Annotated in this window: 50 protein-coding genes and 7 tRNA genes (1 of these 57 only partly in view); 15 read left to right on the top strand and 42 right to left on the bottom strand. The window is 70.4% G+C overall.

The annotated features are described in order from the left end of the window. On the bottom strand, positions 1-1,215 hold the 5' portion of the coding sequence (hisS, locus tag ACIBEI_RS46280) for a histidine--tRNA ligase (protein ID WP_398897222.1). It extends 48 nt beyond the left edge of the window; only the first 1,215 of its 1,263 coding nucleotides appear in the window; its start codon is at positions 1,213-1,215; its stop codon lies off the left edge, out of view. A 13-nt stretch (positions 1,216-1,228) separates the two neighbouring features. Then, positions 1,229-1,945, bottom strand: coding sequence for an MBL fold metallo-hydrolase (locus ACIBEI_RS46275; protein ID WP_269650534.1), 717 nt, complete (start codon positions 1,943-1,945; stop codon positions 1,229-1,231). Positions 1,946-2,115: 170 nt separating this feature from the next. Here ACIBEI_RS46275 and ACIBEI_RS46270 point away from each other — a divergent pair, with 170 nt between their 5' ends. Both ACIBEI_RS46270 and ACIBEI_RS46265 read left to right on the top strand, forming a co-directional pair. Continuing rightward, a complete protein-coding gene (locus ACIBEI_RS46270; RefSeq protein WP_398897220.1) occupies positions 2,116-2,955 on the top strand; it encodes a peptidylprolyl isomerase in 840 nt (279 codons plus the stop codon). A 135-nt stretch (positions 2,956-3,090) separates the two neighbouring features. Next, positions 3,091-4,320, top strand: coding sequence for a DUF349 domain-containing protein (locus ACIBEI_RS46265; protein ID WP_398897218.1), 1,230 nt, complete (start codon positions 3,091-3,093; stop codon positions 4,318-4,320). A gap of 168 nt (positions 4,321-4,488) precedes the next feature. Here ACIBEI_RS46265 and ACIBEI_RS46260 read toward each other — a convergent pair whose 3' ends face one another. The 16 genes from ACIBEI_RS46260 to pgsA all read right to left on the bottom strand — a co-directional run bounded on the left by ACIBEI_RS46260 (position 4,489) and on the right by pgsA (position 20,811). Beyond that, positions 4,489-7,014 (bottom strand): RelA/SpoT family protein, encoded by a 2,526-nt coding sequence (locus ACIBEI_RS46260; protein WP_398897217.1) that lies wholly within the window; start codon positions 7,012-7,014, stop codon positions 4,489-4,491. 204 nt (positions 7,015-7,218) lie between these two features. Further along, positions 7,219-7,758, bottom strand: a complete 540-nt coding sequence (locus tag ACIBEI_RS46255; RefSeq protein WP_398897215.1) for an adenine phosphoribosyltransferase — start codon at positions 7,756-7,758, stop codon at positions 7,219-7,221. After that, on the bottom strand, positions 7,755-8,882 hold the full coding sequence (secF, locus tag ACIBEI_RS46250; RefSeq protein WP_189839890.1) for a protein translocase subunit SecF: 1,128 nt from the start codon (positions 8,880-8,882) through the stop codon (positions 7,755-7,757). Before secF ends, ACIBEI_RS46255 begins: the two co-directional genes overlap by 4 nt. Before the next feature lies 1 nt (position 8,883). Continuing rightward, on the bottom strand, positions 8,884-10,653 hold the full coding sequence (gene secD, locus ACIBEI_RS46245; RefSeq protein WP_398897213.1) for a protein translocase subunit SecD: 1,770 nt from the start codon (positions 10,651-10,653) through the stop codon (positions 8,884-8,886). 141 nt (positions 10,654-10,794) lie between these two features. Beyond that, positions 10,795-11,292, bottom strand: a complete 498-nt coding sequence (yajC, locus tag ACIBEI_RS46240; RefSeq protein ID WP_398897212.1) for a preprotein translocase subunit YajC — start codon at positions 11,290-11,292, stop codon at positions 10,795-10,797. A gap of 164 nt (positions 11,293-11,456) precedes the next feature. Next, entirely contained in the window at positions 11,457-12,527 is a 1,071-nt protein-coding gene (gene ruvB / locus ACIBEI_RS46235) for a Holliday junction branch migration DNA helicase RuvB (RefSeq protein WP_055614439.1), read from the bottom strand. Positions 12,528-12,713: 186 nt separating this feature from the next. Next, positions 12,714-13,322 carry a Holliday junction branch migration protein RuvA gene (ruvA, locus tag ACIBEI_RS46230; RefSeq protein WP_398897210.1) on the bottom strand — a complete coding sequence of 203 codons (609 nt, stop codon included), beginning with the start codon at positions 13,320-13,322 and terminating at the stop codon, positions 12,714-12,716. Further along, positions 13,319-13,948 carry a crossover junction endodeoxyribonuclease RuvC gene (gene ruvC / locus ACIBEI_RS46225; protein WP_398897208.1) on the bottom strand — a complete coding sequence of 210 codons (630 nt, stop codon included), beginning with the start codon at positions 13,946-13,948 and terminating at the stop codon, positions 13,319-13,321. Before ruvC ends, ruvA begins: the two co-directional genes overlap by 4 nt. 136 nt (positions 13,949-14,084) lie before the next feature. Next, positions 14,085-14,837 (bottom strand): YebC/PmpR family DNA-binding transcriptional regulator, encoded by a 753-nt coding sequence (locus ACIBEI_RS46220; RefSeq protein ID WP_189839896.1) that lies wholly within the window; start codon positions 14,835-14,837, stop codon positions 14,085-14,087. Positions 14,838-14,888: 51 nt separating this feature from the next. Then, positions 14,889-15,494 carry a pyridoxal 5'-phosphate synthase glutaminase subunit PdxT gene (gene pdxT, locus ACIBEI_RS46215; protein ID WP_398897206.1) on the bottom strand — a complete coding sequence of 202 codons (606 nt, stop codon included), beginning with the start codon at positions 15,492-15,494 and terminating at the stop codon, positions 14,889-14,891. 6 nt (positions 15,495-15,500) lie between these two features. Further along, positions 15,501-16,424, bottom strand: a complete 924-nt coding sequence (gene pdxS / locus ACIBEI_RS46210) for a pyridoxal 5'-phosphate synthase lyase subunit PdxS (RefSeq protein WP_398897204.1) — start codon at positions 16,422-16,424, stop codon at positions 15,501-15,503. Between the two features lie 232 nt (positions 16,425-16,656). Next, on the bottom strand, positions 16,657-17,202 hold the full coding sequence (locus tag ACIBEI_RS46205) for a hypothetical protein (RefSeq protein ID WP_055614445.1): 546 nt from the start codon (positions 17,200-17,202) through the stop codon (positions 16,657-16,659). A 380-nt stretch (positions 17,203-17,582) separates the two neighbouring features. After that, complete coding sequence (locus ACIBEI_RS46200; protein ID WP_398897202.1) at positions 17,583-17,942, bottom strand: hypothetical protein; 360 nt, start codon at positions 17,940-17,942, stop codon at positions 17,583-17,585. Between the two features lie 18 nt (positions 17,943-17,960). Further along, complete coding sequence (locus ACIBEI_RS46195; RefSeq protein ID WP_398897201.1) at positions 17,961-19,130, bottom strand: glycosyltransferase family 4 protein; 1,170 nt, start codon at positions 19,128-19,130, stop codon at positions 17,961-17,963. Further along, entirely contained in the window at positions 19,127-20,053 is a 927-nt protein-coding gene (locus ACIBEI_RS46190; RefSeq protein ID WP_398897199.1) for a phosphatidylinositol mannoside acyltransferase, read from the bottom strand. Before ACIBEI_RS46190 ends, ACIBEI_RS46195 begins: the two co-directional genes overlap by 4 nt. Then, a complete protein-coding gene (pgsA, locus tag ACIBEI_RS46185) occupies positions 20,050-20,811 on the bottom strand; it encodes a phosphatidylinositol phosphate synthase (RefSeq protein ID WP_398897246.1) in 762 nt (253 codons plus the stop codon). Before pgsA ends, ACIBEI_RS46190 begins: the two co-directional genes overlap by 4 nt. Before the next feature lie 217 nt (positions 20,812-21,028). Here pgsA and ACIBEI_RS46180 point away from each other — a divergent pair, with 217 nt between their 5' ends. Then, complete coding sequence (locus ACIBEI_RS46180; protein WP_398897198.1) at positions 21,029-23,230, top strand: elongation factor G-like protein EF-G2; 2,202 nt, start codon at positions 21,029-21,031, stop codon at positions 23,228-23,230. A gap of 165 nt (positions 23,231-23,395) precedes the next feature. Next, positions 23,396-25,063 (top strand): hypothetical protein, encoded by a 1,668-nt coding sequence (locus ACIBEI_RS46175; protein ID WP_398897197.1) that lies wholly within the window; start codon positions 23,396-23,398, stop codon positions 25,061-25,063. Between the two features lie 96 nt (positions 25,064-25,159). Here ACIBEI_RS46175 and ACIBEI_RS46170 read toward each other — a convergent pair whose 3' ends face one another. The 4 genes from ACIBEI_RS46170 to ACIBEI_RS46155 all read right to left on the bottom strand — a co-directional run bounded on the left by ACIBEI_RS46170 (position 25,160) and on the right by ACIBEI_RS46155 (position 30,095). Next, positions 25,160-25,717: an HIT family protein gene (locus ACIBEI_RS46170; RefSeq protein WP_398897196.1), complete on the bottom strand. Its 558-nt coding sequence runs from the start codon at positions 25,715-25,717 to the stop codon at positions 25,160-25,162. Positions 25,718-26,176: 459 nt separating this feature from the next. Next, a complete protein-coding gene (gene thrS, locus ACIBEI_RS46165) occupies positions 26,177-28,153 on the bottom strand; it encodes a threonine--tRNA ligase (RefSeq protein ID WP_398897195.1) in 1,977 nt (658 codons plus the stop codon). Between the two features lie 155 nt (positions 28,154-28,308). Then, the gene (locus ACIBEI_RS46160) at positions 28,309-29,532 is read right to left on the bottom strand and encodes a hypothetical protein (RefSeq protein ID WP_398897194.1); all 1,224 of its coding nucleotides are present in this window, start codon (positions 29,530-29,532) and stop codon (positions 28,309-28,311) included. Then, on the bottom strand, positions 29,529-30,095 hold the full coding sequence (locus ACIBEI_RS46155) for a DUF4365 domain-containing protein (RefSeq protein ID WP_398897193.1): 567 nt from the start codon (positions 30,093-30,095) through the stop codon (positions 29,529-29,531). Before ACIBEI_RS46155 ends, ACIBEI_RS46160 begins: the two co-directional genes overlap by 4 nt. Before the next feature lie 168 nt (positions 30,096-30,263). Here ACIBEI_RS46155 and ACIBEI_RS46150 point away from each other — a divergent pair, with 168 nt between their 5' ends. After that, positions 30,264-30,989 carry a 3'-5' exonuclease gene (locus ACIBEI_RS46150; protein ID WP_398897192.1) on the top strand — a complete coding sequence of 242 codons (726 nt, stop codon included), beginning with the start codon at positions 30,264-30,266 and terminating at the stop codon, positions 30,987-30,989. Between the two features lie 64 nt (positions 30,990-31,053). On the opposite strand, the gene ACIBEI_RS46145 is transcribed toward ACIBEI_RS46150, so the two are convergent. Then, positions 31,054-31,125: transfer RNA gene (locus ACIBEI_RS46145), tRNA-Val, on the bottom strand. A 49-nt stretch (positions 31,126-31,174) separates the two neighbouring features. Further along, the gene (locus ACIBEI_RS46140; RefSeq protein ID WP_398897245.1) at positions 31,175-31,636 is read right to left on the bottom strand and encodes an SRPBCC family protein; all 462 of its coding nucleotides are present in this window, start codon (positions 31,634-31,636) and stop codon (positions 31,175-31,177) included. A 97-nt stretch (positions 31,637-31,733) separates the two neighbouring features. Between ACIBEI_RS46140 and ACIBEI_RS46135 the strand changes: the two genes are divergently transcribed. Further along, on the top strand, positions 31,734-34,244 hold the full coding sequence (locus ACIBEI_RS46135) for an SCO7613 C-terminal domain-containing membrane protein (RefSeq protein WP_398897191.1): 2,511 nt from the start codon (positions 31,734-31,736) through the stop codon (positions 34,242-34,244). 99 nt (positions 34,245-34,343) lie between these two features. On the opposite strand, the gene ACIBEI_RS46130 is transcribed toward ACIBEI_RS46135, so the two are convergent. The 7 genes from ACIBEI_RS46130 to ACIBEI_RS46100 all read right to left on the bottom strand — a co-directional run bounded on the left by ACIBEI_RS46130 (position 34,344) and on the right by ACIBEI_RS46100 (position 43,780). Continuing rightward, positions 34,344-37,091 (bottom strand): Tat pathway signal sequence domain protein, encoded by a 2,748-nt coding sequence (locus ACIBEI_RS46130; protein WP_398897190.1) that lies wholly within the window; start codon positions 37,089-37,091, stop codon positions 34,344-34,346. A 118-nt stretch (positions 37,092-37,209) separates the two neighbouring features. Further along, on the bottom strand, positions 37,210-37,818 hold the full coding sequence (locus tag ACIBEI_RS46125) for a hypothetical protein (protein ID WP_398897188.1): 609 nt from the start codon (positions 37,816-37,818) through the stop codon (positions 37,210-37,212). Between the two features lie 7 nt (positions 37,819-37,825). Then, a complete protein-coding gene (locus tag ACIBEI_RS46120) occupies positions 37,826-38,728 on the bottom strand; it encodes a carbohydrate ABC transporter permease (RefSeq protein ID WP_398897186.1) in 903 nt (300 codons plus the stop codon). Continuing rightward, positions 38,725-39,696, bottom strand: coding sequence for a carbohydrate ABC transporter permease (locus ACIBEI_RS46115; protein ID WP_398897184.1), 972 nt, complete (start codon positions 39,694-39,696; stop codon positions 38,725-38,727). The genes ACIBEI_RS46120 and ACIBEI_RS46115 overlap by 4 nt, the downstream gene beginning before the upstream one ends. Beyond that, positions 39,696-41,021: an ABC transporter substrate-binding protein gene (locus tag ACIBEI_RS46110; protein ID WP_398897183.1), complete on the bottom strand. Its 1,326-nt coding sequence runs from the start codon at positions 41,019-41,021 to the stop codon at positions 39,696-39,698. The genes ACIBEI_RS46115 and ACIBEI_RS46110 overlap by 1 nt, the downstream gene beginning before the upstream one ends. 2,183 nt (positions 41,022-43,204) lie before the next feature. After that, positions 43,205-43,276: transfer RNA gene (locus ACIBEI_RS46105), tRNA-Val, on the bottom strand. 69 nt (positions 43,277-43,345) lie between these two features. Continuing rightward, a complete protein-coding gene (locus ACIBEI_RS46100) occupies positions 43,346-43,780 on the bottom strand; it encodes a TIGR02611 family protein (protein ID WP_055618066.1) in 435 nt (144 codons plus the stop codon). A 191-nt stretch (positions 43,781-43,971) separates the two neighbouring features. Between ACIBEI_RS46100 and ACIBEI_RS46095 the strand changes: the two genes are divergently transcribed. Further along, complete coding sequence (locus ACIBEI_RS46095) at positions 43,972-44,385, top strand: SsgA family sporulation/cell division regulator (protein WP_003959770.1); 414 nt, start codon at positions 43,972-43,974, stop codon at positions 44,383-44,385. A gap of 273 nt (positions 44,386-44,658) precedes the next feature. After that, entirely contained in the window at positions 44,659-45,216 is a 558-nt protein-coding gene (locus tag ACIBEI_RS46090) for a CGNR zinc finger domain-containing protein (protein WP_398897180.1), read from the top strand. A 41-nt stretch (positions 45,217-45,257) separates the two neighbouring features. Here ACIBEI_RS46090 and ACIBEI_RS46085 read toward each other — a convergent pair whose 3' ends face one another. Both ACIBEI_RS46085 and ACIBEI_RS46080 read right to left on the bottom strand, forming a co-directional pair. Further along, a complete protein-coding gene (locus ACIBEI_RS46085) occupies positions 45,258-45,410 on the bottom strand; it encodes a hypothetical protein (protein WP_169802000.1) in 153 nt (50 codons plus the stop codon). A 166-nt stretch (positions 45,411-45,576) separates the two neighbouring features. Next, entirely contained in the window at positions 45,577-46,026 is a 450-nt protein-coding gene (locus ACIBEI_RS46080; RefSeq protein WP_055618068.1) for a hypothetical protein, read from the bottom strand. Positions 46,027-46,284: 258 nt separating this feature from the next. Here ACIBEI_RS46080 and ACIBEI_RS46075 point away from each other — a divergent pair, with 258 nt between their 5' ends. Continuing rightward, positions 46,285-46,812 carry a DsbA family protein gene (locus ACIBEI_RS46075; RefSeq protein ID WP_398897178.1) on the top strand — a complete coding sequence of 176 codons (528 nt, stop codon included), beginning with the start codon at positions 46,285-46,287 and terminating at the stop codon, positions 46,810-46,812. 49 nt (positions 46,813-46,861) lie between these two features. On the opposite strand, the gene ACIBEI_RS46070 is transcribed toward ACIBEI_RS46075, so the two are convergent. From ACIBEI_RS46070 to ACIBEI_RS46060, 3 genes are read right to left on the bottom strand one after another with little or no spacing between them, the layout of a single operon-like run. After that, positions 46,862-47,686 (bottom strand): GNAT family N-acetyltransferase, encoded by an 825-nt coding sequence (locus ACIBEI_RS46070; RefSeq protein WP_398897176.1) that lies wholly within the window; start codon positions 47,684-47,686, stop codon positions 46,862-46,864. Between the two features lie 58 nt (positions 47,687-47,744). Beyond that, positions 47,745-48,566 (bottom strand): aminotransferase class IV, encoded by an 822-nt coding sequence (locus tag ACIBEI_RS46065; protein WP_398897175.1) that lies wholly within the window; start codon positions 48,564-48,566, stop codon positions 47,745-47,747. Beyond that, positions 48,563-49,618, bottom strand: a complete 1,056-nt coding sequence (locus ACIBEI_RS46060) for a chorismate-binding protein (RefSeq protein WP_398897173.1) — start codon at positions 49,616-49,618, stop codon at positions 48,563-48,565. The genes ACIBEI_RS46065 and ACIBEI_RS46060 overlap by 4 nt, the downstream gene beginning before the upstream one ends. A 156-nt stretch (positions 49,619-49,774) precedes the next feature. On the opposite strand from ACIBEI_RS46060, the gene ACIBEI_RS46055 reads away from it, so the two are divergent. The 5 genes from ACIBEI_RS46055 (at position 49,775) to ACIBEI_RS46035 (ending at position 50,266) form a co-directional block, all read left to right on the top strand. Beyond that, positions 49,775-49,847, top strand: a tRNA-Gly gene (locus ACIBEI_RS46055). A 39-nt stretch (positions 49,848-49,886) separates the two neighbouring features. After that, a tRNA-Cys gene (locus ACIBEI_RS46050) sits at positions 49,887-49,960 on the top strand. Between the two features lies 1 nt (position 49,961). Beyond that, positions 49,962-50,033: transfer RNA gene (locus tag ACIBEI_RS46045), tRNA-Val, on the top strand. A 36-nt stretch (positions 50,034-50,069) separates the two neighbouring features. After that, positions 50,070-50,141 (top strand) — tRNA-Val (locus ACIBEI_RS46040). Positions 50,142-50,191: 50 nt separating this feature from the next. Then, a tRNA-Val gene (locus tag ACIBEI_RS46035) sits at positions 50,192-50,266 on the top strand. Positions 50,267-50,345: 79 nt separating this feature from the next. Here the strand turns inward: ACIBEI_RS46035 and ACIBEI_RS46030 are convergent. From ACIBEI_RS46030 to ACIBEI_RS46015, 4 genes are all read right to left on the bottom strand, one after another. Next, the gene (locus ACIBEI_RS46030) at positions 50,346-50,642 is read right to left on the bottom strand and encodes a zf-TFIIB domain-containing protein (protein ID WP_398897171.1); all 297 of its coding nucleotides are present in this window, start codon (positions 50,640-50,642) and stop codon (positions 50,346-50,348) included. A gap of 74 nt (positions 50,643-50,716) precedes the next feature. Further along, a complete protein-coding gene (locus ACIBEI_RS46025; RefSeq protein WP_398897170.1) occupies positions 50,717-51,676 on the bottom strand; it encodes an aminoglycoside phosphotransferase family protein in 960 nt (319 codons plus the stop codon). Positions 51,677-51,852: 176 nt separating this feature from the next. Continuing rightward, entirely contained in the window at positions 51,853-52,062 is a 210-nt protein-coding gene (locus tag ACIBEI_RS46020; RefSeq protein WP_055618075.1) for a hypothetical protein, read from the bottom strand. 232 nt (positions 52,063-52,294) lie between these two features. Then, the gene (locus tag ACIBEI_RS46015; protein WP_055511046.1) at positions 52,295-52,561 is read right to left on the bottom strand and encodes a hypothetical protein; all 267 of its coding nucleotides are present in this window, start codon (positions 52,559-52,561) and stop codon (positions 52,295-52,297) included. A gap of 196 nt (positions 52,562-52,757) precedes the next feature. On the opposite strand from ACIBEI_RS46015, the gene ACIBEI_RS46010 reads away from it, so the two are divergent. After that, positions 52,758-54,035: a serine/threonine-protein kinase gene (locus ACIBEI_RS46010; RefSeq protein WP_398897167.1), complete on the top strand. Its 1,278-nt coding sequence runs from the start codon at positions 52,758-52,760 to the stop codon at positions 54,033-54,035. A 78-nt stretch (positions 54,036-54,113) separates the two neighbouring features. Here ACIBEI_RS46010 and ACIBEI_RS46005 read toward each other — a convergent pair whose 3' ends face one another. Both ACIBEI_RS46005 and cobA read right to left on the bottom strand, forming a co-directional pair. Continuing rightward, on the bottom strand, positions 54,114-54,932 hold the full coding sequence (locus ACIBEI_RS46005; protein ID WP_143635483.1) for an RNA methyltransferase: 819 nt from the start codon (positions 54,930-54,932) through the stop codon (positions 54,114-54,116). A gap of 64 nt (positions 54,933-54,996) precedes the next feature. Beyond that, complete coding sequence (cobA, locus tag ACIBEI_RS46000; RefSeq protein ID WP_398897165.1) at positions 54,997-56,241, bottom strand: uroporphyrinogen-III C-methyltransferase; 1,245 nt, start codon at positions 56,239-56,241, stop codon at positions 54,997-54,999. Positions 56,242-56,475: the final 234 nt, after the last annotated feature.

Below are 56,475 nucleotides of genomic sequence, written 5' to 3'. Positions count from 1 at the left end.
CGGCACCTGCTCACCGGACTCCATGTCCTTGAGCTGGACGACACCTTCGGCGAGATCGCGCTCACCGGCGACAACGGTGTACCGCGCCCCACTCCGGTTCGCGTTCTTCATGGCCCCCTTGAGCCCCTTGCCCCCGTAGGAGAAGTCGGCCGCGACCCCGTTCCGCCGCAACTCGGTCACCACCCGGAAGAGCACCCGCCGAGCCTCGTCCCCGAGCGGCACCGCGAACACACTGGTGGACGCGGGCAGTTCGAGGACCACACCCTCGGCCTCCAGCGCGAGGACCGTACGGTCGACACCGAGCGCCCACCCGACGGACGGCAGCGCGGGACCACCGATCATCTCGGACAGGCCGTCGTAGCGACCGCCGCCACCGACCGCGGACTGCGAACCGAGACCGTCGTGCACGAACTCGAAGGTGGTCCGGGTGTAGTAGTCCAGCCCACGGACCAGCTTCGGATCGTCCTCGAAGGAGACACCGGCGGCCGTGATCAGCTCGCGGACCTCCTCGTGGTACGCCTTGCACGAGTCGCAGAGATAGTCCCTCAGCAAGGGCGCACCGACCAGCTGCTTCTGGACGTCGTCACGCTTGTCGTCGAGGACGCGGAGCGGGTTGATCTCGGCCCGCCGGAGCGTCTCCTCGTCCAGGTTCAGCCCCCGCAGGAAGTCCTGGAGCGCGGCCCGGTAGACGGGACGGCACTCCTGGTCGCCCAGCGAGTTGAGGAGGATCCGGAAGTTACGCAGCCCGAGCGAGCGGTACGCCTGGTCGGCCAGGATGATCAACTCGGCGTCCAGCGCCGGGTCCTCGGCCCCGATCGCCTCGGCGCCGACCTGCGAGAAGTGGCGGTAACGGCCCTTCTGGGGGCGCTCGTAGCGGTAGTACGAGCCCGAGTACCAGAGCTTGACGGGGAGGTTGCCCACCTTGTGGAGGTTGGCTTCGAGGGCGGCGCGCAGCACGGAGGCCGTGCCCTCGGGGCGCAGCGCCAGCTGGTCGCCGCCCTTGGTCTCGAAGGCGTACATCTCCTTGGTCACGATGTCGGTGGACTCACCGACCCCGCGCGCGAAGAGTTCGACGTTCTCGAATCCGGGCGTCTCGATGTATCCGTAACCGGAGTTCCGCAGCGGCGCGGCGATCGCCTCGCGCACCGCGAGGAACGTCGCGCTGTCCGGCGGAATCAGGTCGTACGTGCCCTTGGGGGCCTTGAAGGTGCTCACGCGAAGTCTCTCGTCACATTCCTCGTCGAGGAGCGGAGGTCGGGTCCGCTCCCGGGCCGGGCGCCGCCACCTGCCGCAAGTACGGGTTGGTGGCGCGCTCCTGACCGATGGTCGTCTGGGGGCCGTGGCCGGACAGCACCACGGTCGAGTCGTCGAGCGGCAGGCACACGCGGGCCAGCGAGTCGAGGATCTCGGTGTGGGAGCCACCGGGCAGGTCGGTGCGTCCGATGGAGCCGGCGAAGAGCAGATCCCCGGAGAAGAACACGGACGGGATGTCCGTGGTCTCCGGCATCCGGAACGTCACCGACCCCTTCGTATGGCCGGGCGCGTGCGCGACGGAGAAGTCGAGGCCGGCCAGCTTCAGCGCGGCGCCGTCCGTCAGCTCCTTCACGTCGTCCGGCTCCCCGATGGTCAGCTCGCCCATCAGCGGCATCCCGATGGAGCGGCCGAGCGCCCGCTCGGGGTCGCTCATCATGTACCGGTCCTCGGGGTGGATCCACGCGGGCACGTCGTGCGCGCCGCACACCGGGACGACCGAGGCGACATGGTCGAGGTGGCCGTGCGTGAGGACGACCGCGACGGGCTTGAGCCGATGCTTCTTCAGCGTGTCCTCGACTCCCTGGGCGGCCTGATGGCCCGGGTCGATGATCACGCACTCCTCGCCTGCGGCGGGGGCGACCAGATAACAGTTGGTGCCCCAGGCCCCGGCGGGGAACCCGGCAATGAGCACGTTCGTCCTTCGGTATGTCGTACGGGGGAATGGCCTGGCTGTGCATCAGAGCCTACCGGCGCTGCCGGAACCACAGCGAACCCATATACGGTACGGGGCACACGCAGGCGGTCGGCTCAACAGACGCACGCGTCCCACCTGACGTACGAGACGCATGAGGAGATAACCCGGTGGTCACCCAGGAACAGCGGCGGCGTCAGCTCGCCCGGGAGAAGTTCTTGCGGCAACAGCAGCGGCGCACGTCCGCTCGGCGCAAGGCCCACGCTCGCAACGCGGTGATCGCGTCGGTCCTCGGCGTCGTCGTCGTGGGCAGCGTGGTGTCGTACGCGACCGGGGTCTTCAAGAACGACGACAACAAGTCGGACGCGGCCGCCGAGGCCAGCCCCAGCCCTTCCGCGCCCAGCAAGGCACCGGACCCCTGCGAGAAGGCCGCCGCGGGCAAGGTGAAGTCGCTGAGCTACAAGAAGGAGCCGGCGATCACCATCGACAAGTCGGCGGACTACACGATGAAGCTGCAGACGACCTGCGGCACGATAGACATCGACATGCCGGCCGCGAAGGCCCCGCACACCGTGAACTCGTTCAACTTCCTGGTGGGCAAGGGCTATCTGGACCACACCAAGTGCCACCGCCTCACCACGAACGGCATCTTCGTGCTCCAGTGCGGTGACCCGCAGGGCACCGGCATGGGCGGCCCCGGCTACACGATTCCGGACGAGAACCTCAAGGACAAGCGCCTCAAGGGCGACGTGTACCCGGCGGGCACGGTGGCGATGGCCAACCAGTACAACGCCCAGACGAAGGAGGGCCGCAACTCCGGCGGCAGCCAGTTCTTCCTCGTGTACCAGGACAGTCCGTTGCCGGCCAACTACACACCGTTCGGGACTATTTCCGAATCGGGCATGAAGGTCATGGAGAAAATCGCCAAGGCCGGCGAGACCACTGGCCAGGGCGACGGCGCACCCAATGCGACCGTCGTGATCGACAAGGCGACCGTGACGAAATCCTGACCTCCAGCAGCGAAATTTCGGTCGCGCGGGATGCGGACAGCCGCCCCGCCGGTCGCCTATGTTGGCCGTGACGAAACTGTGGACGATGCCCGGGGGTAAAGCAGCCCCACGCAGGCATCATGTGGAGGAGGCGCTGTGAGCAGCGACCCGTGGGGCCGCGTCGACGAGACGGGGACCGTGTACGTGCGTACGGCCGACGGCGAGCAGGTCGTCGGTTCCTGGCAGGCCGGTTCTCCCGACGAGGCACTGGCCTACTTCGAGCGCAAGTACGAGGGCCTGGTCGTCGAGATCGGCCTCCTCGAGCGACGAGTGAAGACCACCGACCTGTCGGCGAAGGACGCCCAGATCGCCATCGACCACATTCGCGAGCAGGTGGACGCCCACCACGCGGTCGGGGATCTGGACGCGCTGAAGGTGCGGCTGGACAAGCTCGTCGAGACGGTCGAGGCACGCCGCGAGGAGCGCAAGGCGCAGCGGGCGAAGCAGTCCGACGAGGCCCGGCACTCCAAGGAGGCGCTGGTCACCGAGGCGGAGGAGCTGGCCCAGTCCGACCAGTGGCGGGCCGCCGGTGAGCGGCTGCGGGCGCTCGTGGACACGTGGAAGGGCCTGCCGCGGCTCGACCGGAAGTCCGACGACGAGCTGTGGCACCGCTTCTCGCACGCGCGCTCGGCGTTCTCCAAGCGCCGCAAGGCGCACTTCGCGTCGCTGGACGCGCAGCGCGAGGAGGCCCGCAAGACCAAGGAGAAGCTGGTCGCGGAGGCCGAGTCGCTGTCCGCCTCGACGGACTGGGGTCCGACGGCCGCCCGCTACCGCGAGCTGATGGCGGACTGGAAGGCCGCGGGCCGCGCCCAGCGCGAGCACGAGGACGACCTGTGGAACCGTTTCCGCGGTGCCCAGGACGTGTTCTTCGCGGCGCGCAGCTCGGTCTTCGCCGAGCGGGACGCGGAGCAGACGGAGAACCTGAAGCTCAAGGAGGAGCTGGCCGAGGAGGCCGAGAAGCTCCTCCCGGTGCAGGACCTCAAGGCGGCGCGGGCCGCCTTCCGCTCGATCAACGAGCGGTGGGAGGCCATCGGCCATGTGCCGCGGGACGCCCGCCCGAAGGTCGAGGGCCGGATGCACACGGTGGAGCGGGCCCTCCAGGAGTCCGAGGAGGCCGAGTGGCGCCGGACGAACCCGGAGGCACGCGCGCGTGCCGAGGGTCTGACCGGTCAGCTCCAGGCGGCCGTGGACAAGCTGCAGGGCCAGATCGAGTCGGCGCGGTCCTCCGGCAACAACGCGCGGGCCGACAAGCTCCAGAAGGAGCTGGACGGCCGCCAGGCGCTCCTTGAGCAGGCTCTGAAGGGTCTGCAGGAGTTCGGCGGCTGAAGCGCCGTCGGCGGCTGAAGCGCCGGCTGAAGCCCACGGGGCAGCGGCCGAGGCCACCGGGGCGAGGCCGCTGAGGCCTTCAGCGGTTTTCCGCTTCTACGTAGAGGGGCTTCCGTACGAAACGTACGGAAGCCCCTCTACGTAGTGGCCGGTTTACGGCCGGACCGTCTACGGCCTCCGCGCCGACGTCACCCGGTACACGTCGTACACGCCCTCCACTCCCCTGACCGCCTTCAGGACGTGGCCCAGGTGCTTCGGGTCGCCCATCTCGAAGGTGAAGCGGGAGGTGGCCACCCGGTCGCGGGACGTCTGGACGGCCGCCGACAGGATGTTGACGTGCTGGTCGGACAGGACCCTGGTGACGTCCGACAGGAGCCGCGAGCGGTCCAGCGCCTCCACCTGGATGGCGACCAGGAAGACCGAGGACTGGGTGGGCGCCCACTCGACCTCGAGGATGCGCTCGGGCTCGCGGGACAGCGAGTCGACGTTGACGCAGTCGGTGCGGTGGACCGACACACCGCTGCCGCGCGTGACGAAGCCCATGATCGGGTCGCCGGGGACGGGCGTACAACAGCGGGCCAGCTTGACCCACACGTCGTCGACGCCCTTGACCACGACACCCGGGTCGGCGTTCGACCGGCGCTTGCGGCCCCGGCCGCGCGCGGGCGGGACGCTCTCGTCGATCTCCTCGGTGGCCGCTTCCTCGCCGCCGAGCGCCTGGACGAGCTTCTGTACGACGTTCTGCGCGGCCACATGGCCTTCGCCGATCGCCGCGTAGAGGGACGAGATGTCGGGGTAGCGCATCTCGTGCGCGAGCGTGACCAGCGAGTCGCCGGTGAGGATGCGCTGGATCGGCAGGTTCTGCTTGCGCATGGCGCGCGCGATGGCGTCCTTGCCCTGCTCGATGGCCTCGTCGCGGCGCTCCTTGGAGAACCAGGCCCGGATCTTGTTGCGGGCGCGCGGGGACTTCACGAAGCCCAGCCAGTCGCGGGACGGGCCCGCGCCGGCCGCCTTCGAGGTGAAGACCTCGACCAGGTCGCCGTTGTCCAGGGTGGATTCCAGCGGTACGAGGCGTCCGTTGACCCTCGCTCCTATGGTCCGGTGGCCGACCTCCGTGTGGACCGCGTACGCGAAGTCCACCGGGGTCGCCCCGGCCGGGAGCGCTATGACGTCGCCCTTCGGCGTGAAGACGAAGACCTCGTTGCGGGACAGGTCGAAGCGCAGGGACTCCAGGAACTCGCTGGGGTCCTCGGTCTCCTTCTGCCAGTCGAGCAGCTGGCGCAGCCACGCCATGTCGTTGACGGCGTCCTTGTCCTTGCCGAGGCCCCTGGGCGCGTCCGTGCGCACCTTGGAGGCGCCGGCGGAGGGCTCCTGCTTGTACTTCCAGTGCGCGGCGATGCCGTACTCGGCGCGGCGGTGCATGTCGAACGTACGGATCTGGAGTTCGACCGGCTTGCCGTTCGGACCGATCACCGTCGTGTGCAGCGACTGGTACATGTTGAACTTGGGCATCGCGATGTAGTCCTTGAACCGCCCCGGAACCGGGTTCCAGCGGGCGTGGACGGTGCCCAGCGCCGCGTAGCAGTCGCGGACCGTGTCGACGAGGACGCGGATGCCCACCAGGTCGTAGATCTCCGCGAAGTCACGGCCGCGGACGATCATCTTCTGGTAGACGCTGTAGTAGTGCTTCGGGCGGCCGGTGACGGTCGCCTTGATGCGGGCCGCGCGCAGGTCGGACTGGACCTCGTCGGTCACTATGGCGAGGTACTCGTCGCGCTTGGGGGCGCGCTCGGCGACCAGCCGCACGATCTCGTCGTACATCTTGGGGTAGAGGATCGCGAAGGCGAGGTCCTCCAGCTCCCACTTGATGGTGTTCATGCCCAGGCGGTGCGCCAGCGGAGCGTAGATCTCCAGTGTCTCGCGGGCCTTCTTCTCCTGCTTCTCGCGCTTGAGGTAGCGCATGGTGCGCATGTTGTGCAGGCGGTCGGCGAGCTTGATGACCAGGACGCGCGGGTCCTTGGCCATGGCGACGACCATCTTGCGGACGGTCTCGGCCTGGGCGGCCTCGCCGAACTTGACCTTGTCGAGCTTGGTGACGCCGTCGACGAGCAGGGCGACCTGGTCGCCGAAGTCGCGCTTGAGGGTGTCCAGGCCGTACTCGGTGTCCTCGACGGTGTCGTGCAGCAGGCCCGCCATCAGCGTGGCCGGGTCCATGCCCAGCTCGGCGAGGATCGTCGTCACGGCGAGCGGGTGGGTGATGTACGGGTCGCCGCTCTTGCGCTTCTGGCCGCGGTGCCAGCGCTCGGCGACCTGATAGGCCTTCTCGACCTGCCGCAGGGTGGCGGTCTCGATCTTCGGGTCGTTGCTGCGCACTATCCGCAGCAGGGGCTCCAGGACCGGGTTGTACGGGTTGGACCGCTGGACACCGAGACGGGCGAGACGGGCGCGTACGCGGTTGGAGGAGCCGCCGCCGGAGCGTGCGGGCTGGCCGGCGGTGGGACGGGCCGAGGACGCGGGTGCCTGGCGCTCGGGGGCGGCCGGCTCGGGGCGTGGCTGCTCAGCCGCCTTGGCTCCGGGCGCGGGCTCGGACGAGCCGTTCTTCGCGGGCGCACTCGCGGGCGCTGCGGGCGTGCCTGCGGGCGCCGCGGACTTCTCGGGCTTGGCGGCGGTGAGTGGCTGGGCCTCGTCTGGCAAGAGGACTCCTCGTGCGCGATCCGGGTCCCCGGTCAGGCTCCGGAGACCCCATGGTAGCGATCCTGGGCTCCGGACTCGCCTCCGGCCGGTGAGACCGGGTTCTACGGGAGAAACGCGAGAGGCGGGCACCGGATTCCTCCGGGCCCGCCTCCGCGGTGTCCTACAGGCGCCCAGGACGTGTCGTACGGGCGCCTGAGGGGTTGCTCAGACCTTGAGCAGCGCCTCCAGCGGGGCTCCGTCCAGGGCCGGCTCCAGCCGGGCACGGCCGCCCAGGAAACCGAGCTCCATGAGGACGGCGACGCCGGCGACCCGGGCACCGGCCCGGCGGATCAGCTGGAGCGAGGCCTCTGCGGTGCCACCGGTGGCGAGGACGTCGTCGACGACCATCACGCGGTCGTCCGCGCTCAGGTCCTCGGCGTGCACCTCGATCTCGGCGGAGCCGTACTCCAGGTCGTACGTCTGGCCGAGGGTCGCTCCGGGGAGCTTGCCCGCCTTGCGTACGGGGATGAAGCCGAGCCCCGCCCGGACCGCGACGGGCGCGCCCAGGATGAAGCCGCGGGCCTCCAGGCCGACGATCTTCGTGGCGCCGCTGCGGACGCTGATCTCGGCCAGCGCGTCGGTGAGCGCCGTGAACGCCGCCGGGTCGGCCAGGAGCGGGGTGATGTCCTTGAACATCACACCCGGCTCCGGATGGTCCGGGACATCACGGATACGGCTGAGCAGCAGCTCTTCGATACCGGTCATCGGCGCTTCCCCGACGGCCGGCCGCGTCCCCTGCCGCGCGACGACGGCTGGGCACGCTGGGCGCGCGGTCCGACGACCGCGGGCGTCGCGTCCTCCGGCTCGTCCTCGTCGTAGCGCTCGTCGACGACCGGGGCCTCCAGGGACTCGCCCTTCGCGGCGGCCGCGGCGCGCTTGGCGAGGACACGCTTCCTGAGGGCCTTCATCTGCGGCTCGCGCTCCTTGAGGTCGGCGACGAGCGGCGTGGCGATGAAGATCGAGGAGTACGCACCGGCCGCGAGGCCGACGAACAGCGACAGCGAGATGTCGTTGAGCATGCCCGCGCCGAGCACACCGCCACCGATGAACAGCAGGCCGCCGACCGGGAGCAGCGCGACGACCGTGGTGTTGATGGAACGCACCAGGGTGCCGTTGATCGAGCGGTCCGCGATCTCGCTGTAGGTCCAGCGGGTCTGCTTGGTGATGTCCTTCGTCTGCTCCTTGAGACTGTCGAAGACGACGACGGTGTCGTAGAGCGAGTAACCGAGGATGGTCAGCAGACCGATCACCGTGCCCGGGGTGACCTCGAAGCCGACCAGGGCGTAGACGCCGACCGTGATGGTGATGTCGTGGATGAGCGCCACGAGCGCGGCCACGGCCATGCGCCACTCGAAGGCGATCGCCAGATAGATCACCACCAGGACCAGGAAGATCGCGAGACCTTGCCAGGCCTTGTTGGCGACCTGATCACCCCAACTGGGGCCGACCAGGTCGGCGTTGATCTTCTCCGCGTCGACCTTCAGGTCCTTGGAGAGCTCCTGCTTGATCTGGTCGGACTTGCCGGTGTCGATGCCGGCGATCTGGATGCGCAGTCCGCCGTTGCCGAGCTTCTGGACGATCGCGTCGTGGCCGGAGGCCTCTTCCGCGTACGTCTCGGCCTGGCTCACCGAGATGCTGGTCTTCTCGGTGGTGAAGACGGCGCCGCCCTGGAACTCGATGCCCATGTTCAGGCCGCGCACCGCCAGGCCGACGATGGCCGTGATGGTGATCAGGATCGAGATGCCGTACCAGAGCTTGCGCTTGCCGACGAAGTCGTAGCCGATCTCGCCGCGGTGGAGCCGGGCGCCGAGGGTGCCGAGTTTCGACATCTCAGGCCTCCTTCGTGTCGACGGGAGCGGACACGCGACGGGTGCGGCGCAGCGGCGGCTGGACGCCCAGTCGCTTCGGGTCGAGGCCGGACCAGCTGTGGCCCTCCGCGAAGAACTTCTTGCGGGCGAGGATCGTCATCAGCGGCTTGGTGAAGAAGAAGACGACGACCACGTCGAGCAGGGTGGTCAGACCCAGCGTGAACGCGAAGCCCTGGACCTTGCCGACCGTGACGACGAAGAGCACGGCCGCGGCGAGGAACGACACGAAGTCGGAGACCAGGATGGTGCGCCGGGCGCGCGGCCAGCCGCGCTCGACCGCGGGCCGCAGCGTACGGCCCTCGCGGATCTCGTCACGGATGCGTTCGAAGAACACGATGAACGAGTCCGCCGTGATGCCGATGGCCACGATGGCGCCGCAGACCGCCGGCAGGTTCAGGGCGAAGCCGATGGCCGGGCCGAGCAGCGACATGATCACGTAGGTCATGACCGCGGAGACCAGCAGCGACGCGATGGCGATGAGCGACAGACCCCGGTAGTAGGCCACCAGGTAGATGATGACCAGCGCCAGGCCGATGGCGCCGGCGATCAGACCGGCCTCCAGCTGCTCGCCGCCGAGCGCGGCGGTGACGGTGGTGACGCTCGCCTCCGTGAAGGTGAGCGGCAGCGCGCCGTACGACAGCATGTTGGCCAGGTCCTCGGCCTCCTGCTGCTTGAAGCTGCCGGAGATCTCCGCGCTGCCGCCGGTCAGCGCCTGGCTGACGTACGGGTCGGAGACGACCTCACCGTCGAGGACGATGGCGAACTGGTTCTGCGGGGACTGGTTCTGCGCCAGCTTGCCCGTGATCTTCGCGAACTTGTCGGATCCCTTGGACGTGAAGTCCATGGTGACCTTCCAGCCCGCGGCACCCTGGGTGTCGAACAGGGCCGAGGCCTTGTCGACGTCCGTGCCCTCGACCTCGGCCGGGCCGAGGATGTACTTCTGCCACTGACCCTGGGAGTTCTGGCCACATGCGACGGTCGGGTCGCCGGCCTTGACGCCGTCACCGGCCTTCGCGCGGGCCGTCTTCTTGGTGCAGTCCAGCGCGGTGTACTCCGCCTGGAGCTTTGCGGTCGCCGGGTCGGTGCTCGCGGACGGCGAGGCGGACGGGCTGGACGAGGCGGAACCGCTGCCCGACGGGGTGGGGTCGGCCTTCAGCGCGTCGGTGACCGCGCGGCCCTGCGTGCTGGACGTGGCCGAGGGGGTCGTGGAGGGCGACGAGGACGAGGTGGCCTTGTCGGTGGCCTTGTCCTTGTCGCTGTCCTTGTCCGAACCCGTGGAGGCGCTGCTGGAGGCGCTCGGCGAGGGGCTGGCCGCCGGGTCCCCACCGGAGACCTCGGTGGTCAGGACGGGACGGAAGTAGAGCTTGGCGGTGGTGCCGACCTGTTCCCGGGCCTGCTCGGAGTTGGTGCCCTTGGGGATGTTGACGATGATGTTGCTGTCGCCCTGGGTCTGCACCTCCGCCTCGGTGACGCCCAGACCGTTGACACGGCGGTTCATGATGTCGACCGCGGTGTTCATGTTGGTCGGGTTGATCGCGTTCTTCTGGCCCGGCTCGTTCTTCGCCTGGAGCGTGATGCTCGTACCGCCGGCGAGGTCGATGCCGAGGCGCGGCGTCGTGTGTCCGGAGGCGAACATGCCGCCGGTGAGCGCCACGATGGCGATCAGGATCAGGGCCAAGGTGCGCCCCGGCCTGCCCTGGGTGCCCTGTCGGCCCTTCTTAGGTGCTGCCACCTTCTCGTTCTCCCTCTTCGTCCGCCCGGTTACCGAAGTACCTGCGCGGACGGGCATGAATGGTGTCGAGATTCCGTGCGAAGCCACACGTCCCGGGGACCGCGGCGCGCGAGCGGCGCACTCCGCGGTCCCCGGTCGTGACTACTTCGCGTCGGACTCGCCGTCGGACTTCTTCAGGTCAGCCTCATCGGCCTTCTTCGGCTCCGCGTCGGCGGACTCCTCGACGGGCTCGTCGGCCGCGTCCTTCTTGCCGAGGTCGATGGGCTTGTCGTCGGAAGCGTCGGCGGGCTCGTCGGTCTCGGTGAGGGAGGAGGCGTCGTCCGGAACGACCGCTTCGTCATCCTTCAGGTCGTGCTCGATGCCGTGAACGAGGCGGTTGTACTCGTCGTCGCTGAGGACCGCGCCGATCGCGTTCTTCGCGAAGAGCAGGTCGACGCCCGGGCCTGCGTCAAGGAGGACCGTGTCCTCGTTGACCTCCTTCACCGTTGCGTACATGCCACCGATCGTGCGGACGCCGGAGCCGGGCTGCATGTCGTTGCGCATCTGCGCAGCCGCATTCTGCTTCTTCTTGGCCGACCGGGTCATCAGGAACATGGCCCCGATGAGCACGATGAACGGGAGGAGGGTCACGAGACTCACGGGACGGAACTTCCTTCATTCGACCGCGATGGTGAGCGGCCTGATGGATGGGGGTATGTACGCCGCCGACAAAGGCGGCATCGGCGGAGTCTAAGCGAGTCCGCCGTCAAGGAACAACGCTCAGCATGGCACCGGGGTTCCTGACCTCGCGAGCCCCCTCGCCGTCACGCCCCGAACAGGTCCTGTTGTCCGTTTCCACCGGTTGACGGCCGGGGCGGGGTGAGGCCGAAATGGGCCCATGCCGCCGGCGTCGCCACCCGCCCGCGGGGTGTACGGGCCAGTAGCCCCTCGCGGACGAGGAAGGGTTCGGCGACCTCCTCCACGGTCTCGCGCTCCTCCCCCACGGCGACGGCGAGCGTCGACAGACCGACCGGGCCGCCGCCGAAGAGCTTGATCAGCGCTTCGAGGACACCGCGGTCCAGGCGGTCCAGGCCCCGGCTGTCCACTTCGTAGACGGCGAGGGCGGCGCCGGCGATCTCTCGCGTGACGAAGCCGTCGGCCTTGACCTGGGCGTAGTCGCGGACGCGGCGCAGGAGCCGGTTGGCGATACGGGGTGTGCCACGGGAGCGGCCCGCGATCTCGGCGGCGCCCGCGGGGTCGATCTCGACGTCCAGCAGGTTCGCCGAGCGGTGGATGACGCGCTCCAGCTCGGCGGGCTCGTAGAACTCCATGTGGGCGGTGAAGCCGAAGCGGTCCCGCAGCGGGGGCGGCAGCAGGCCCGCGCGCGTGGTGGCGCCGACGAGCGTGAAGGGTGGCAGTTCGAGCGGGATGGCGGTGGCGCCCGGGCCCTTGCCGACGATCACGTCGACGCGGAAGTCCTCCATCGCCATGTAGAGCATCTCCTCGGCGGGCCGCGACATGCGGTGGATCTCGTCGAGGAAGAGGACCTCGCCCTCCTGGAGGGAGGAGAGGATCGCGGCGAGGTCGCCCGCGTGCTGGATGGCGGGGCCGCTGGTGATGCGGATGGGGGCTTCCATCTCGGCGGCGATGATCATCGAGAGGGTGGTCTTGCCGAGACCGGGGGCGCCGGAGAGCAGGACGTGGTCGGCGGTGGCGCCACGCGCGCGTGCGGCCCGCAGAACGAGGTCGAGCTGCTCGCGGACCTTCTCCTGGCCGATGAACTCGCCGAGGTCCTTGGGGCGCAGGGCGGCCTCGACGGCCTGCTCCTCATGGTCGGCGGACGCACCGACGAGCCGCTCGGCGGTGTCGTCGTCGGCCGTGTCGTCCCAGTTCATGTGCTGTGCCTCGCGGGGTTGGGGGTCCGGGTCATACGGGCAGGGGGCAGGCGGCGCTCCGGCGGGGGCGGGCGGTGCCCTCCCGGGGCGTGGTGCGGTGCTGTGCCGCGCCCCGAGAGGGGCGCGGGGAACTGCGCGACCAGCCACGACGGACCCGCAGTGTCACGACCGCACCTCCTGCGGAGCTCAACGCGCTTTGTTGAGGGTCTGGAGGGCCGCCCTCAGCAACTGGCCCACCTGGGGCGTCCCGGCCGCCTCGGCCTGCGGCGCCACCGCGGAGACCGCCTCGTCGGCCTCACGGGTCGCGTACCCGAGGCCGATCAGCGCGGCGTGCAGCTGCTCGCGCCAGCCGGCCGTGACGGGTGTGCCGATGGCGTGGCCGCCGGTGCCGAGGGGCTCGCCGAGGCGGTCCTTGAGCTCCAGGAGGAGCTTCTGGGCGCCCTTCTTGCCGATGCCCGGTACGGCGGTGAGGGACTTCTCGTCGCCGGTGGACACCGCGCGGCGCAGGGCGTCCGGACTGTGCACCGCGAGCATGGCCTGGGCCAGCCGCGGGCCGACCCCGCTCGCGGTCTGCAGCAGCTCGAAGGTCTGCCGCTCGTCGTCGTCGGCGAAGCCGTACAGCGTCAGGGAGTCCTCCCGTACGACGAGGGAGGTGGCGAGCTTGGTCGGCCGGCCCATGCGGAGTCCGGAGAGCGTGTTCGGCGTGCACTGGACCGCGATGCCGATGCCGCCCACCTCGACCACCGCGGAGTCGGGCGCGAGGGCGGCGACGGGGCCGCTGACGAAGGCGATCATGCGGTACGGCCTTTCGGTGCGTGGTTCTGTGCACGGTTCGGTGTGTGGTTCGGTGTGTGGTTCGGTGCCTGCTGCGCCGCGACTTTCGACGCGTGCTGGGCGGCGGCCTGCTGGAGCCGGTTCTGTGCGACGGCCTGCTGCAGGCGGTTCTGGGCGGGCGCGCGCCAGATGTGGCAGATCGCGAGGGCCAGGGCGTCCGCCGCGTCGGCTGGCTTCGGGGGCGCGTCGAGTCGGAGCAGCCGGGTGACCATGGCACCGACCTGGGCCTTGTCCGCACGGCCGTTCCCGGTAACGGCGGCCTTGACCTCGCTCGGCGTGTGCAGGGCAACGGGAATCCCGCGCCGGGCCGCGCACAGCATGGCGACCGCGCTGGCCTGGGCCGTGCCCATCACCGTACGGACGTTGTGCTGGCTGAACACCCGCTCCACCGCGACGAATTCGGGCCGGTGCTCGTCGAGCCACTGCTCGATGCCCTGCTCGATGGCGACGAGGCGCTGCCCCAACTCCGCGTCGGCGGGCGTCCGTACGACACCGACGCCGCGCATGGTCAGGGGCCGGCCGGCGACACCTTCGACCACACCGACGCCGCACCGGGTCAGTCCGGGGTCAACACCCAGTACCCGCACCCGCCCCCTCCTTCGATCTCCTGTTTGTGCAGGCTATCGGGTGCCACCGACATCGCCTGCAAGCGACGCCCGACAAAGCGACGGGCCGACGGGGTGTGTCCCGTCGGCCCGTTGAACCCTGCGGCTCGTGGCGGCGCTACGCGTCCACCTTCTCCATGACCTCGTCGCTCACGTCGAAGTTGGCGAAGACGTTCTGCACGTCGTCGCTGTCCTCGAGGGCGTCGATGAGCTTGAAGATCTTCTTGGCGCCCTCCTCGTCCAGTTCGACCTGCATGGTCGGGACGAAGTTGGCGTCGGCGGAGTCGTAGTCGATCCCGGCTTCCTGGAGGGCGGTGCGCACCGCGACCAGGTCGGTGGCCTCGGAGATGACCTCGAAGGACTCGCCCAGGTCGTTGACTTCCTCGGCGCCCGCGTCGAGCACCGCGCCCAGGACGTCGTCCTCGCCCAGCTCGCCCTTGGGGACGATGACGACACCCTTGCGGTTGAAGAGGTACGAGACGGAGCCCGGGTCGGCCATGTTGCCGCCGTTGCGGGTCATCGCGACGCGGACGTCCGAGGCGGCGCGGTTGCGGTTGTCGGTGAGGCACTCGATGAGCACCGCGACACCGTTCGGCCCGTAGCCCTCGTACATGATCGTCTCGTAGTCGGCGCCACCGGCTTCGAGACCGGCGCCGCGCTTGACCGCGGAGTCGATGTTCTTGTTCGGGACCGAGCTCTTCTTGGCCTTCTGGATGGCGTCGAAGAGCGTCGGGTTACCGGCGGGGTCGGCACCGCCGGTACGGGCCGCGACCTCGATGTTCTTGATCATCTTCGCGAAGAGCTTGCCGCGCTTGGCGTCGATCACGGCCTTCTTGTGCTTCGTCGTAGCCCATTTAGAGTGGCCGGACATCTGCCTGTCTCCTTCGCGTAACCCAACTCTTTACGAACCCCAGGAATCCTACTAGGACCCCGGAGCCAGGTTCGCGCGCACCATCTCGACGAACAGGCCGTGCACGCGGTGGTCGCCGGTCAGTTCCGGGTGGAACGACGTGGCGAGCGCGTTGCCCTGACGTACGGCGACGATGTGGCCGTCGTGCTCGGCCAGCACCTCCGCCTCCGCGCCCACGGACTCGACCCAGGGAGCGCGGATGAAGACGCCCTCCACAGGATCGCCCTCCACGCCCTTCACGTCGACCGTCGCCTCGAAGGATTCGTTCTGCCGTCCGAAGGCGTTGCGGCGCACGATCATGTCGATGCCGCCGATGGTCTCCTGGCCCGAGCGCGGGTCGAGGATCTTGTCGGCGAGCATGATCATGCCCGCGCAGGTGCCGTAGACGGGCATACCGGCCCGCACGCGCGCGCGGAGGGGTTCCATCAGGCCGAAGAGGACGGCCAGTTTGGAGATGGTGGTGGACTCGCCGCCGGGGATGACGAGTCCGTCGACCTCAGAGAGTTCCTCGGGGCGCCGGACCGCCCTGCCCACGGCGTCCGCCGCGGCCAGGGCGACCATGTGCTCCCGTACGTCGCCCTGGAGGGCCAGGACGCCTACGACAGGTACATCGGTCATGGGTGGTTACCAGCCGCGGTTCGCGTAGCGCTCGGCCTCGGGGAGGGTGTCGCAGTTGATGCCGACCATGGCCTCGCCGAGGTTGCGGGACGCGTCCGCGATGATCTTCGGGTCGTCGTAGAAGGTGGTGGCCTTCACGATGGCGGCGGCGCGCTTGGCCGGGTCGCCTGACTTGAAGATGCCGGAGCCGACGAAGACGCCCTCGGCGCCGAGCTGGCGCATCAGCGCGGCGTCGGCCGGGGTGGCCACACCACCGGCGGAGAAGAGGACGACCGGGAGCTTGCCCAGCTCGGCGACCTCCTTGACGATCTCGTACGGGGCGCGCAGCTCCTTGGCCGCGGCGTACAGCTCGTTGTTGTCGTAGCCGCGCAGCCGGGCGATCTCGTTCTTGATCTGGCGCAGGTGGCGGACGGCCTCGACGACGTTGCCGGTGCCGGCCTCGCCCTTGGAGCGGATCATCGCGGCGCCCTCGGCTATGCGGCGCAGGGCCTCGCCCAGGTTGGTGGCGCCACAGACGAAGGGGGTCGTGAAGGCCCACTTGTCGGAGTGGTTGACCTCGTCGGCGGGGGTGAGGACCTCGGACTCGTCGATGTAGTCGACGCCGAGGGACTGCAGGACCTGGGCCTCCACGAAGTGGCCGATGCGCGACTTGGCCATCACCGGGATGGAGACGGCCTCAATGATGCCCTCGATCATGTCGGGGTCGGACATGCGCGCCACGCCGCCGTCCTTGCGGATGTCGGCGGGCACCCGCTCCAGGGCCATGACGGCCACGGCGCCCGCGTCCTCGGCGATCTTCGCCTGCTCCGGCGTGACGACGTCCATGATCACGCCGCCCTTGAGCTGCTCGGCCATGCCGCGCTTCACGCGCGCGGTGCCGGTGGCAGGGGTGTCGGTGGGCTGGGCGGGAGTGGAGAGCGTGCTGGACAAGGGTTGACCTCACTCGGTGAAAGAGGGCTTCTGCAAGCACCGAGGAAACGCTTGGGGACCAGGCCACTGCAAGGGCCAATGGGGAGCCGGTGGCTCATTTTCCCGGCCCCTGGGCGAGTTTCCCGTGGTCGGGCCGGGACGGTCGGGGCCGTGACCAGGGACGTCGTGTGCCGTGCCCGGCGGCGTCGGATCCCGTGGCCGGGAGCCTTTTCGAGGTCCACGCGCGCGTGGACTACGTTCCCGGGCGGTCCGCGAGGGCGACCGGCGCCTCGTCGTCCATCTCGAAGGCGAGCGGGAAGGGCGCGTGGCCGGCCAGGCGGAACCAGCGCACCTTGCGGTGGCGGCGCAGGGCGCGGGCCGCCCGTACGGCGTCGTTGTGGAAGCGCCGGGCCATCGGAACCCGGCGGACGGCCTGGGCGAGTTCGCGCGCCGCGTCCTCGCCACCGGGGACCGCCTGCACCGCCTCGACCTGCTGGACCTCTCCGAAGACGGCCCGCAGCGCCTGGCTGAGGTCGCTCTCGGCGACCTCCCTGTTGTCCTCCTCGGCCTGGCGAGCCGCGTGCGCCGCTTCGTAGAGCACCATCGAGGCGGCCGGATCGAGGACGCCGGAGGTGGCCAGTTCCTGTGCCACCGACGCCCTCCGGAGCAGTTGCGCGTCGAGCGCGGCCCGCGCCGCGTCGATCCGCGAGTGCAGCCGGTCGAGCCGGCCCGCGGTCCAGCTCAGGTAGAGGCCGATCGCCACGAGGGCGACCACGATCCAGATCAGTGTGGAGGTCACGGGCGCACACGCTACCGGTGCGCCCCGGGCCGCCCGCGCCGGCGTCGGCCCACATGACGATCAGGGGCCGAGCTGCGAGGAGGGGCCGCGGGCCGCTACACCTGCACGGCCGCCGCACCGGCAAAAGCCATCCCGGTGACCCGCCGTCAGATCCGGACGCTGCTGCGGCGATCATGCGGCGGCCGGAACGCGGTCGCAGTACGTCGGCTTCGTCCACGGGGACCGGCCTCCGCGCCGCGGCAGTGCACTCACGCCGCAGCAGCGCACTCACCGGGATGCCGGGGCGAGGCCCGCCACATCCCCCGGGACGCGGAAGGCCGGCCCGGTTCCTCCGTCGCCCCCCCGGCGCCGCCGCCTTATGCGGGGCGCCTCCGCGAGCGTCAGTCGTCCAGTTGTCCGGACGCCCCGGCCGCCGGACCGACCTCATGGGCGGCGTCGGCGCTCACAACCGTGAATCGCATGGAGCAGATGTCTTCGGGTACGGCCTCGACCCGGCACCCCAGCCGCTGCCCGATGATCCGCGCCACCGCGAAGAGCCGGATGCGCTCCTCCGGAGTGTGCGCGGGGAAGACGGCCCAGCCCTGACGGGCCAGCTGAGCGCCGATCTCGGTGGCGAAGACCGAGCGGCTGCGCAGCTCCTCCTCGGCCGTCAGAGGCGTCCTGGTGGCCTCCTGGGGCACCTCCCAGGGCACCTCCCGGACGTCACGTACATCCCCCACGCCACCCATGTCCCCCACCATGCGCGTTCCCTCCCGCTCTCAGTCCCGTACCAGGCCGAGCCGGGCCAGCAGTCCGCCCGGCTCGTCGGGCTCGTCGGCGGCGACCGCGGCGGCGCCGTCCGTGACCGTCTCGTAGACGGACAGGATGTCCGCGCCGACCGTCGACCAGTCGAAGCGCCGCACGTGCGCGCTCCCCCGTTCGCGCAGTTCCGCGCGGCGCGCCGGGTCGCCGAGCAGCCGTACCGCCGAGGCGGCCAGGGCGTCGGCGTCCTCGTTGGCGAACAGCTCGCCCGCCGCGCCCTGGTCGAGGACCTGCGCGAACGCGTCGAGGTCGGAGGCGAGCACGGGCGCGCCCGCGGACATGGCCTCGACGAGGATGATCCCGAAGCTCTCGCCGCCGGTGTTCGGCGCGACGTACAGGTCGACGCTGCGCAGGAACCGCGCCTTGTCCTCGTCGCTCACCATGCCGAGGAACTCGACGCGCGAGCGAAGCTCCGCGGGGAGCTTCTCGACGGCCTCCTCCTCGTCACCGCGCCCGGCGACCAGGAGCCGCGTCCCCGGCCGCTCGGCGAGGATCTTCGGCAGCGCCTTCATGAGGACCGGCAGGCCCTTGCGGGGCTCGTCGATACGCCCTATGAAGCCGATCGTGTCCCCCTGCCACTCGGCCCTGGGCTCCGCCTTCGCGAAGAAGTCCACGTCGACGCCGTTCGGGATGACGACGGCGTCACCGCCCAGGTGCTCGACGAGGGTGCGCCGCGCGTACTCGCTCACCGCGATGCGCGCGCTGATCTTCTCCAGCGCCGGCTGCAGGATCGGGTACGCGGCGATCATCGCCCGGGACCGCGGGTTCGACGTGTGGAAGGTGGCGACGATCGGCCCCTGCGCGGCCCAGCAGGAGAGCAGGCCGAGGGACGGCGAGGCCGGCTCGTGGATGTGGATCACGTCGAACGTGCCGTCGTGCAGCCAGCGCCGCACCCGCGCGGCAGACAGGAAGCCGAAGTTGAGGCGCGCGACCGAGCCGTTGTACGGCACGGGGACGGCACGGCCCGCCGAGACGACGTACGGCGGAAGGGGGGTGTCGTCGTCGGCCGGAGCGAGGACGGACACGTCGTGCCCGAGGCCGATGAGGTGGTCCGCCAGATCGCGGATGTGGAACTGGACTCCCCCGGGCACGTCCCAGGAGTACGGACAGACGATGCCGATTCTCACGGCTGTTCCCCCTCGGCCGGCCGGGAGCGGGGCTCCAGGTCGGCGAGCCACAAGCGCTGCAGCATGTGCCAGTCCTCCGGATGGTCGGCGATACCCGTGGCGAAGGCGTCGGCCAGCGCCTGCGTCATGACAGACGTCTTCTCGGCCCGGCTACCTGACTCGGGGACGTCGACGGGCGGATGGACCCGGCCCCGCATCACGGGCGAGTCGTCGTACCAGAGTGTCACCGGCAGGAGCAGCGCACCGGTCTGCTGGGCGAGCAGCGCCGGACCGGCGGGCATCCGGGTGGCGTCTCCGAAGAACGTGACCTCGACCCCGGAGGCGGACAGATCGCGCTCGGCGACCAGGCAGACGAGGCCGCCGTCGCGCAGCCGCCGGGCGAGCGTGCCGAAGGCGGTGCCGCCGCTGTGCGGCAGGACCTCCATGCCGAGGCTCTCGCGGTAGGCGACGAACCGGTCGTACAGCTTCGCCGGCTCCAGCCGCTCGGCGACCGTCGTGAACGGCGTCTCCAGCTTGGTGGTGACCCAGGCGCCGGCGAGGTCCCAGTTGGCCAGGTGCGGCAGCGCGAGGATGACGCCCTTGCCGGAGGCGAGCCCTTCGGTGAGGTAGTGGACGTCCTTCACGTCGAAGCCGTCCTTGATGCGCTCCCTGCTCCAGGCGGGCAGCCGGAACGACTCCATCCAGTAGCGCAGGTACGAGCGCATGCCGGCCCTGGAGAGCTGGGTGAGCCGCTCCGGGGTCGCGTCGGGCAGCACGCGCGCGTAGTTGGATTCGAGGCGTCGTACGCCCTTGCCGCGCCGCTTCCAGGCGATGTCGGCGATGGTCCGGCCCAGGCGTACGGCGACGGGCTCGGGGAGCTTCTTGACGGCTCCCCAGCCCGCTGCGTACGCCGCGTACGTCAGCCGGCCCTTCAGACCGCTCACGGTGTGGCCTCGCTGCTCTGCGAGGCGTTGTCCGGCGAGGCGGTCGCGGAGGGGGATGCCTCGGCCGCGGCATCGGCCTCGGCGGACTCCCGGCGGACCGTGACGACGCGCTGGATCAGCGTGACGACACTTCCGACGGCGACGATCCACAGCGCGATGGGCAGCAGGATCTCGATACCGGGCACGCCGAATGTCTTGTGGAAGCCCGCCAGACCGGCCGCGACCAGCGAGATCACCAGGCGCTCGGCGCGCTCGACGAGGCCGTTGACGGCGACGGGCAGTCCGATCGACTCGCCGCGGGCCTTGGTGTACGACACCACCTGACCGCTGGCAAGACAGAAGATCGAGACGGCGCACAGGACGTTGTCGTCGCCCCCGCCCGCGTACCAGAGCGCGAAGCCGCCGAAGATCGCGCTGTCGGCGACCCGGTCGAGCGTCGAGTCGAGGAAGGCTCCCCAGCGGCTGGAGCGGCCCAGCTGGCGGGCCATGTTGCCGTCGACGAGGTCCGAGAACACGAACAGCGTGATGACGATCGTGCCCCAGAAGAGTTCCCCCCGGGGGAAGAAGACCAGTGCGCCCGCCATCACTCCGGCCGTGCCGAGGAGCGTGACCGTGTCGGGGCTTACCCCCCGGCGGATGAGAAACGCGGCGAACGGTGTGAGGACACGCGTGAAGAATGCACGCGCGTACTTGTTCAGCATGGCCTTCCCGAGGGTCGGTGTGGCCGCGCGGCCCCTGCTGGCCACCGGCTGGCCCATCGTAGCCACGCGTGCGCTTGTGCGACGGTCGGGCACCCGCGCCCCGGGTCACGTCCTGATGACATCCGTGGGACGGCGCGATCGCGTCCGTTGTATGGACGCACCGTGACACGAGTGCAAAGCTCGAAGACACCGCGGGCGTCATCGGAGCCGCCACCGCACGCGGCGCCGCGCGTCCGCGCCCACAGTGACCTCACCGTGCACGGGAGGCAAGGCCATGGGCGACAAGGCGAACGCACACCCCGGAGCCGCCGGCAGGGCTACGGCGGCCGACCACCCCGCGTCCGTACGGAATGTGGTGCTGGTCGGCCACTCCGGATCGGGCAAGACGACTCTGGTGGAGGCTCTCGCGCTGACGGCGGGAGCGGTGAACAGGGCGGGCCGTGTGGAGGACGGCGGCACCGTCTCCGACTACGACGAGATCGAACACCGGCAGCAACGCTCGGTGCAGCTCTCCCTGGTACCCGTCGACTGGGACGGATACAAGATCAATATTCTCGACACACCCGGATACGCCGATTTCGTCGGCGAGTTGAGGGCCGGTCTGCGAGCGGCGGACGCGGCCCTTTTCGTCGTCTCGGCCTCGGACGGGGTGGACGGCTCGACGCGCATGGTGTGGGAGGAGTGCGCGGCGGTCGGTATGCCGCGGGCCATCGTGATCACGCACCTGGAGTCGGCCAGGGCGGACTTCGACGAGATGACGCGGAACTGCGCGGAGGCCTTCGGGGCCGACGACCCCGACGCCGTGCTGCCGCTGTACCTGCCGCTGCACGGCCCGCAGGGTCCCGACGGGCACGCGCCCGTGACGGGGCTGATCGGGCTGCTGTCGCAGCGGTTGTTCGACTACTCCTCCGGGGAACGCAAGGAGTCCGAGCCGGGCCCCGAGCAGTTGCCGCTCATCGAGGAGGCCCGCAACCGGCTGATCGAGGGGATCATCGCCGAGAGCGAGGACGAGACCCTCATGGACCGTTATCTCGGTGGCGAGGAACTCGACTTCAAGACACTCGTGCAGGACCTGGAACGGGCCGTCGCGCGCGGGATCTTCTTCCCGGTGCTGGCCGCCGCGCCCGCCGCCGAGGGCGCCAAACAGGGCCTTGGCACGGTGGAACTCCTGGAGCTGATCACCGGCGGTTTCCCGACCCCGCTGGAGCGCGAGGCCCCGACGGTCACCACCCCGGACGGCAGGGCCCGCCAGGTGAAGGCCTGCGATCCGGACGGGCCGCTGGTCGCCGAGGTCGTGAAGACCGCGTCCGACCCGTACGTCGGCCGGGTGTCGATGGTCCGCGTGTTCTCCGGGACACTGCGCCCCGACGAGACGGTGCACGTTTCCGGACACGGGCTCGCCGACCGCGGCCACGAGGACCACGACGTCGACGAGCGCATCGGCGCCCTGTCAGCCCCGTTCGGCAAGCAGCAGCGTGCCCTCACGCACGCCATCGCGGGCGACCTCGCCTGTGTGGCCAAGCTGAGCCGCGCCGAGACCGGCGACACGCTCTCCTCCAAGGACGACCCGCTGCTCATGGAGCCGTGGGAGATGCCGGACCCGCTGCTGCCCCTCGCCATCCAGGCGCACAGCAAGGCGGACGAGGACAAGCTGTCGCAGGGCCTGGGCCGGCTGGTCGCCGAGGATCCGACGATGCGGCTCGAACAGAACCAGGACACCCACCAGGTCGTCCTGTGGTGTCTGGGCGAGGCTCACGCGGACGTCGCCCTGGAACGGCTGCGCAGCCGCTACGGCGTCCAGGTCGATGTCGTACCGCACAAGGTCTCCCTGCGGGAGACGTTCGCCGACAGGTCGGCCGGGCGTGGCCGTCATGTGAAGCAGTCGGGCGGGCACGGGCAGTACGCGATCTGCGCGATCGAGGTGGAGCCGCTGCCCGGCGGCTCCGGCATCGAGTTCGTCGACAAGGTCGTCGGCGGGGCCGTGCCGCGGCAGTTCATCCCGTCCGTCGAGAAGGGCGTGCGCGCGCAGGCCGCCAAGGGCGTGGCCGCGGGCTATGCGCTGATCGACATCCGGATCACGCTGCTCGACGGCAAGGCGCACTCGGTGGACTCCTCGGACGCCGCGTTCCAGACCGCGGGAGCGCTCGCCCTGCGGGAGGCCGCGGTCGACGCCCGGATCCATCTCCTGGAGCCGGTCGCCGAAGTGACGGTCCTGGTCGGCGACGAGTACGTGGGCGCCGTGATGAGCGACCTGTCCGGTCGGCGCGGCCGCGTAGTCGGCACCGAGCAGGCCGGCGGCAACCGCACGCTCGTACGGGCCGAGGTCCCCGAGATCGAGATCGGTCGGTACGGCGTCGACCTGCGCTCCCTCTCGCACGGCACCGCGCGCTTCAACCGCACATACGCCCGACACGAGCCGATGCCCGCGCAGTTGGCGGAGAAGATCCGCGAACAGGCACAGGGAACCCCTAGTTGAAGCACCGCTCGAATACCCCTCCGGGTCGGCGGGCAGCTTGTGCTGTCCGCCGACGGATGTCGGTCCCGGCGGATACTCTGAGAACCTGATCAAGACGATGACCTGATCAACAGGTGTGCGGAGCACCGAAGTCGGGAAAAGCCGCAGGAGCGGAGCACGGCGGCGATGGGGGCGGCAGTGGCGGACGAGGGATTCGATTTCAGGCCCGGGGCACAGGTCCCGCTCTCGGGTGCCGCAGGCCAGACGGCGGCGACATTCGCCCTGGCCTCGGCGGCGTACCGGGACAACGAGGTCGGGGAGATCCTCAAAGCCAACAACGAATGGCACAAGTCGAAGGTCAAGGAGGGCAAGCTCAAGCTCTTCGTGCCCAACCTGGGCGAGGCGTTCGCACGGGCCGTGCACGACCGCATGCTGGGCAGCGGGCGTAACGCGCTCATCCAGTCGTTCGGCACCGAACCACAGGTCGTCGTCGAGCACTGTCTGGCGGCGAACCGCATCCGCAGGGAGCGCGACAACTGGCTGACGGCGGTGACGGTGCTGTGCGGGCTGATCTTCCTGCCCGGGCTCATCGCCTGGCTGCTGGTCTTCCAGATCCGCACGATGATCGCCAAGCGTGAGGACAAGCGTGCCTCCGCCCTGGCCACCACCCTCCTCATCGCCTTCGGCGCGCTCGCCGTGATCTTCCTGCTCCGGCTGCCGTTCGGCGGCTTCTGGGCCTGGTACGCACGCGCGGCGATCGTCATGCCGGTCGTCGGCTGGTTCTGGGCGCAGCAGATCTGTGAGCGCACGGCCAAGGACCTGCGGGCCCGCTGGGAGGGCCTCCTGTCGGGCGGCGGTGTGGGCGCCAAGATCCCCGAGGCGGTGCCCGGCAGCCCCGGCGAGACCGCGGCGGAGTCGCTGCGCCAGAACCTGGCCAAGCTGAGCGCCGAGCAGCAGTCCAACTCCGTCTTCTACGCGGGCCCCAAGGGCATACTCGGCATGGGCACCCGCTGGGGCAGCTGGCAGCTCGCCGAGGATCTCGTGCCGCTCGACGAGAGCAAGGAGATCCACCCCTTCCGCAGCTGGGACGTCATCCGGTCGATCCACGACCAACTGCGCATGCTGGAGCGCGGCCCGCTGAACACCGGCGGCTTCCCGCGCCCCTCGATAAAGCACTGGGTGGTCACCCCGATCGGGGAGAACGCGGGTTCGGTGTCCCGGCCCGGCGGTACGGACGTGGACGCGTACCAGGTGAAGAACCACGCCATCCAGGACATCTGCAACAAGCAGCAGTTCGGCAGCGGTGACCGGCACTACCTCGGGATCCAGTGGACGCTCTGGGACGGCCAGTTGGTCATCACCATGCTGATCACGGTGACCGTGCTGCACGAGACCCTGCGCATCGAGGTCACCGGCCACGCCCTCGGGCCCGTGCACTCGCTGTTCACGACCAAGCCCTCGGCGAAGACGAAGCCGATCGCCAAGCCCTTCAAGCCCTGGGAGACCCGCGCGAAGAAGCTGCCCCTCGTCGAGACGGACGAGGTGGTGCGCCTCGCGGTGCGCGCCCCGATCACCTGGTACCCGCCGCTCCTCAACTGGCTCGGCGGCAGCCTGGCGCTCCCGGAGCCGTTCGGCCTGCGGCACGCGTGGGCCGATCAGCCCTGGCGGCACCGCTTCATGGCCGACGACGCGCTGCGGGCCGCCACGCCGGTGCTTCGTGTGGTGCACGCGGCGTCCATCAAGGTCCTCAAGGAGAACGGCGTCGACACGGAGAAGTTCGGCAACCGCTCGTCGTTCCTGAGCACGGCGATCCAGGACGCGTCTCCACGCAAGGCGGACGTCTACGACGCGTGAGCCCCCGGCGGTTCGGCGGGTCGGGTGCGTTGCGGAGCGTGCGGGAGTGAGGATCGTGCGGGTCGTGGGGGCTGGTCGCGCAGTTCCCCGCGCCCCTTACGGGGCCCAGGCCTCCGCAAGCATCTTCCTTGTGTCCGCCAGTAGTTGGGGCAGTACCCGCGTGTGCCCGACCACCGGCATGAAGTTGGTGTCGCCGCCCCAGCGGGGCACGATGTGCTGGTGGAGGTGGGCGGCGATGCCGGCGCCGGCGACCGTGCCCTGGTTCATCCCGATGTTGAACCCGTGCGCACCGGAGGCGGCCCGCAACGCGGTCATCGCCTGCTTCGTCAGCTCGCCGAGCTCGGCGGTCTCCGCCACGGTCAGGTCGGTGTAGTCCGCCACGTGCCGGTAGGGCACGACCATCAGGTGCCCGCCGTTGTACGGGTACAGGTTGAGCACCGCGTAGACCTGCTCGCCACGCTTGATGACGAGCCCGTCCTCGTCGGACTTGGCCGGGATCGAGCAGAAGGGGCAGCCGTCGTCGGCCCCGGGACCGGTGGGCTTGTTCTCGCCCTGGATGTACGCCATCCGGTGGGGCGTCCACAGGCGCTGGAACGCGTCCTGTGTGCCGACTCCGATCTGCTGCTCCGGCTCACTCGTCATGTGGTGCAGCATATGGCTTCGCCCGTTCGCGGCGTGTCGCCGGGTACCACGTGAAAGGGCCCCCGGCCAAGCTGAGCCGACGGACGACGACAGCCGCACGACCCGCTGGGAACACCGCGTCGAGGTCCCGCTCGCCGTGGCCCCGATGCTGTTCCTCACCTCGTACGCGATCCATGTCCTCGCCCAAGGTCTGCCCGAGGCGTGGCGGGGCCTGTGTCTCGCGGTGGGCCTGATGGCCTGCGGGCTCGCGCTGCTCGGCGCGGGGACGGGTCGTTCTCGGCGTGGCTGCTGCAGGTCTTCTCGAGCGAGGACGAGCCCCGGGCAGCGGCCCCTGTGCGGGTCGATCGCCCCGCCGCGGCCCCCGTGAACCGCAAGAAACCCCCGGAGAGCTGAGCTCTCCAGGGGCCTCCGGGCGCCTTCAGGACCGTACGGCCGGGCGCTCGCGTACGGGGGCCGGGCCCGCGTCCGCGATCAGATCTGCACCCGCTCCTCGACCACCTTCGCGATCTTCGCGATGGCCTCGTCGAGCGGGATGCCGTTCTCCTGGGAGCCGTCGCGGTAGCGGAAGGAGACGGCGCCGTTGGCCATGTCCTCGTCGCCCGCGATGACCATGAAGGGGACCTTCTGCTTCTGGGCGTTGCGGATCTTCTTCTGCATACGGTCGGAGGACGAGTCGACCTCGACCCGCAGGCCCTGCTTCTTCGCGTCGGCGGCGAACTTCTGCAGGTAGTCCACGTGACCGTCGCCGATCGGGATGCCGACCGCCTGGACGGGTGCCAGCCATGCCGGGAACGCGCCCGCGTAGTGCTCGAGGAGGACCGCGAAGAAGCGCTCGATCGACCCGAACAGGGCTCGGTGGATCATCACCGGCCGCTGCTTGGTGCCGTCGGGGCCCGTGTACTCAAGGTCGAAGCGCTCTGGCAGGTTGAAGTCGAGCTGCACGGTCGACATCTGCCAGGTGCGGCCGATCGCGTCCTTGGTCTGGACGGAGATCTTCGGGCCGTAGAACGCGGCGCCGCCCGGGTCCGGGACCAGCGGGAGGCCCTGCTTCTCGGCCACCTGCCGCAGGGTCTCGGTGGCCTCCTCCCAGATCTCGTCGGAGCCGACGAACTTCTCCGGGTCCTTGGTGGACAGCTCCAGATAGAAGTCGGTCAGACCGTAGTCCCGCAGCAGGCCGAGGACGAAGGTGAGCGTCTTGTCGAGCTCCTCCGCCATCTGCTCCTTGGTGCAGTAGATGTGCGCGTCGTCCTGCGTGAAGCCCCGGGCACGGGTCAGACCGTGCACGACGCCCGACTTCTCGTACCGGTACACGGTCCCGAACTCGAAGAGGCGCAGCGGCAGTTCACGGTAGGAGCGGCCGCGCGCGTCGAAGATCAGGTTGTGCATGGGGCAGTTCATGGGCTTGAGGTAGTAGTCCACGCCCTCGTCGAGCTGCATGGGCGGGTACATGCCGTCGGCGTACCAGTCCAGGTGCCCGGACGTCTCGAAGAGCTTCCCCTTCGTCGCGTGCGGGGTGTAGACGAACTCGTAGCCCTCTTCCTCGTGACGGCGCCGCGAGTAGTCCTCCATGACCCGGCGGACGACGCCGCCCTTGGGGTGGAAGACGGCGAGGCCGGAGCCGATCTGCTCCGGGATGGAGAACAGGTCGAGCTCGCTGCCGAGCTTGCGGTGGTCGCGCTTCTCGGCCTCGGCGAGGAACTCCAGGTGCGCCTTCAGCTCGTCCTTCGACGGCCAGGCGGTGCCGTAGATGCGCTGGAGCATCGGGTTCTTCTCGCTGCCCCGCCAGTACGCGGCGGCGTTGCGCATCAGCTTGAACGCCGGGATGTTCCGGGTGGTCGGCAGGTGGGGACCGCGGCAGAGGTCCTTCCAGCACAGGTCACCGGTCTTGGCGTCGAGGTTGTCGTAGATGGTGAGTTCGCCGGCACCGACCTCGACGTCCGCGCCGTCGTCCGAGGAGGCCGAGCCCTTCAGCCCGATCAGCTCCAGCTTGTACGGCTCGTCCGCCAGTTCCTCACGCGCGGCCTCGTCGGTGACCACCCGACGGGAGAACCTCTGCCCCCGCTTCTGGATCTCCTGCATCTTCTTCTCGACGGCCTTGAGGTCCTCGGGCGTGAACGGCTTCTCCACGTCGAAGTCGTAGTAGAAGCCGTCCTTGACCGGCGGGCCGATGCCCAGCTTGGCCTCGGGGAACAGCTCCTGCACGGCCTGCGCCATGACGTGCGCGGTGGAGTGGCGCAGGATGTCGAGACCGTCCTCGGAGGAGATCTCCACGCTCTCGACGGTCTCGCCGTCCTTCACCTCGTACGCGAGGTCCTTGAGCTCGCCCGCCACGCGGGCCGCGACGATGGTGCGCTCACCGGCGAAGAGCTCGGCCGCCGTAGTGCCCGTCGTCACCACGCGCTCTTCCCGCTCGGAATCGCGTTGGATGATCACACGGACGTCTGACACCGGACTCTCCTGCCTGAAGGGAAACGCGCGCGGTCGTCTGGTGCACGCGTCATACAAGGGCGATCGTACCGAGCCCGGGGTGCCCCTCGCGAAACGGTTCCCTCTGCCCGGCCCTCCGCCCGTCCCGCGCGCGCCGCACGCCTCCGCGGGGAACCTCAGTCCCCGCTGCACGCCTCCTCGAAGAAGTCGAGGTTCTCCTGCAGCGACTTCATCAGCCGGTCCCGCTCCGCCTCGTCGACCTGCACGGGTGCCACTCCGGACGCCCCGGTCAGCCGCCGGAATCCGCCCCGGCTCTCCAGCCGCCCGTGCACCCGCACCGGCAGCCCGACCAGATGGGCGTGCCCCGCTATCCGGTACGCCTCCTCGTCGAGCGTCATCCGTACGTGCGGGACCTCGGCCCCGGCGATGACCCGCAGCCGTACGCTCCCGTCGCCGCGCGGCCCCGACCTGCGCATCCGCACCACGGCTCCGGTGATACGCACGGGCACGGAGGGTTCCTCGCGCAGATAGCGGGCGCCGGCCTCGCGGAGTGCGGGCAGGTCGCCGGGCGAGAACTCGACGGGCTCGGCGGGCGTCGCGCACCCTTCGGGCACACCGGCGGCGGGCGCCCACTCGACGGCGATCCGGGCGCCCTCGGTGCCGCGCACCAGGGACGCCAGCGCCTCGGTGAGCTCATGGCTGACGCCGGCCTCGACGGCCCCGTCGAAGGCGTCCATTCCGCCGGTCGCACGCTTGTAGTCGATGGCCTCGCGGGCCGCGTACAACGCCTGGTGGAGGCGGACGGCGAGCGGCCGGCCGGTGGCGACCGGCACGAAGGCGGTGAGCCGGCGGCCGCCGGGGGCGGCTCCGACGAGCACGTTCTCCAGGGACGTGGCCGCGGGCCTGCGGTGACGGGCGCCGTAGTAGCCGGCGCGCGCACGGGCGGCGAGGGCGCCCGCGAGGAGCATCTGGCGTGCCGCCGAACGCAATTGCTCCTCGACGGTCCACGGCGAGACGCCGACGGGACCCGTCGGTACATCGCGCCACCAGCGGATCTCGTCGCTGGGCACGGCGAGGCCGACCAGGACGTCACGGGCGGAGGGCGAGGCGCTGCGGGACAGCGCGACGAGGGCCTCGGCGAGGAGGTCCTCGCTGTCGGGGAAGGCCCGGCTCTCCGGTACCAGCAGGCTGGTGCCGGAGCCGCCGGGCCCTGGTGGGGTCCAGCGGCCGTACCGGCCGGGGGCTCCGCCGCGGCGCTGCCAGCCGTGCCGGTGCAGGAGCGCACCGAGGACGGCCGGGTCGACCTGGTCGGGCCGGGGTGGCTGGTCCCACAGGCCGGGTGTCTCGACGGGGTGGGGCCTGACGGGGCGTAGGGGCTCGTCGGTGGGGCGGTGCGTCACGGTCTGCCTCCCGTTCCGACCCGCGTCATGATCTCGCAGAGCGCTCGGTCGTCGAAGACGCGAGAGGTCGGAATCCGCACGGTGGTCCTGCGCCGGCCGGTGATCCGGTGTCCGGCGAGGTTGATCCAGTAGCAGCAGTGCCGCAGATCGAGGCGGTCGTGGCCGGCGCGCAGCCAGTCGTCCTGTGATCTGGGCACGAGCATCACGACCAGTATTTTGTGCACCGAGACCGGGGTGCGGGCCAGCTTCTCCAGGTGGGCGTTGTCGAGCGTGAAGGAGAAGGCGGGGCCCGCCGGGTTCGGCGGGATCTGGTACGTGCACTTGAGCTGCACCTTGATGGTGACTTCGTCGTCGACCGTGTGCCCGGGGGCGCTGTGGCTGACGTGCCAGTCGATGCCGTTGTCCGGAAACGGCTGGGACAGGGAACAGCCCGCGGCCGCCGCGACCGCGTGCAGATAACCGACCTGCAGTGTCTCCATGCACGCCGTGGTGGCCAGTGAGCCTCGATGCGGTGCCGTCCTGTGGGGCAGCAGCCCGCCCTGCTCGGGCTGCGCGAGCGCCATGTCCAACAGCCTTCCGAATCCGGTGAATCGCCGCTGCGGGCCGCTGAACTGCAAAGACCCGTACCTCTGTTGTCTCCTTCCGGCGTACGGCGCAAACAGCCCGGGTATCACAAAAAGGGCAGGGGACGGCGCGTCAACTGCCGAAGGTGAACGAGGAGTTGTGTGCGTATGACGTGCTGGTACGAGGGCCCCTTGACCGCGTTCGACACCGAGACGACGGGTGTGGACGTGGAGACCGACCGGATCGTGTCGGCCGCCGTCGTCGTCCAGGACGCTCCCGGAAGCCGCCCGCGTGTGCGCCGCTGGCTGGTGAATCCGGGAGTTCCGGTGCCCGAGGGGGCCACGGCGATACATGGGCTGACGGATGAGCATCTCCGGCTGAACGGCCGCTGGCCGTCGCCGGTGATGGACGAGATAGTCAGGGAACTGGCCGAACAGAGCGCGGCGGGCCGCCCGCTCGTGGTGATGAACGCGCCCTTCGATCTGACGCTCCTGGACCGGGAGTTGCGCAGGCACCGGGCGTCCTCCCTGGACCACTGGTTCGAGAGCGTGCCGATGCGCGTCCTCGACCCGCGGGTCCTCGACAAACACCTGGACCGCTACCGCAAGGGCCGCCGCACGCTCACGGACCTCTGCGCGCACTACGGCGTGGAGCTGACGGGAGCGCATGACGCGGCGGCCGACGCACTGGCCTCACTGGAGGTCGTACGGGCCGTCGGGCGCCGTTTCGCGACACGTCTTGAGCGGCTCTCGGCGGCCGAGCTGCACACGCTGCAGGCCGTCTGGCACGCGGCCCAGGCGCGCGGCCTCCAGGCCTGGTTCGCGCGCAGCGGCACGGAGGAGGCGGTCGATCCGGCGTGGCCGCTGCGCCCCGAACTGCCGGCGGCGGCCTGAGCCGTATCCCGTCGGCAGCGACACGAAAAAGCCGGTCCGTCTGTGACGGACCGGCCTTTCCCGGTGGGCGATACTGGGTTCGAACCAGTGACCTCTTCGGTGTGAACGAAGCGCTCTCCCACTGAGCTAATCGCCCGGGAACGCACTGAACAATACAGGTCTCCTCGCGTTTCCTTCAAACCGCTTCACGCTTCACGCGAAGGGGTGCCCCGGAGGTACGCGACCAGGCCCTTCCGCCCGGCCCGCATCATCAGCGCGTGGTTGGCGCGGAACGCGGGCCGTCCGGGCACGGCGAACCGTCTCAGCAGCGGCTTGGTCACCTGGACCTCCTGGTCGTAGCGCGCGCGGGTGCCGGTCCCGTCGGTGGCGAGGGTCCACCGCGCCCAGCCGTCCACGTCGCCGGTCATCGCGATCTCCAGGACCCCGGCCGCCTGGTCGCGGCGCACCTCGCGGCCGGTGAACACCAGGTCGTACGGCAGCACCGAGCGGATGCGGACGACGCCACTGATCGCGTCGAGGGGTGTCACCTCGCGCACCTGCGGCCACCAGCGCGGATAGCGTTCGGCGTCGGCCAGCGCCTCGTAGACCTCGCCGGGCGGGGCGGCGAGACTCCACAGGCTGCGGAAGCGGTAGTGCGTCCAGTCCATGTGCCGAGTCTGCCGGTCGGCGGCCCGGCCCGGGCAGAACCGGCACGTCCGCACCCCGGGGTGTCCGGATCTGAGTACGTCCTGAGTACGTGCGCTCATGCCGTACGGCGTGACCCGGACCACACTCCGAAGCATGACGAACATTCCGCCACCGGCCGAGGAGTTGCGGATCCTCGACCACGAGCTGCGGCAACTGGACGCGCGCCGGGCCCAACTGCTGGCCCGGCGGTCGTGGCTGCTCGGTGTGCTCCGGTCTGCCAAGACACCGGCCCCGGCCTGGGGCCCGGCCCAGGCATCGACGCAGACCCCGGCCGGCTGGCCGGCACCTGCACCCCACCTCCGGCAGCCGGAGACCACGGCGCCCGGTGTGCAGAACATGCTGCTCGTGCTCGGCGGCGTTCTGCTGACCGTCGCGGCGATCGCGTTCACGCTGGTCAGCTGGGGGCAGTTGGGCATCGCGGGCCGGGCGGCGGTCCTCGGCGCGGTCACCTTCGCCGCGCTCGCCGCACCCGTGCCGCTGCTGAAGCGCGGGCTCCGCTCGACGGCCGAGTCGGTGGCGGGCCTGGGCCTGGTGCTGACGGTGCTCGACGCCTACGCCCTGCACGAGGTCGCCCTCCCGGAGGTGGACGGCACCGGGTACACGGCCGCCGCGACGGCGCTCCTGGCCGTGCTGTGGACGGCGTACGGGCGCTCGCTCGGCGCCCTGCGTCTGCCGCTCCCGGCGGCGATGGCGACGGCCCAACTCCCGCTGCTGCTCTGGGTCGTGGCGGCCGGTGCGGGTCATCACACGATCACGGCGGCGCTGCTGGTGACGGCAGCGTTCGACACGGTCGTGGCCCTCTCGGTGTCCATGCGGTCCGTACGTGTCGTCGCCGCCGTCGGCGCGTACGGGACGGGCACCTGGGGCCTTCTGGCGGCCGGCTGGCTCTCGTGGGAGGCCACCGGTCCGAGCGCCGCCACCCGTGCGGCGGCGCTCCTCGCCCTCGCCGCGGCGATCGCGCTGGGGGCCGCGTGGCGTGCCCCCACCGCGCAGGCCGCCCCCGGTCTCGCGTCGACCGGCGGCCTGATCACCGTCGCCGCGGCGGGCGGCGTGCTCCGCTCGGTGCTGCCCGACGCCTGGACGGTTCCGGGCCATCTGCTGTGCGGCGTCGCGTTGTTGGCCGTACGCGGCTCCTGGCTGCCGGAGTCCGTACGCCGTGGCCTGCGGTGGTCCTCCGCGGGTGTGCAGGCCCTCGCCGTGGCATGGGCCCTGCCCCTCGTCACCGTGGTCCTCGTGGGCCCGGTCGGCTGGGCGGAAAGCGTGTGGTCCGGTGCGCCTTCCGACGCCCGGGACGCGGTGACGGTCTCCACACCCTGGCCGTCGGACACGGAGACGGCTCCGCTGGTGCTGGCCGCGGTCGCGGCGGTCCTGGCCCTGACGTTCCGGGGCGGGCCGCGCCGATCCGTCGCCCTGAGCGGTGCGCTCGGGCTGGCCTGGGCCGCGGTCCTCGTACTGCCCGCCACTCTCGAACTCCCTTACCTGGCAGGCCTGCTGGCGCTGGGCGTGACCACTGCCGCCACCTTGACGGCGGCGGCGTACAGCCATCACGCACGCCCGACCGACGACGGGCCCGCACACCCAACCGTTCCTTCGGCTCGCCCCCGCCCCTCCCCCATCACCCTGACCACCCTCGGTCTGGCGCTCCTCACCTCTCTCCACCTCGTCGCGCTCTCCCTCGCCGCCGAGGCCGCCACGCTCGCCGTCCTCGGAGGCCTGACCGCCCTGTTCGCGGCGGTCGCCGTCCGGCAGAAGCACGAGATCCGGGCCGTCTCGGCCGCCGCGTCCCTCGCGTACGCCGCAGCGCTGGCCTGCGCCACGGGCGCGTCGCTGGACTGGCAGCCGCACCACATCGCGCTGCTCGTGCTGGTGGTGCCGGCGACGGCCGCGCTCCTCGCGGCCCGGCTCAAGGACGCGACGCCGACGCTGTCCGTCGAGATCACGGGAGCCGTCGCCGCGCTGGTGGCGATCGACCTCGCGTTCATGGAACCGCCGGTGCTCGCCCTCGTGCTGGCCCTGTGCGGCGTGATCGCCGCGGGCACTGCGGTCCGGCCGGACCGCAGGCAGGTCGGCTACGCGGCGGCGGCCCTGTTCGTGCTGGCCACCTGGGTCCGGCTGGCGTCCTGGGAGGTCGGCTCGCCCGAGGCGTACACCCTGCCGGTGACCGTGCCCGCACTGGTCGTCGGGTTCGTCCGCCGGAGGCGGGACCCGGGGACCTCGTCCTGGACGGCGTACGGGCCCGGCCTGTCGGTGACCCTGCTGCCGAGCCTTCTCGCCGCATGGGGCGACCTCGACTGGCCGCGCCCGCTCCTGCTCGGCACGGCGGCACTCCTAGTCACCCTCGTCGGCGCCCGGCAACGCCTCCAGGCCCTGCTCGTCCTCGGCGGCGGCACACTGACCCTGGTCGCCCTCCACGAACTGGCCCCGTACATCGCCCAGGCCATGGGCGCGGTACCGCGCTGGGTACCTCCGGCCCTGGCGGGCCTCCTGCTCCTCGCCCTGGGAGCGACATACGAACAGCGCCTACGAGACGCCCGCCGAGTCCGAGAGGTCCTGGGAAGGATGCGCTGAAGGGCGCGCCCCGTCAGGGGCGCCCCTTCAGGGGCGCGGGGAACTGCGCGATCAACCACAACGAACCCGCAGACAAACCCCACGCCCCCCAGTGGAACGTCACGGCATCTTGTCGCCCACCAACGCCAGATTCTGGATCGCCGCCAACCCGTACAACGCCGTCGTGTTCGTCGAGACCCACGACGCCTCACTGCCCGAGACCAAGCCGGTCGGCCCGTCGACCTCCTTCGTGGACCAGTCCGTCGACTCCTTGTAGTCCCACGTGTCGGCGCTGTTGTAGAACTGCCGCCACGCCCGCGCGGCCAGCGCGTCGTCGCCCAACTGGACGGCGGCGTACGCATCTTGGCGCGCGTGCCCCTGGAAGAGCAGCAGGGAGCCGAAGTCGGAGCCGTAGCGGGCCTTCTGCTCGGCCTTGGTGGCGTTGAAGTAGCGGCAGTAGTCGAGCCACGCCTCCTTGAACTTCGGCATGTCGATCTGGTCGAGCAGTTCGGCGTTCAGCTCGACCAGGCCGAACATCGCCGAGAGGTGCGAGACGCCGACGACGGCCTTGTCCGCAACGGCGAACTTCCCGGTGTCCAGGTCGTACAGCGCGCTGCCCTGGACGAACCCGTTGGGCTGGGCGGCGATGGTCTCCATCGTCGACAGGACCCGCGCCTTCGCCTTCTCCCACTTGGGCCCGCGCCGCTCCCACTCGGTGAGCCAGGCGGAGACCAGACCGCTCCAGTCGGTGCCGAAGCCGATCGAGAGCGCGTTGCGGTCCGGCTCGTACGGCTCGGTGCGGATCTTGCGGATGGGGTCGAGGACGAGGAACGTCTCGTCGGAGTCGACGTTGGCGTGCATGAGGTCGCCGACGCGTTCGTCCGCGGTGAGGAAGTAGTAGTAGCGCCGGTAGGTGGTGTTGGCGATGCGCTGTTGCTTGGCGCTGTCGGCGTAGTGCTGGACGCCGTGGCGGGTGCCGAGGCCCGCCCACTTCCCCAAGTGATACACATCGACCTCGCCGGTGTGCCGGGTCATGGCCTCCGCGAAGCGGAAGATGTCCGCGCGCCCGGAGCGCATGTAGGCGAACCAGAGCCACAGGTCGGGCGAGAGCTCGGAGTTGTCCCAGGCGTAGCCGCCGACGTCGTAGCACCACTGGTGCCGGCTCGGGTCGTACGAGTGCATGATGTCGCCGTAGTCCCAGAAGCCGTACCAACGCCGCATCTCCACCTGGTCCTTGTAGTAGGTGAAGAGGAAGTCGAGGTGGTCCTCGATCTTCGCCTTGGCGGCGGTGGAGCGGTCCGGCTCCGAGAACAGCTTCCCGAACACGCCCGCTTTGATGAGGTGTTGGGGCGGGGCGGCGAGCTGCGCCGGGGTGCGGACCGCGTCCACCTGCGCGGCCATCGCCTCGGCGCTCGGCGTCGACTCGTGGGCCCAGAAGAGGAGTTCGCTGGTGCGGGCGATGCCGTAGGGAGTGCCGAACTCCGGCTCGTAGTCCTCGTAGGTGATGTTGAGGCCTTCGAGCTGTTCGGGGTACGTGTCCTGGCCCATGCCGTCGTGGTAGAAGCGCAGGTCCATGGGCTGTGCCTCGGGAGACCAGAGCCACATGGTGACCTCGGCCTCGTCGGTCTGGGCGTCGCGGATGTCGAGCTGGGCCGGGAACTTCTCCCAGAAGTCCCGCAGCCCGAAGGCGAGTCCGCCGCTCGCGCCGCCGACGTACCCGAAGCCGCTCGCCCGCCGGCCACCGCCCGCGCCGATCCAGCCGTGGCCCTTCTTGGTGCGTTTGCGGACCGAGAAGCCGTCCGCCGACAACTGAGAGAGGGTGTAGTCGCCCCACTCGGGGATGTACTGGAGGCGGGTGGTCACCCGCTGGTCCCAGGTCGACGGGTCGGGCAGCTTCTTGCCCTCGAACTGGGCGGTGCGTACGGCCGCGCCCGGGTCCCGGCGCAGACCGGTGACGCCCTTGACGGCCTCGCGCAGCAGACCGGTGCCCTCGCCGCCGATGCGAATGTGCCGGTCGTACGCGGCGTCGCGCATCGGCACCTTGAACCGGACGCCGATACCACGGATGAAGTCGCCGCTGGCCTTGCCGGGCTCCTGGGTGCCGTCGAAGGTGATCGTGTGCACCATGCGGAACGACTCGGCGCCCGCGTAGAAGTAGAGCCGGACCGAGAAGGGCAGCCAACTCCGGCTGCCCTTGCGGTGCTTGCCGTCGATACGGACGACGGCACGGATAGGCCCGTCCTGTTCGACCTCCACCTCCGCGATGGCGCTCTCGAACCGCTCGTACTTCTCCGCGCCCTGGTCGCCGTCCTCGATCTCGGGCTGCCGCAGCAGCACGAGACGGCCGTCCCTGGCGATCTCGGTCGAGCCGCGCAGTACGGACTTCACCAGCGTGGAGCCGCTCTTGCCGATCTTCGCGGTGATGACACCGGTCGACACGTCGATGGTGCCGCCGCGCTTGTCGACGGTCACCTTCTTCGCGGGCGCGGCGGGCGACCCCGCGGCGAGCGTGAGCTTGCCGCTCCCCGCCCCCGGCCCGACCGCGTGGGCCGTCCACTTCAGCGAGCCGTCCGGCCAGTAGCCGATCGGCCAGGACTGGACGGGCACCTCCTTGCCGTCGCCGTCGGTCAGCGCGAACGTCTGCTCCTTCTCGTACGCGCCCTTCGGCCAGGGCACGCCCACGGTCGAGCCGGGGGCGGCGCCGAGGCCGCCGTCCTCCAGCCAGTCCAGGGTCACCGGGTCCGCGTCGGCGGCCTCGGCTCTCGGCGCGGCCTGCGCGTCCTGCGCGCCGAGGGCCCAGCTGAACTGGGCGGCGGCTCCGGCGACGGCGGCTGCCTTGAGGAGGGACCTGCGGGGGATGGGAGACATGAGATCCAGCCTTTCCTTTCCGTGCGGGGAAGTAAGGGAAGTCAGGGGCATGACAGGGAGAGGCGCGGCGCCGGACGCCGACCTGGTGTGCGCGTGATGGGTGTTGTTGGACGATCGCTCAGCGGTGCCGACCGCGCTCCTCCACGGCGAGCGCCGCCGCCGCGACGGCCCCCAGCACGGGGACCGCCAGCGGCAGGACGAACCAGGCAGAGCAGGCCACCACGGCCACCCCACCGACCAACAGGAACGATCCGGCGGGGTCGAGGACGGTACGGCGACCAGCGGCCCCGAGCAGCTCCCGCCAGGACGCACCGGGCTCCCAGACCGCCGCCGCGCGCAGCCCGGCGACGACCAGCCCGATCAGGGCGAACAGTCCGACGGCCCCGACGACCGGACCGCCCGGGATCCCGGCACGCACGGCCTGGACATCCACCCACACCGCGAGGGCCGCGGCCCACCCGGCGAGTCCCGCGATCCACCCGCCGCGCAGGGCGGACCGGTAGTCCGCGACGAACTCCCGCCAGCCGCCGCCCAGATGGGCCGTACGTCGTCGAAGATGCCGGGACCCGGCGGCGAACGCGGCGGGATACGTGACCACCGGCAGCGAGGCCACCGCGATCCACACCCCGGTGAGCAGACACTCGGCGAACAGCGCGAACCGCTCGGCGAAGGCCGATTCACGCCTGGGCGCGCCGGCCGTACGGTCCTTCGTGCGCGTCTGGGTCATGAGCGGCTCAGCCCTTCAGCCCGGAGGTCGCCATACCGTCGATCAGGTACCGCTGGAAGGCGAGGAAGAAGGCCAGCACGGGCAGCAGCGCCACCAGCGACATGGCGATCATGCCGCCGTAGTTGGCGACGCCCTCCTGGTCGCGGAACATCATCATGCCCAGCGAGACGGTGTACTTGCCGGGCTCGTTGAGGTAGATCAGCGGGCCCATGAAGTCGTTCCAGGCGTTGATGAAGGTGAAGATCGCGCTGGTGATGAGCGCCGGACGGCAGAGCGGCAGCACGATCGACCAGTAGATCCGCAGATGCCCGCAGCCGTCGAGCCGCGCCGCCTCGTCCAGTTCCTTCGGCAGGTTCCGCATGAACTGCACCATGAGGAAGACGAAGAACGCCTCGGTGGCCAGGTACTTGCCGATCAGCAGCGGTACATAGGTGTTGATGAGCTCCATCTTCTGGAACATCACGTACTGCGGGATGAGCAGCACGTGGTACGGCAGCAGCAGTGTGCCGATCATCAGCGAGAACATCAGATTGCGCCCGGCGAACCGGATACGGGCGAAGGCGTACGCCGTCAGCGAGCAGGAGATCAGGATGCCGACGACGGAACCGAGCGCGTAGAAGAGGGAGTTCTCGAAGAACGTGGCGATCGAGATGTCCGCGATGCCGTCGGCCAGCCCCTTGAAGTTCTGGAGGATCGGGCTGGTCGGGAAGAGCTCCAGGCTGCCGATGATCTCCCGGCTGGGCTTGAACGAGGCGCCGAGGACCCAGACGACGGGGTAGAGGACGACCGCGAGGACCAGCAGGGCGCCCAGATGCCAGGCGAGCGACCCGGTCCCCTTTCGTCCGAGGTCCAGCGACTTGCGCGGGGTGGCCGGGGCCGGAGTCGTGGTGGGGGTCGTGGTGGTGCTCATCGGGAGGCCTCCTCGTAGTGCACCCACCGTTTCTGGGACCAGAAGAGGACCGCCGTCACCAGCGCCACGGCGAGCAGCAGCATCCAGGCCATCGCGGAGGCGAAGCCCATCTGGGCCTCCTTGAAGCCCTTCTGGTACAGGTAGCAGGTGTAGACGAGCGTGGAGTCGGCCGGTCCGCAGGTGGCGTTGGAGACGACGTACGCCGAGCCGAAGATCTGGAAGGAGTGGATGGTCTCCAGCAGAACGTTGAAGAACAGGACCGGCGAGATCATCGGCAGGGTGATGCTCCAGAACCGCTTGAACGGCCCGGCACCGTCCACCTCGGCAGCCTCGTACAGCTCCTTGGGCACCTGCTTGAGCCCGGCGAGGAAGATCACCATGGGCGCCCCGAACTGCCAGACGGTGAGCGCCACCAGGCTGTAGAGCACCCAGTCCGGGTTTCCGACCCACCCGCCGACGTCCCAGCCGAAGAACGACTGCGTACGGTCCACGACGGCGTCGTCGGAGAACAGCGCCCGCCACACGAAGCCGACGGACACGCTCGCGCCGATCAGCGACGGGGCGTAGAACGCGGCGCGGTAGAAGGCCTGCCCGCGCCGGCTCTGCGCGAGCAGCAGGGCGACGCCCAGCGCGAGCAGCAGCTTCAGCGGGGTGCCGATGACGACGTACTTCGCCGTCACCTCCACCGACTTCTGCCAGCGCGGATCGTCGAGCATCTTGGTGAAGTTGTCGAGGCCGATCCACTTCGGGGAGTCGAAGAGGTTGTAGTCGGTGAACGCGAAATAGAGCGAGGCGGCCATCGGCCCCGCGGTCAGCAGCAGAAAGCCCGCGATCCACGGGGACATGAAGAGGTAGCCGGCCAGATTCTCCCGGCGGCCCCGCCGCTTGACGGCGGCGGGGCGACCGGGACGCTTCTCCGGAGCATCCGGCGGAGAGTCCTTGATGAGCGTCGTCACTGCTGTTCCCATCAGGCGGCGAGCGCGGTCTCGGCCTCGGAGAAGAACTGCTTCACCGCGTCGGAGACCTTGGTCTTGCCCTGGGACAGGTCACCGGCGATGCGCAGGAAGGCCGCCTCCACGGTGTCGGCGCCCGACGGATGCGGGGTGATGGTCCCGAGGACCCCGGCCGCGGCGACGTCCTCCTCGTACTTGGCAATCGCCTGGTTCGGGGCGTCGCTCGGCTTGTACGCGTCGAACTGCTCGGTGGTGGCGAGGATGCCGCGGTCGTAGCCCATGATCTTGCCGACCTCGGGGTCGTGCACCATGAAGTCGATGAACTGCGCGACCTCCTTGGGGTGCTTGGTCCTGGCGGAGCCGCTCAGCATGAGCGAGGAGAGGTACTGGCCGGTCTGCTTGCCGTCGGTGGTCGGGATCGGCGCGAGCCCGTACGTGCTGTCGCCCTCGGTGGTGTAGCGCACGGTGAAGTTGTCCCAGGTGAACTCGGACGCCGCGTCGCCGGAGGCCAGGGAGGACTTGGGCTTGTTCTGCTCGACCTTCTTCGGGTCGGTGATGATCCCCGCCTTGACGCGGTTGTAGCCGTCCTGCCACCACTCCGTCAGGTCGGCCTCGTCGAAGCCGAGACTGTCCTCCGTGAAGAACGCCTTGCCGTTCTGCCGCAGATAGAGGTCGTAGAGGTACATGATCCCGAAGTAGCCGGTGTCCCCCGCCACCTTCTGGCTGTCGTGGATCTTCTTGAGGGCGGCGAAGTACTCGTCCCAGGTCCACCCTTCCTCGGGCTTGATCCCGGCCTTCTCGAAGACCTTCTCGTCAAGGACGAGTGACATCGTGTTGGAACCGACGGGTATTCCGAGCAGCTTTCCGTCCACCTCGCCGACCTTCTCGACTCCGGCGCGGAAGTTCTTGAGGCTCAGGTTTCCCGCGTCCACTTGGGACTTGAGATCGAGGAGAACACTTCTCTTGTCGTACTTCCGCAGATATGCCACCGCGTTCTGGAATACGTCCGGTGGATTACCGCCCGCGGCCTGGGTCTGGAACTTCTCCCAAAAGGCCACGTAATCCTGGAAGTCCGTCTTCACCTTGATCTTCGGGTACTTCTTCTCGAAGAGCGCGATGGTCTGGTTGATGCGCTTGGCCCGCTCCTCCGCGCCCCACCAGGCGAAGCGGATCTCGACGGTTCCGTCCCCGGATCCGCCGCTGTCTCCCCCGCAGGCCGTCGTGGTGGCCAGCCCCAGCGTGGCCAGCGACGCTCCGGCCGCCTTGAGGACCGTCCGCCTCTCAACACTCCCGTTTTCTCCCACAGTCGGGCCTCCCCGCGACGTAGCCGTCCGCTCCATGAATCGTTTCAAGTAAGCGCTTGCTGGCACAAGTTACGGAGGGTCTTGGCGGGCGTCAATGATTCGGACAGGAATCGGTGTCAACGGGGTCGCTCGCGCGACGGCGTGAACTGGGGGGATGCGGCGGGGCGTTGGGCGGGAGTGGTGGGTGAGCGTGCAGGTGGGGTGGGGTTGGTCGGGTGGTCGATCGGGGTTTGACGGGGTGGACTCGGGAGGGGGCGGGGTGAAGGTTGGGGGTGGAGGGGGGAGTTGGTGGGGGTGGGTGCCGGGGGTGGCTATGGGGGTGGTTGGGGACCTGCGGGGGGGGCGTGCTTATGGCGGGGCGTTCGGGAGGCTGGTGGGGGTGGGTGCCGCGGGCCGGCGATGGAGGTGGTTGGGGACCTGCGGGAGGGGCGTGCTTATGGCGGGGCGTTCGGGAGGCTGGTGGGGGTGGCTGTTGTTTGCGTGTGCCGGGGGCTTGAGCAGGCATGTTGTTCAGGTGGGGGATGCCTGGGGGCCGCCTGGGGTCGCCCGGGGGTCGCCTGTGTGGGCTTTTGGGTGCCGGTTCGTTGTGGCTGGTCGCGCAGTTCCCCGCGCCCCTGATGGGGCTTGGCGTTGGGCGGGGTGTCAGGAAAGGCGACCGTGTGCGTGTGGGGTGGTGGAGCGCCTTGGGTTGGTGCGCCCAGGGGGAGTTCACGGTGGTTGGGGCGTGGGGAGCGTGGTCGGGCGTCCACTGCGCCCGGGAGTACTGGACAGGCATCCGCTTCAGGGGACCTCGGTCGGGCGGCCGATCCGCGGAAACATGACCTGGTGCCTCCCCCAACGGGGTCCAGATCCGGCACCCACCGCTTGAAACCGCAGGTCGGCGCCCTCGCCGGGGAGCCGAGGCCGGCACCCGCTCCGGGAGACCGGAGCCCGACGTCCGCTCACCATAATCACGGCCGAGCGCTCTTTTCGGAGGCCTGGGTCGACATCCGCTTCGGAAGCCCCGGCCCAGTCTCCGCTGCCCAGAACCTCAGCCGGACGTCCGCTTCGAGCGGCCCGGTCCGGCATCCACTCCACGAAGCCCGGGCCCAGCGCCCGCTGCCCAGAACCACCACCGGGCATCCGCCCCGAGCAGCCCCGATCCAGCGTCCACTCCACAAAGCTCAAGCCCAACCCCCGCCGCCCAGAACCACCACCAGGCATCCACCCCGAGCAGCGCGAATCCGGCATCCACTCCACAAAGCCCAGGCCCAACCCCCGCCGCCCAGAACCACAACCGGGCGCCCGCCCCGAGCGGCCCCGATCCGGCACCCACTCCACGAAGCCCGGGCCCAACCCCGGCTCTCAGAATCACAGTCCGGCGACCACTTCGGAGAAGCCCCGACCAGCATCCGCTCCGGGAAATCTCGTCCGCGTGCCCTCTCGGCGACGCCCGGCCTCAGCGCCCGCTCCGGGGAGGCCCACGCCCCAACGGCCACTCCATGAAACCGCAGCTCAGCGCCCTCTCCGCAGGCCCCGGCTCAGCGCCACTCCGCGAAGCCGCAGCCTTGCGCCCTCCCCTGGAAACCCAACCCGGGCGTCCACTCCGCGGAATCACGGCCAGGCGTCCACGCCGGGAATCCGGGCCCCGTGCCACTCCGCGAAGCGACAGCTGGACACCTCCGTGAAGCCGGGCTCCGTACCACTCCGCGAAGCGACAGCTAGGCGCCTCCGCGAAGCCCGGGCTCAGCGCCGCTCCGCGGAACCACGGCCGGGCACGCTCACCAGGAAGCCAAAGGTCAGCGTCCAGCCCGCGGCATCTCAGGTGGGCGCCGTCAACGAGAGGCCCGCGTCAGCGCCACCCCACGGGGTCGCAGCCGGGCGCCGTCATCTAGAGGCCCAGGTCGGCGCCACTCCGCGGAATCTCAGCCGGGCTCCGCCACCGAGACTCCTGGGGCCGACGGCACTCCACGGGATCACGGTCGGGCCCCTCCGAGAGGCCCCGGCCAGTGCCCAGTGCGGGGAACACGGACACACATCCGTCGCGGGGAATCCACGTAGGCGTCCAGCCCGCCCCCTCCGGCCGGCCACGTACCGGAACGCCCGCGCCCGCTCCGGCCGGTCGGCCACGCACCCGGGGCGTAAGGAGCGGCCCCTCTACGTGCCGCACCCCCCCGGCCGAAACGGCGATTGGCGGCCGGGTCCACGTGCTCTGTGGACCCGGCCGCCAATCGGTACGGTGGGCGATACTGGGATCGAACCAGTGACCTCTTCGGTGTGAACGAAGCGCTCTCCCGCTGAGCTAATCGCCCGGGCGCACGGAGAAGATTACCCCATGTCAGGGGGTGCCTCCGACCGCCGTCGAAGGATGCGGAGGGCTGCTACTCCTTGATCTTCCACGGCATCTCGAAGCCGAACTTCCAGACGTAGATCCCGACCAGTACCGCGATGATCACGAGCCCGACGGACGTCAGGATGATGTTGCGGCGCCGCACCTTGGGGTCGAGCGCCTTCTGTGTCGCCTCGGTGACCTTGCGCTTCGTCCAGCGGAGCACCAGCTGGGCCCAGACGAACTCGGTCGCCCAGATCGCCATGCCGCCGAAGATCACCAGCCACCCCGGTCCGGGCAGCGGCAGCATGATCACGCCGGCCACGACGACCGCGAGACCCACGATGAACACGCCCACCTGCCAGCTCAGGTGCAGCGCCCGTCGCGCCTTGATGAATTCCGGCGCACGGGACCCTAGCGCCGGCTCGCTCTTCGTTCCTTCGGCCGCCGCGACGGCCTCCCCCGTTTCGTCACTCCCCGTATTCATACGGCCAAACCCTACCCGACGGAAACCGGTCACCGGAATGGTGGTACTCCGCGAACGGGCACTCGGCCGGATGAGGTACCTAAAGACACGCAAAACACTCAGAGGGGTTTACAACGGCACCGTAGGTGGCATGTCGATTTCGCCGACGTGCGAATCCCCGAGCGCACACTGAGCGAAAGGCCCTGGCGCTTATGAACACCACGGTCAGCTGCGAGCTGCACCTGCGCCTCGTTGTGTCGAGCGAGTCCTCACTGCCTGTTCCCGCAGGACTGCGGTATGACACGGCCGATCCCTACGCCGTGCACGCCACCTTCCACACCGGAGCCGAAGAGACCGTCGAGTGGGTGTTCGCCCGCGACCTTCTGGCCGAGGGCCTGCACCGGCCCACCGGCACCGGCGACGTCCGCGTCTGGCCGTCGCGCAGCCACGGTCAGGGCGTCGTGTGCATCGCCCTGAGCTCTCCGGAGGGAGAGGCCCTGCTCGAGGCCCCGGCGAGGGCCCTGGAGTCGTTCCTGAAGCGAACAGACGCCGCCGTGCCCCCTGGCACGGAACACCGGCACTTCGATCTCGACACGGAGCTCTCGCACATCCTGGCCGAAAGCTAGGACGGGACTCCGCACCAAGCCGCCCGGCGCCGTCCACTCGGGGAGACGGCTCGGGCTCAGACAACCGCATATGGCGCATGCACAGGCGCCGCCACCATGGATGTCCATGGTGGCGGCGCCTGTGCATGCGCCCACGGCCGTTCCGCCACGGACGCCACCGGCCCCCGGTCAAGGGCTGTCCGCCGAGACCGAGCCCGTCCCCCGCGTCCGTAAGCGGCTAACATCGGCCAGCATCGGCGGGCGGCTGCCCGACCCCAGGCCAGGGAGCGAAATGTGCTGATCACCCACGACACCCGGTGCGCCCTCGACGCCGTGGTAGATCTGGTGAACACCGCACCGGAGGACGACACGGCGGACGGGCTCGCGAACCTCCCAGCCCTGCACGATTTCGTACGAAACCACGACATCAGCGATGTCGGAACCCTGTCCGAGCTCGATCTCTCGGCGGTCCGCAAGATCCGCGCGCGTTTCGCCGGAATCTTCGCGGCCCCTGATCCCCGGGCCGCCGCCGCGCTCATCAACGAGCTGGTCGCCGCCGCGGGCACCACTCCGCGTCTCACGGATCACGACGGCTACGACTGGCACGTGCACTACTTCGCGCCGGGCGCGTCGGTCGCCGACCATCTCGCCGCCGACGGCGGAATGGCCCTGGCGTTCTTCGTGGTGGCCGGCGAACAGGAGCGGCTGCGCCGCTGCGAGGCACCGGACTGCAGGCGCGCCTTCGTCGATCTCTCCCGCAACCGCTCCCGCCGCTACTGCGACAGCCGCACCTGCGGAAACCGTCTACATGTGGCCGCCTACCGGGCGCGTCGCAAGGAGGCGGCGGGCTGACGGAGTCCTCGGCGGGTGGCGCCAGGGACTCCGCGTACGGCTCAGAGCAGCAGCAGATCGTGCAGCGAAGCCATGAGCAGCAGACAGCCGATCACCGCAAGGAAGATCATCAGCGGTGGCTGGGAAAGCGCGAAGAGACAACCCCGCGGCTCCTCGGAAGGGGCAGCGGTGTCGCTCTGTGTTGTGTCCAGCATCTCGCGGCGATGATGGCGCAGCGGACTGGCCCTACGCGATCAACACGCCCGGATTATGGGGGAGTTAGCCGAAATCCGTGACACGGCGGTCCACAATCTGGGATAGGTGCCTGTCCCACGCGGGCGCTCCGTGGCACCGCCCGCCTCACTGTGTCGTTTCAGAGCTTCATATGCCGTGCTTCTTGAGGATGGCCTCGATGTCGCTGAAGTCCTCCCCCTGCTCGGCCTTACGGGGCTTCGCGGCGGGGCGGGTCGCCTGGCGGGTGGCCGGTGCGGCGCCGAGTGAGGGTGCCGAGGCCGCGGGAGCCACCGCCTCGCGCTGCGCGGCCCGGGCGGCCTTGCGCTCCTTGCGGGTCCCGCCGGTACGCCGCTCCACCGCGCGGGAGGTCATGAAGAGCAGCCAGGCCCCGCCGAGCACTCCGAAGCCCGCCCAGGCCATCGGGCTGAAGGCGGTCTCCGCCGCCCATTCGACGGCCCCGGTCATCACCAGGCCGAGGGGGACCAGGGAGTACGCGGTGAGGCGGACCGCCATGAGGAAACGCTTGCGGTACGCGGTGACCGCGGCGATGCCCAGGCCGGCCGCGGCGACAGCGGAACAGACGGTCTCGGCAATCATCCGGTCCTCCAGACATGGCTGGGGCGAGCAGGGTCAGATTCGTCCCTTCCATCCTGCACCGCCCGCTGCCCGGTATGCCATGGTCCGGGCAGACCTCAGGGACATCTCCGGGTCGGGTCCTCCTCAGGGCCCAGTCCCCGTACGCGATCAGCAGCCGTTCGGAGTTCGATCAGGGGCGAAAGGCCCCGGTGGCGAAAGGTCCCGGTGGCGGAAGGTCCCGGTTGGGCCGCGGGAGCACCGGCTGGGAGACTGGGGCCCATGAGCGACTCCTCCCCCGCACGCCCCGCCGCCCCCGTCCTGGACGTCTGGTGCGAACTGCAGTGCCCGGACTGCCGTAGCGCCCTCGACGACCTGCGCGCGCTGCGCGCCCGCTACGGCGACCGGCTGGAGCTGCGGCTGCGGCACTTCCCGCTGGAGAAGCACAAGCACGCCTTCGCCGCCGCCCAGGCCGCCGAGGAGGCCGCGGAACAGGGGCAGGCCTGGCCGTACGTCGAGGCTGTGCTCGGGCGCGTACAGGAGCTGGACCGTAAGGGAGAACCCTTCCTGGTCGAGGTGGCCGGGGAACTCGGGCTGGACGCCGAGGAGTTCGACACCGCGCTCATCGACGGCCGGCACATCCTGATCGTCGACGCCGACCAGGCCGAGGGCAAGGCCATCGGGGTGACCGGCACGCCGACGTACGTCATCGACGGCGAGCGGCTCGACGGCGGCAAGAGCCAGGAGGGGCTGCGCGAGCGCGTCGAGGAGATCGTGGACCGGCTGCTGGCCGAGCAGAAGCAGGCCTGACTGCCGCGCCCGCGCGCCCCCCCTACAGGCCCTACAGGCACCCGTACGGCTACAGCAGGTTCTTGTAGAAGTGGTAGGTCGTCGTCTCGTAGCCGAGTGACTCGTAGAGCCGCTCGGCCGGGGCGTTCCCGTCGAAGACGTTCAGGCGGATGCCAGGGCGTCCGGCGGCGACCGTCTGCGTCTCCGCCAGGAGCATCAGCGAACGGCCGTGGCCCCGGCCGCGATGGCGCTCGTCGGACTCGACCTCGTAGACGAACGACCAGCCGTCGCGCGCGCCCAGCCACAGCACGCCGACCGGCGTCCCCTCGTGTTCCAGGATGCTGAAGTCCATGCCCGCGCTGCGGATCCCGTCCGGCAGCGAAGTGGCGTGGTCCCGCTCGGACTTGGCGCGGGCCTCGGCCTCGGGCACTCCGCGGGTGATCCAGTCCTTGACGTACTCCTCCTTCGCCCGCTCCTCCCAGGGCCCGAACTCGGCCTCCGTCATGGGGCGTCCGAGGCTGCCGGCGGGCAGTTCCGGTGGCGTGTCGCCGAGCCGCTTCTCCATGTGGCGGTTGCGCAGCACGTAACCGAGGACCGTGGTCAGCCGCAGTGCGGCCGTGGCCGTGGCGGGCACCGACGCCTCGATCCGCGTACAGCCCCAGCCGCGCGCCACCTCCTCCGCGGCGAGCGCGGCCACGGTGCCGCGGCCACGTCCGCGGTCAGGTTCGTCGATGCCGAGGTCTTGGATCCGGGCGACGGACGGCCCGGCGAGGGAGTTCGCGGCGAGGTGTATCCCGCCGACGGGGCGGCTGTTCACGCACACCGTGTAGTGCCGTGACAACGCCCCGTCGGCGTCGCGCTGAAGCGGCTCGGTCGGCCGCAGGGTCGTGGTCATCACGGGTGTTGTACCCGTCCGCGAGGCCTACGTCATCCGGTTAAGTGCGTGGGTCCTGTCAGGGATCGAGGTCGTCGCCCGCCCGCTCGTAGAAGATCCGCATCGCCTTGGCGGTCACCGGGCCCGGTGCGCCCGGCAGTTCACGGCCGTCGGCCCGGTGCACGGCCTGGACATCGCGCAGCGACGAGGTCAGGAAGATCTCGTCGGCCCGCTCCAGGACGTCCAGCGGCAGGTCGGTCTCCCTGGCGCCCGTCCACTCGACGGTGAGGGCCCGGGTGATGCCTGCCAGGCAGCCGGAGGCCACCGGCGGGGTGTGGATCTCGCCGTCGAGGACGACGAAGACGTTGGAGCCTGTGCCCTCGCAGAGCTGTCCGACCGTGTTCGCGAACAGCGCCTCGGACGCGCCCTGTTCGCGCGCGCGGGCGAGGGCGACGACGTTCTCGGCGTACGACGTCGTCTTGAGGCCCGTGAGCGTGCCGCGCTCGTTGCGGGTCCACGGCACGGTGATCACGGCGGTGGAGTCGGGACGCCGGGCGGACTCGCCGAGGGCGACGACCAGGGTCGGTCCGTGCTCCCCACGGTCGGAGCCGAGCGGCCCGTGGCCCCCGGTGTAGGTGATCCGCAGTCGGCCGAGCGGCACCGGGTTGGCCTCCAGGACGGCCGCGCAGGCCCGGCGCACCTCGTCGCGGTCGGGCTCGGGCAGCCCGAGGCCACTCGCCGAGCGCGCCAGCCGGTCGAGGTGGCGGGTGAGCGCGAACGGACGTCCGTCGACCGCCTTCACGGTCTCGAAGACGCCGTCGCCCACGGTCAGCCCGTGGTCGAAGACGGAGACACGGGCCGACTCGCTGTCCTGCAGCCCGCCGTCGAGCCAGAGCTTCACCTGTGGGTCCCTTCACTTGCGTCGTACGCCCCTGGGTACACCCCCGACGCTACAGCGAGCAGTCGCGAGGCTTTCAGTTCGGTCTCCTCCCACTCCCGGTCAGGGTCCGAACCCCAGGTGATGCCCGCACCGGATCCGAAGCGCAGCACGCCCTCCGCCCGGTCGATCCAGAAGGTGCGGATGCCGACGGCCAGCTCTCCGGTGCCGCGGTCCGCGTCGACCCAGCCGATGCCGCCGCAGTAAGGGCCCCGTGGCGCGGTCTCCAGGGCCTCGATGATCCGCAGGGCGCTGGACTTCGGCGCACCGGTCACCGAACCGGGCGGGAAGGCCGCGGCCAGCAGTTCGGGCCAGCCCACGCCCTCGCGCAGTTCGCCGCGGACGGTGGAGACGAGGTGGACGAGTCCCGGGTGCTTCTCGACGACGCACAGGTCGGGCACGGTCACGCTGCCCGTGGCGCAGACCCTGCCCAGGTCGTTGCGCACCAGGTCCACGATCATCACGTTCTCGGCGCGGTCCTTCTCCAGCAGGTCCGCCTCGGTCCGCCCGGTGCCCTTGATCGGGCCCGACTCGACCACCGCCCCGTTGACCCGGAGGAAGAGCTCGGGAGACGCAGTCGCTATCTCCACGTCGTGGCCGGGCAGGCGAATCGTTCCGGCATACGGTGCCGGGTTGCCGCGCGCCAGCAGCGCGGTCAGCGCGTCCACGTCGGCGTCGGGCGCGACGGGCGCGGACAGGACCCGGCAGAGGTTCGCCTGGTACACGTCACCGGCCGCGATGTGCTCCCGGATGCGCCGGACACCGGCCGTGTACGCGGCGCGGTCGAGCGACGACGTCCAGTCACCGACCGCCGGACCGCGCCACTCCCCCGGCACCGGCGCGGGGACCGGCTCCCGTCGTACGTCCGCGAAACGGGCACAGACCAGCCGCCCCTCGAAGTCGGCGCTGACGGCCCAGAAGCCACTGGAGTCCAGGGCGGCCGGGTCGCCGGTGACATCGAGGAGACCGGTCGCGACGATGTCGCCGAAACGGGCGAGAGCTGGGAGGTCGTGCACGGCTGTGAGTCTATGGCGGGTGACCCGCGGGCGCCCTGGCCGTGTCCTGGAGCGGGCGTAGCGCAGCACGCTGCACAAACGCGTTTTTGTGCTGGCCCCGGAATCCGCTAGAGTTCAACACGTCGCCGGGACGCGCACGCGAACCGGAAACGACAAGCGGACGTAGCTCAGTTGGTAGAGCGCAACCTTGCCAAGGTTGAGGTCGCCAGTTCGAACCTGGTCGTCCGCTCGCAGGAAGTGGGGGATCTTCCCGAACCCCCGCACTCCTGGTGGAGTGGCCGAGAGGCGAGGCAACGGCCTGCAAAGCCGTCTACACGGGTTCAAATCCCGTCTCCACCTCCAAGGACGATTAGCTCAGCGGGAGAGCGCTTCCCTGACACGGAAGAGGTCACTGGTTCAATCCCAGTATCGTCCACTGGATCTTCCGGTACGTTCGGCGAGATCCGATCCCGCGCGATTAGCTCAGCGGGAGAGCGCTTCCCTGACACGGAAGAGGTCACTGGTTCAATCCCAGTATCGCGCACGCCCTACGCACCATCAGCAGGACCCACGCAGTGCAAGCAGGTCCCACCTGCGCGATTAGCTCAGCGGGAGAGCGCTTCCCTGACACGGAAGAGGTCACTGGTTCAATCCCAGTATCGCGCACCAGCCGAAGCCCCCGGCCGTCTCGTACGGTCGGGGGCTTCGTCGTTCCTCCAGGTCGCCCCCACGGTCGGAAGCGGTCCGGTCAGGAGGAGAAGAGCATGTGGCCGAAGCTCTTGTGACGCTTGTTGTGGCCGTAGTGACCGCCGTGGCCACCGTGACCGCCGTGCGGGGCGCCCCAGGCGGGTGCGGGGGCGGACGGGTACGCCTGCGGGACACCGGGGGGCGGCGGCGCGGGCTGCGAGTACTGGCCCTCCAGGCGGGCCAGCGACTCCAGCTCGCCGTAGTCGAGAAATATCCCGCGGCAGCCGCTGCACTGCTCGATCTGGACGCCATTGCGGTTGTACGTGTGCATCGGCGCGTGACACTTCGGACACTGCATGCTCGGCTCAACTCCTCGCCGGTCGGTACTGCTTCCGCCAGGACAGACTCCGCCCGGCTTCGGTCGGTTGCACCCTACGTCGCGTATTCTCCCGCCAACTCCGGCGGGTGTGTGGCCATTCGGTCACAAGCGTCGATGACGGACGTTTCCACCTCGTCCAACGGGCGCTCCGCCGCGACCGACTTGGCGATCGCCAGGGCCGCGGTCTGCACGGTCAGGGCGCGGGCCGGGACGTCGAGGGCCGGCCAGGGGTCGCTGTCCGCGGGGACGGCCGGACCTCCGGCCTTCTGGTACGCGGTGAGGAAGCGGGCCCACTCGTCGGGCGGCAGGAGTCCGCAGGCGAACCAGGCCGCGGGGCGGGCCAGGTCCCAGGCGGGCTCGCCCAGGCCCAGGTCGTCGATGTCGATGAGCAGCCAGTCGCCGTCCCGGCCCTCGGCGGGTGTCCGCACCAGCTGGCCCAGGTGGAGGTCACCGTGGCACAGCGTCTGCGCGTACGGCATCGGGGCCTCGTCCCTCGCCCAGGCGGGCAGGACGGCCCAGGCACGCAGGACCGGGGCTGCCGCCGGGTGCGGGCCTGCCGCGAGGAGACGGGCGACGGCGCGGGCCGCCTTGGCCGGGCCTCGCATGGGCGGGATGCCGGGCGGGAGCACGGCCGGCTGCGTCCGGTGGAGCCGCGCGAGGAGAGTGGCGGCCGCCTCCCAGGGGGCGGCGTCGGGGTCGTCCCGGTCCACGGGACTGCCGTACGGCCAGAAGGTCACCGGCCGTCCCCGCGACTCGACCGCGCTCGGCCTCAGCGGGGGCAGGAGGATGCCGTCGAGCCGGGGATGCGCCGCGACCGCCATCCGTGCCGCGAGGTCACCGGGGTCCGTGTCGGCGGCGTGCGCCTTCGCCACGGTGCCTGCGTGCCGGACGACGGTCCCGTCGGGCCGGTCGGCCAGTACGGAGGTCTCCGTACCGCAGACACAGGCCTCCGCCGCCGGATGGGCGACGGCCCGCACCTTCGCCCTGAGCGCGGACAGCAGGTCTGCGGTCACTCGGTCCCCCTCAGGTCGTACGGCGTCGGCTCCCCGTGAGCGTACGCAGGCAAAGCAATGCGGGCGCAGCTCCCCAGCTGCGCCCGCATTTTTGCCGTCCGCCGCACCCCCGTCCCCACGGGGTTTCATGGCCGGATGTCCCCGCCCGGACCGCTCTTCCGGGCCTGGGGCGCCGCTCAGCGCCCCAGCATCACGCCCACGGACGACGCCTGTGTGACCACTGCTTCCCAGCCGCCGAAGACGACTACGAGCAGGGTGGCCAGAGGGAGGACCATGGCCGTCGCCACCAGGGGGTGGCGTCGGCCGGACCGGCTGGAACCGAACGCGGCGCTGTACGCCTTGCGTCCCTGCGTGCGGATCATGGTCCGCGATGCTGTGTCCGCCATGGTCCCTCTCCTGACCGTTCTGTTGAGATCCCTTGGACGAGATCTGTTGAAAAGCTTCTGTTGTCTGGCAGCGGCGGGTGTCTGACCTCGGGGGACGAGTGCTGCACCCGCCGCTTGACAACAAATCTAGGCGTGGGAGGCGTGCGGGTCGTCATGCCCTCGTACCTATTGCCGGGCCTCCCCGAGGATGACCGGTGACCTGCGGACTACTCCCCTGGGTGGAGAAGCGGTCCTAGGTCTCAGGGGTTTCCCGGAGGGGACGTCCGGTCTGTTCCGAGCTGTCCTCCCTCGGGACCGGCTGCTCGACGAGGGCGAGCACCCTGGTGGCCATGAAGCGGGCCGTACGGACGACCGACCCGCTGCGGGTGACTTCGCTCACTTCGACCACCCCCCTGCGGACCGCTGTCTCCACCCGGCGGCCCGCCCGGCTTGCCACCACCTCGTACGTACGCGTCGTGTCCCCGGCGTCGACCACTATCTCCACGCGATCACCCTTCACGGGTCCAATCCCCCTTCTGCGACGGTTGGTTGGGGATTCGCGCAGCTCAACGCCGCCCGGCTCCCCCGTCCCCTGACCACCTTTCAAGTTTCCCACCCGGCACTGACAATCGATCGGGCCGTGAGGGCGCGGCCTCTGCGCGCACCCGGCCGCGGAAACGTAAGCTGTGGCTCGTCAAACGGACCGGGCAGCGGGGATGGACATGGCGATGATGCGCCTGAGGCGCGAGGACCCGCGTGTCGTCGGCTCGTTCAGGCTTCACCGACGGCTCGGCGCGGGCGGGATGGGCGTTGTCTATCTGGGCTCCGACCGGCGTGGCCAGCGGGTCGCGCTGAAGGTGATCCGGCCGGACCTGGCGGAGGATCAGGAGTTCCGGTCGCGGTTCGCCCGCGAGGTGTCGGCGGCGCGGCGGATCCGGGGCGGTTGCACCGCGCGGTTGGTCGCCGCGGATCTGGAAGCGGACCGGCCCTGGTTCGCGACGCAGTACGTGCCGGGGCCCTCGCTGCACGACAAGGTCAACGACGAGGGCCCGCTCCGCGCGGCCGAGGTCGCGGCCGTCGGCGCCGCCCTCTCCGAGGGGCTCGTCGCCGTGCACGAGGCCGGTGTCGTCCACCGTGACCTGAAGCCGTCGAACATCCTGCTGTCCCCGAAGGGGCCACGCATCATCGACTTCGGCATCGCCTGGGCGACCGGCGCGAGCACGCTGACGCATGTCGGTACGGCGGTGGGGTCGCCCGGGTTCCTGGCGCCCGAGCAGGTGCGGGGCGCGGCGGTCACGCCGGCCACGGACGTGTTCGCCCTCGGGGCCACGCTGGCCTACGCGGCGACCCAGGACTCGCCCTTCGGGCACGGCAGTTCCGAAGTGATGCTCTACAGAGTCGTGCACGAGGAGGCGCAGCTGCACGGGGTGCCGGACGCGCTGGCTCCTCTCGTACGGGCCTGTCTGGCGAAGGACCCCGAGGAGCGGCCCAGCACGCTCCAGTTGTCGCTGCGGCTGAAGGAGATCGCGGCCCGGGAGGCGCAGGGGATGGGCGACGCCCGGCCGCCCGCGCCCCGCACCGCCGAGGCCGACCGGCCTACCGGGCGGCTCACCGAGAGCTATCCGGAGCAGCGCACCCAGCGGCGTACGCAGGGCACGTCCTCGCCTCGCGGGAACGGCAGCGGCGGTGCGTCGCGGTCGGGGGCTCGTCCGGCGCCCTCGCGGGCCGGTACGGGGAGTCGGCCCGGCTCGTCCCGCAGTGGGGCGGGGCGGTCAGGGCCGCGGACCACCGGGACCGGGCGGCGGCCCGCCAATCCGCGGTTGTTGCGGCAGCGGTTGTTCGTGTTTGTGGTGGTGACGTTGCTTGTGGCCCTTGGGATCGCGGCGGCGCAGGGGTGCCAAGGGCCCGCCCGGGGGCTTGATCATGGGGGCCCGGGCGGGGATGTGCGGCAGGAGCAGTCGTACGACCGGAGCGGGGTTCGTTCGGGCGGGTGAGCGTTGATTGCCGACTGCGGGTGCGTCGTGGCTGGTCGCGCAGTTCCCCGCGCCCCTGAAGGGGCGCGCCGCCCCTCTCTAGCTCTGTGGTCTGCCCGTCGCCACCGCGTAGAACGCGACCGCTGCCGCCGCTCCCACGTTCAGGGAGTCGACGCCGTGGGCCATCGGGATGCGGACCCATTCGTCGGCCGCCACCAGGGCCTGGGTGGACAGGCCGTCGCCCTCCGCGCCCAGCATCAGGGCCACGCGGTCCATCTTGTGCGGGGCAGCCTCGTCCAGGGACTTGGCCTTCTCGTCCGGGGTGAGGGCGAGGAGGGTGAAGCCCGCCTCGCGGACCGTTTCCAGGCCCTTGGGCCAGGTGTCCAGACGGGCGTAGGGGACGGAGAAGACCGCGCCCATGGAGACCTTCACCGAGCGGCGGTAGAGCGGGTCCGCGCAGTCCGGGGAGAGCAAGACCGCGTCCATACCTAGGGCGGCGGCGCTGCGGAAGATCGCGCCGATGTTGGTGTGGTCGTTGACCGACTCCATGACGACGACCCGACGGGCCGTCTGGAGCAGGTCGTCCGGGGTCGGCAACGGCTTGCGCTGCATGGAGGCGAGGGCGCCTCGGTGCACGTGGTAGCCGGTGACCTGTTCGGCGAGGTCCGGGCTGACCGCGTACACCGGGGCCGGGAGTTCGTCGATGACGTCGCGCATGACGTCGACCCACTTGGCGGAGAGCAGCATCGAGCGCATCTCGTAACCGGCGTCCTTGGCCCGTCTGATGACCTTCTCGCCCTCGGCGATGAACAGGCCCTCGGCGGGTTCTCGCTTGCGGCGCAGCTCCACGTCGGTCAGGCCCGTGTAGTCGCGCAGACGGGGGTCGGCTGGGTCCTCAACGGTGATGAGATCGGCCACAGGGTGATACTGCCTTGTCCTGGGTGTGGTGCCAACGGCTTGGAACGGGTTGTGTTACCCGGGGTTACTCGGACGCCCGCGGCGCGCTGTCCGGGCGCACGGTCACGACCTCGCCGATGACGATGACGGCCGGGGGCTTCACGTTCTCGGCGAGTACGGTCTCGGCGACCGTGGCGAGCGTCGCGTCGACCCTGCGCTGCGCGGCCGTCGTGCCCTCCTGGACGACGGCCACCGGGGTGTCCGCCGACTTGCCGTTGTCCGTCAGCGTACGGGCGATGGCGCCGATCTTGTCCACGCCCATCAGGATGACCAGGGTGCCGCGGAGCTTGGCGAGGGCCGCCCAGTCGACCAGGGAGCGTTCGTCGTCGGGGGCGATGTGGCCGCTGACGACCGTGAAGTCGTGGGCGACCCCCCGGTGGGTGACCGGGATGCCCGCCGCGCCCGGCACCGAGATCGAGCTGGAGATGCCGGGCACGACCGTGCAGGCGATGCCCGCCTCGGCCAGCGCCTGGACCTCCTCCATGCCACGGCCGTAGACGTAGGGGTCGCCGCCCTTCAGCCGGACGACCGCCTTGCCCTGCCTGGCGTGCTCGATCAGGGCGTTGTTGATGGCCTCCTGAGCCATGAAACGGCCGTACGGGATCTTCGCCGCGTCGATCACCTCGACGTGCGGCGGGAGTTCGGCGAGGAGGTCGCGGGGGCCGAGGCGGTCGGCGATGACGACGTCCGCCTCCGCGAGGAGGCGGCGGCCGCGGACCGTGATCAGGTCCGGGTCGCCGGGGCCGCCGCCGACCAGGGCGACGCCGGGGGTGCGGGTGCGGTGGTGGGGCGCGACGAGGGTGCCGTCGCGCAGGCCCTCCACGACCGCGTCCCGGATGGCCGCCGTGTGGCGGGGGTCGCGGCCCTTCGCGTTTGTGGTCAGGACGGCCACCGTGACGCCCTCGCTGTGGCCCGTCGCCGGGGTCCAGGCCGTGGCCGCGTCCGCGTCGTCCGAGCGGACGCACCACACACGGTGTGCCTCCGCCTCGGCGGAGGCGGCGGCGTTCGCCTCGGGGTCGCTGGTGGCGATCAGGGCGTACCAGGCCTCCGCCAGGTCGCCGGGCTCGTACGGGCGCCGTGTCCAGGTCAGCTCGCCCGCGTCCGCCATCGCCTCGACGGAGGGGGTGGCGGCCGGGGACACGAGGTGGATGTCCGCGCCCGCCGCGATGAGGGCCGGGAGGCGGCGTTGGGCCACCTGGCCTGCGCCGAGGACTACTACGCGGCGACCGGTGAGGCGGAGACCTACGGGGTAGGCGGGGTTTTCGGCCATGGAGGTGCGGCTCCTCATGCGGGTGGTGCGGGTGGGCGCGCTGCAGCCTTGGAGCGGGCCTGACGTGCGGATTTTATGGTGCGGGGTGGTGGGTGGCCGGGGTGGGTGGGGGTTCTTTCCCCAGGCCCGCCCCTTCCCGAAACCGGGGGGGGGGGGGCCCCCCCCCCCCCCCCCCCCCGGGGGGGGGGGGGGGGGGGGGGCCCCCGCGCCCCCCCCCCCCCCGCCCGCCCGCCC

Source organism: Streptomyces sp. NPDC050988, assembly GCF_044456225.1.
In the GTDB taxonomy this organism is placed as follows: domain Bacteria; phylum Actinomycetota; class Actinomycetes; order Streptomycetales; family Streptomycetaceae; genus Streptomyces.
The sequence above is the reverse complement of the archived record's forward strand: the minus strand, read 5'-3'. Positions and strand labels throughout refer to the sequence as shown.

Bases quoted from the DNA above. Each gene is read 5' to 3' on its own strand.
- ACIBEI_RS46095 (WP_003959770.1), top strand. From the start codon at position 43,972: ATGAACACCACGGTCAGCTGCGAGCTGCACCTGCGCCTCGTTGTGTCG.
- ACIBEI_RS46200 (WP_398897202.1), bottom strand. From the start codon at position 17,942: ATGGTGGGGGACATGGGTGGCGTGGGGGATGTACGTGACGTCCGGGAG.
- ACIBEI_RS46180 (WP_398897198.1), top strand. From the start codon at position 21,029: ATGGGCGACAAGGCGAACGCACACCCCGGAGCCGCCGGCAGGGCTACG.
- cobA (WP_398897165.1), bottom strand. From the start codon at position 56,241: ATGGCCGAAAACCCCGCCTACCCCGTAGGTCTCCGCCTCACCGGTCGC.
- ACIBEI_RS46010 (WP_398897167.1), top strand. From the start codon at position 52,758: ATGGACATGGCGATGATGCGCCTGAGGCGCGAGGACCCGCGTGTCGTC.
- pdxT (WP_398897206.1), bottom strand. From the start codon at position 15,494: ATGACCGATGTACCTGTCGTAGGCGTCCTGGCCCTCCAGGGCGACGTA.
- ACIBEI_RS46110 (WP_398897183.1), bottom strand. From the start codon at position 41,021: ATGGAGCGGACGGCTACGTCGCGGGGAGGCCCGACTGTGGGAGAAAAC.
- ACIBEI_RS46070 (WP_398897176.1), bottom strand. From the start codon at position 47,686: ATGACCACGACCCTGCGGCCGACCGAGCCGCTTCAGCGCGACGCCGAC.
- ACIBEI_RS46140 (WP_398897245.1), bottom strand. From the start codon at position 31,636: ATGGACTGGACGCACTACCGCTTCCGCAGCCTGTGGAGTCTCGCCGCC.
- ACIBEI_RS46135 (WP_398897191.1), top strand. From the start codon at position 31,734: ATGCCGTACGGCGTGACCCGGACCACACTCCGAAGCATGACGAACATT.
- ACIBEI_RS46075 (WP_398897178.1), top strand. From the start codon at position 46,285: ATGAGCGACTCCTCCCCCGCACGCCCCGCCGCCCCCGTCCTGGACGTC.
- ACIBEI_RS46030 (WP_398897171.1), bottom strand. From the start codon at position 50,642: ATGCAGTGTCCGAAGTGTCACGCGCCGATGCACACGTACAACCGCAAT.
- ACIBEI_RS46220 (WP_189839896.1), bottom strand. From the start codon at position 14,837: ATGTCCGGCCACTCTAAATGGGCTACGACGAAGCACAAGAAGGCCGTG.
- ACIBEI_RS46100 (WP_055618066.1), bottom strand. From the start codon at position 43,780: ATGAATACGGGGAGTGACGAAACGGGGGAGGCCGTCGCGGCGGCCGAA.
- ACIBEI_RS46155 (WP_398897193.1), bottom strand. From the start codon at position 30,095: ATGGCGCTCGCGCAGCCCGAGCAGGGCGGGCTGCTGCCCCACAGGACG.
- ACIBEI_RS46150 (WP_398897192.1), top strand. From the start codon at position 30,264: ATGACGTGCTGGTACGAGGGCCCCTTGACCGCGTTCGACACCGAGACG.
- ruvB (WP_055614439.1), bottom strand. From the start codon at position 12,527: ATGAACTGGGACGACACGGCCGACGACGACACCGCCGAGCGGCTCGTC.
- ruvA (WP_398897210.1), bottom strand. From the start codon at position 13,322: ATGATCGCCTTCGTCAGCGGCCCCGTCGCCGCCCTCGCGCCCGACTCC.
- ACIBEI_RS46170 (WP_398897196.1), bottom strand. From the start codon at position 25,717: ATGCTGCACCACATGACGAGTGAGCCGGAGCAGCAGATCGGAGTCGGC.
- ACIBEI_RS46255 (WP_398897215.1), bottom strand. From the start codon at position 7,758: ATGACCGGTATCGAAGAGCTGCTGCTCAGCCGTATCCGTGATGTCCCG.
- pgsA (WP_398897246.1), bottom strand. From the start codon at position 20,811: ATGGGCCAGCCGGTGGCCAGCAGGGGCCGCGCGGCCACACCGACCCTC.
- ACIBEI_RS46085 (WP_169802000.1), bottom strand. From the start codon at position 45,410: ATGCTGGACACAACACAGAGCGACACCGCTGCCCCTTCCGAGGAGCCG.
- ACIBEI_RS46115 (WP_398897184.1), bottom strand. From the start codon at position 39,696: ATGGGAACAGCAGTGACGACGCTCATCAAGGACTCTCCGCCGGATGCT.
- ACIBEI_RS46125 (WP_398897188.1), bottom strand. From the start codon at position 37,818: ATGACCCAGACGCGCACGAAGGACCGTACGGCCGGCGCGCCCAGGCGT.
- ACIBEI_RS46130 (WP_398897190.1), bottom strand. From the start codon at position 37,091: ATGTCTCCCATCCCCCGCAGGTCCCTCCTCAAGGCAGCCGCCGTCGCC.
- ACIBEI_RS46080 (WP_055618068.1), bottom strand. From the start codon at position 46,026: ATGATTGCCGAGACCGTCTGTTCCGCTGTCGCCGCGGCCGGCCTGGGC.
- ACIBEI_RS46120 (WP_398897186.1), bottom strand. From the start codon at position 38,728: ATGAGCACCACCACGACCCCCACCACGACTCCGGCCCCGGCCACCCCG.
- ACIBEI_RS46020 (WP_055618075.1), bottom strand. From the start codon at position 52,062: ATGGCGGACACAGCATCGCGGACCATGATCCGCACGCAGGGACGCAAG.
- ACIBEI_RS46175 (WP_398897197.1), top strand. From the start codon at position 23,396: ATGGGGGCGGCAGTGGCGGACGAGGGATTCGATTTCAGGCCCGGGGCA.
- secF (WP_189839890.1), bottom strand. From the start codon at position 8,882: ATGTCGAAACTCGGCACCCTCGGCGCCCGGCTCCACCGCGGCGAGATC.